45 protein-coding genes (1 of these 45 only partly in view) are annotated in these 49,655 nt (G+C 74.8%); 22 read left to right on the forward strand and 23 right to left on the reverse strand.

Features of this window, described 5'->3' with window-relative positions; genetic code table 11:
* The 3 genes in view from IE170_RS28500 to IE170_RS28510 are tightly spaced (at most 57 nt apart) and all read right to left on the reverse strand, a layout consistent with a single transcriptional unit that may run on beyond the window.
* Positions 1-47, reverse strand: the beginning of a protein-coding gene (locus IE170_RS28500) for a flavin reductase family protein (RefSeq protein WP_229885245.1). It extends 448 nt beyond the left edge of the window; the window shows 47 of its 495 coding nt (coding positions 1-47); its start codon is at positions 45-47; its stop codon lies beyond the left edge, outside the window.
* Positions 48-70: 23 nt separating this feature from the next.
* The gene (locus IE170_RS28505; RefSeq protein ID WP_189812344.1) at positions 71-925 is read right to left on the reverse strand and encodes a hypothetical protein; all 855 of its coding nucleotides are present in this window, start codon (positions 923-925) and stop codon (positions 71-73) included.
* 57 nt (positions 926-982) lie between these two features.
* A complete protein-coding gene (locus IE170_RS28510) occupies positions 983-2,584 on the reverse strand; it encodes an FAD-binding oxidoreductase (RefSeq protein ID WP_189812345.1) in 1,602 nt (533 codons plus the stop codon).
* Positions 2,585-2,741: 157 nt separating this feature from the next.
* Between IE170_RS28510 and IE170_RS28515 the strand changes: the two genes are divergently transcribed.
* The 3 genes from IE170_RS28515 to IE170_RS28525 all read left to right on the forward strand — a co-directional run bounded on the left by IE170_RS28515 (position 2,742) and on the right by IE170_RS28525 (position 6,031).
* Positions 2,742-3,386, forward strand: coding sequence for a TetR/AcrR family transcriptional regulator (locus IE170_RS28515; RefSeq protein ID WP_189812346.1), 645 nt, complete (start codon positions 2,742-2,744; stop codon positions 3,384-3,386).
* 161 nt (positions 3,387-3,547) lie between these two features.
* Positions 3,548-5,200 (forward strand): flavin-containing monooxygenase, encoded by a 1,653-nt coding sequence (locus IE170_RS28520; protein ID WP_189812347.1) that lies wholly within the window; start codon positions 3,548-3,550, stop codon positions 5,198-5,200.
* A 276-nt stretch (positions 5,201-5,476) separates the two neighbouring features.
* Positions 5,477-6,031: an EF-hand domain-containing protein gene (locus tag IE170_RS28525; RefSeq protein WP_189812348.1), complete on the forward strand. Its 555-nt coding sequence runs from the start codon at positions 5,477-5,479 to the stop codon at positions 6,029-6,031.
* Between the two features lie 28 nt (positions 6,032-6,059).
* Here IE170_RS28525 and IE170_RS28530 read toward each other — a convergent pair whose 3' ends face one another.
* Together IE170_RS28530 and IE170_RS28535 are read right to left on the reverse strand one after the other, a co-directional pair.
* Positions 6,060-6,890: a class I SAM-dependent methyltransferase gene (locus tag IE170_RS28530; RefSeq protein WP_189812349.1), complete on the reverse strand. Its 831-nt coding sequence runs from the start codon at positions 6,888-6,890 to the stop codon at positions 6,060-6,062.
* Positions 6,891-6,988: 98 nt separating this feature from the next.
* Positions 6,989-7,948 (reverse strand): STM4015 family protein, encoded by a 960-nt coding sequence (locus IE170_RS28535; protein ID WP_189812350.1) that lies wholly within the window; start codon positions 7,946-7,948, stop codon positions 6,989-6,991.
* Between the two features lie 150 nt (positions 7,949-8,098).
* Between IE170_RS28535 and IE170_RS28540 the strand changes: the two genes are divergently transcribed.
* Complete coding sequence (locus IE170_RS28540; protein ID WP_189812351.1) at positions 8,099-9,100, forward strand: ATP-binding cassette domain-containing protein; 1,002 nt, start codon at positions 8,099-8,101, stop codon at positions 9,098-9,100.
* Positions 9,097-9,912: an ABC transporter permease gene (locus IE170_RS28545; RefSeq protein ID WP_189812352.1), complete on the forward strand. Its 816-nt coding sequence runs from the start codon at positions 9,097-9,099 to the stop codon at positions 9,910-9,912. Before IE170_RS28540 ends, IE170_RS28545 begins: the two co-directional genes overlap by 4 nt.
* Positions 9,913-10,116: 204 nt before the next feature.
* Here IE170_RS28545 and IE170_RS28550 read toward each other — a convergent pair whose 3' ends face one another.
* Entirely contained in the window at positions 10,117-10,314 is a 198-nt protein-coding gene (locus IE170_RS28550; RefSeq protein WP_189812353.1) for a hypothetical protein, read from the reverse strand.
* 189 nt (positions 10,315-10,503) lie between these two features.
* Between IE170_RS28550 and IE170_RS28555 the strand changes: the two genes are divergently transcribed.
* Both IE170_RS28555 and IE170_RS28560 read left to right on the forward strand, forming a co-directional pair.
* The gene (locus tag IE170_RS28555) at positions 10,504-12,156 is read left to right on the forward strand and encodes a phospholipase D family protein (protein ID WP_189812354.1); all 1,653 of its coding nucleotides are present in this window, start codon (positions 10,504-10,506) and stop codon (positions 12,154-12,156) included.
* A 124-nt stretch (positions 12,157-12,280) separates the two neighbouring features.
* Positions 12,281-12,478, forward strand: coding sequence for a CsbD family protein (locus IE170_RS28560; RefSeq protein WP_114055686.1), 198 nt, complete (start codon positions 12,281-12,283; stop codon positions 12,476-12,478).
* 220 nt (positions 12,479-12,698) lie between these two features.
* Here IE170_RS28560 and IE170_RS28565 read toward each other — a convergent pair whose 3' ends face one another.
* Genes IE170_RS28565 through IE170_RS28580 form a run of 4 tightly spaced genes read right to left on the reverse strand, consistent with a single transcriptional unit; the run spans position 12,699 to position 16,608 of the window.
* A complete protein-coding gene (locus tag IE170_RS28565; RefSeq protein WP_189812355.1) occupies positions 12,699-13,949 on the reverse strand; it encodes a glycosyltransferase in 1,251 nt (416 codons plus the stop codon).
* The gene (locus tag IE170_RS28570) at positions 13,946-14,722 is read right to left on the reverse strand and encodes a MerR family transcriptional regulator (RefSeq protein WP_189812356.1); all 777 of its coding nucleotides are present in this window, start codon (positions 14,720-14,722) and stop codon (positions 13,946-13,948) included. The genes IE170_RS28565 and IE170_RS28570 overlap by 4 nt, the downstream gene beginning before the upstream one ends.
* Before the next feature lie 49 nt (positions 14,723-14,771).
* Entirely contained in the window at positions 14,772-15,995 is a 1,224-nt protein-coding gene (locus IE170_RS28575) for a GDSL-type esterase/lipase family protein (RefSeq protein WP_189812357.1), read from the reverse strand.
* Between the two features lie 37 nt (positions 15,996-16,032).
* The gene (locus tag IE170_RS28580; protein WP_189812388.1) at positions 16,033-16,608 is read right to left on the reverse strand and encodes a TetR/AcrR family transcriptional regulator; all 576 of its coding nucleotides are present in this window, start codon (positions 16,606-16,608) and stop codon (positions 16,033-16,035) included.
* Between the two features lie 196 nt (positions 16,609-16,804).
* Between IE170_RS28580 and IE170_RS28585 the strand changes: the two genes are divergently transcribed.
* The gene (locus IE170_RS28585; RefSeq protein ID WP_189812358.1) at positions 16,805-17,620 is read left to right on the forward strand and encodes a class I SAM-dependent methyltransferase; all 816 of its coding nucleotides are present in this window, start codon (positions 16,805-16,807) and stop codon (positions 17,618-17,620) included.
* Positions 17,621-17,700: 80 nt separating this feature from the next.
* Here the strand turns inward: IE170_RS28585 and IE170_RS28590 are convergent, their stop codons facing one another.
* Together IE170_RS28590 and IE170_RS28595 are read right to left on the reverse strand one after the other, a co-directional pair.
* The gene (locus tag IE170_RS28590; protein WP_229885247.1) at positions 17,701-18,201 is read right to left on the reverse strand and encodes a hypothetical protein; all 501 of its coding nucleotides are present in this window, start codon (positions 18,199-18,201) and stop codon (positions 17,701-17,703) included.
* A gap of 121 nt (positions 18,202-18,322) precedes the next feature.
* The gene (locus IE170_RS28595; protein ID WP_189812359.1) at positions 18,323-19,513 is read right to left on the reverse strand and encodes a serine hydrolase domain-containing protein; all 1,191 of its coding nucleotides are present in this window, start codon (positions 19,511-19,513) and stop codon (positions 18,323-18,325) included.
* Between the two features lie 345 nt (positions 19,514-19,858).
* Between IE170_RS28595 and IE170_RS28600 the strand changes: the two genes are divergently transcribed.
* Positions 19,859-20,962: an amidinotransferase gene (locus IE170_RS28600; protein ID WP_189812360.1), complete on the forward strand. Its 1,104-nt coding sequence runs from the start codon at positions 19,859-19,861 to the stop codon at positions 20,960-20,962.
* A gap of 21 nt (positions 20,963-20,983) precedes the next feature.
* Here IE170_RS28600 and IE170_RS28605 read toward each other — a convergent pair whose 3' ends face one another.
* The gene (locus IE170_RS28605) at positions 20,984-22,093 is read right to left on the reverse strand and encodes an FAD-dependent monooxygenase (protein WP_189812361.1); all 1,110 of its coding nucleotides are present in this window, start codon (positions 22,091-22,093) and stop codon (positions 20,984-20,986) included.
* Positions 22,094-22,262: 169 nt separating this feature from the next.
* On the opposite strand from IE170_RS28605, the gene IE170_RS28610 reads away from it, so the two are divergent.
* From IE170_RS28610 to IE170_RS28635, 6 genes are all read left to right on the forward strand, one after another.
* The gene (locus IE170_RS28610) at positions 22,263-23,237 is read left to right on the forward strand and encodes a TetR/AcrR family transcriptional regulator C-terminal domain-containing protein (protein WP_189812362.1); all 975 of its coding nucleotides are present in this window, start codon (positions 22,263-22,265) and stop codon (positions 23,235-23,237) included.
* Between the two features lie 113 nt (positions 23,238-23,350).
* Positions 23,351-24,334: a proline dehydrogenase family protein gene (locus tag IE170_RS28615; RefSeq protein ID WP_189812363.1), complete on the forward strand. Its 984-nt coding sequence runs from the start codon at positions 23,351-23,353 to the stop codon at positions 24,332-24,334.
* Positions 24,335-24,488: 154 nt separating this feature from the next.
* Positions 24,489-24,800 (forward strand): hypothetical protein, encoded by a 312-nt coding sequence (locus IE170_RS28620; protein WP_189812364.1) that lies wholly within the window; start codon positions 24,489-24,491, stop codon positions 24,798-24,800.
* Between the two features lie 135 nt (positions 24,801-24,935).
* Positions 24,936-27,008 (forward strand): SpoIIE family protein phosphatase, encoded by a 2,073-nt coding sequence (locus IE170_RS28625; RefSeq protein ID WP_189812365.1) that lies wholly within the window; start codon positions 24,936-24,938, stop codon positions 27,006-27,008.
* 125 nt (positions 27,009-27,133) lie between these two features.
* A complete protein-coding gene (locus IE170_RS28630; protein WP_189812366.1) occupies positions 27,134-28,585 on the forward strand; it encodes an amino acid permease in 1,452 nt (483 codons plus the stop codon).
* A gap of 116 nt (positions 28,586-28,701) precedes the next feature.
* Positions 28,702-29,292 carry a hypothetical protein gene (locus IE170_RS28635; RefSeq protein WP_189812367.1) on the forward strand — a complete coding sequence of 197 codons (591 nt, stop codon included), beginning with the start codon at positions 28,702-28,704 and terminating at the stop codon, positions 29,290-29,292.
* An 88-nt stretch (positions 29,293-29,380) separates the two neighbouring features.
* Here IE170_RS28635 and IE170_RS28640 read toward each other — a convergent pair whose 3' ends face one another.
* Entirely contained in the window at positions 29,381-30,262 is an 882-nt protein-coding gene (locus IE170_RS28640) for a 2OG-Fe(II) oxygenase (RefSeq protein ID WP_189812368.1), read from the reverse strand.
* A 1,036-nt stretch (positions 30,263-31,298) separates the two neighbouring features.
* On the opposite strand from IE170_RS28640, the gene IE170_RS28645 reads away from it, so the two are divergent.
* Together IE170_RS28645 and IE170_RS28650 are read left to right on the forward strand one after the other, a co-directional pair.
* Positions 31,299-32,300 carry a GNAT family N-acetyltransferase gene (locus tag IE170_RS28645; protein ID WP_229885251.1) on the forward strand — a complete coding sequence of 334 codons (1,002 nt, stop codon included), beginning with the start codon at positions 31,299-31,301 and terminating at the stop codon, positions 32,298-32,300.
* Positions 32,301-32,443: 143 nt separating this feature from the next.
* Positions 32,444-33,730, forward strand: coding sequence for a phytase (locus tag IE170_RS28650; RefSeq protein ID WP_189812369.1), 1,287 nt, complete (start codon positions 32,444-32,446; stop codon positions 33,728-33,730).
* Positions 33,731-33,756: 26 nt separating this feature from the next.
* Here IE170_RS28650 and IE170_RS28655 read toward each other — a convergent pair whose 3' ends face one another.
* From IE170_RS28655 to IE170_RS28690, 8 genes are all read right to left on the reverse strand, one after another.
* Positions 33,757-34,311: a DM13 domain-containing protein gene (locus IE170_RS28655; protein ID WP_229885253.1), complete on the reverse strand. Its 555-nt coding sequence runs from the start codon at positions 34,309-34,311 to the stop codon at positions 33,757-33,759.
* A 62-nt stretch (positions 34,312-34,373) separates the two neighbouring features.
* Positions 34,374-35,543, reverse strand: coding sequence for a tryptophan 2,3-dioxygenase family protein (locus tag IE170_RS28660; RefSeq protein WP_189812370.1), 1,170 nt, complete (start codon positions 35,541-35,543; stop codon positions 34,374-34,376).
* A gap of 141 nt (positions 35,544-35,684) precedes the next feature.
* Positions 35,685-36,119 carry a VOC family protein gene (locus IE170_RS28665; protein WP_189812371.1) on the reverse strand — a complete coding sequence of 145 codons (435 nt, stop codon included), beginning with the start codon at positions 36,117-36,119 and terminating at the stop codon, positions 35,685-35,687.
* Between the two features lie 53 nt (positions 36,120-36,172).
* Positions 36,173-36,580 carry a TipAS antibiotic-recognition domain-containing protein gene (locus IE170_RS28670; protein ID WP_229885255.1) on the reverse strand — a complete coding sequence of 136 codons (408 nt, stop codon included), beginning with the start codon at positions 36,578-36,580 and terminating at the stop codon, positions 36,173-36,175.
* 294 nt (positions 36,581-36,874) lie between these two features.
* On the reverse strand, positions 36,875-37,612 hold the full coding sequence (locus IE170_RS28675) for a CAP domain-containing protein (RefSeq protein WP_189812373.1): 738 nt from the start codon (positions 37,610-37,612) through the stop codon (positions 36,875-36,877).
* Positions 37,613-38,010: 398 nt separating this feature from the next.
* Positions 38,011-40,365, reverse strand: a complete 2,355-nt coding sequence (locus tag IE170_RS28680) for an ABC transporter permease (protein ID WP_189812374.1) — start codon at positions 40,363-40,365, stop codon at positions 38,011-38,013.
* 2 nt (positions 40,366-40,367) lie between these two features.
* Positions 40,368-41,180 carry an ABC transporter ATP-binding protein gene (locus IE170_RS28685; protein WP_223855754.1) on the reverse strand — a complete coding sequence of 271 codons (813 nt, stop codon included), beginning with the start codon at positions 41,178-41,180 and terminating at the stop codon, positions 40,368-40,370.
* Positions 41,177-41,683, reverse strand: a complete 507-nt coding sequence (locus tag IE170_RS28690; RefSeq protein ID WP_189812375.1) for a PadR family transcriptional regulator — start codon at positions 41,681-41,683, stop codon at positions 41,177-41,179. The genes IE170_RS28685 and IE170_RS28690 overlap by 4 nt, the downstream gene beginning before the upstream one ends.
* A 170-nt stretch (positions 41,684-41,853) precedes the next feature.
* Between IE170_RS28690 and IE170_RS28695 the strand changes: the two genes are divergently transcribed.
* From IE170_RS28695 to IE170_RS28715, 5 genes are all read left to right on the forward strand, one after another.
* The gene (locus IE170_RS28695; protein ID WP_189812376.1) at positions 41,854-43,128 is read left to right on the forward strand and encodes an ABC transporter substrate-binding protein; all 1,275 of its coding nucleotides are present in this window, start codon (positions 41,854-41,856) and stop codon (positions 43,126-43,128) included.
* Between the two features lie 258 nt (positions 43,129-43,386).
* A complete protein-coding gene (locus IE170_RS28700; protein WP_189812377.1) occupies positions 43,387-45,069 on the forward strand; it encodes a glycoside hydrolase family 13 protein in 1,683 nt (560 codons plus the stop codon).
* A 112-nt stretch (positions 45,070-45,181) separates the two neighbouring features.
* Positions 45,182-46,516, forward strand: a complete 1,335-nt coding sequence (locus IE170_RS28705) for an ABC transporter substrate-binding protein (protein ID WP_189812378.1) — start codon at positions 45,182-45,184, stop codon at positions 46,514-46,516.
* Positions 46,517-46,524: 8 nt separating this feature from the next.
* Positions 46,525-47,871: a carbohydrate ABC transporter permease gene (locus tag IE170_RS28710; protein WP_189812379.1), complete on the forward strand. Its 1,347-nt coding sequence runs from the start codon at positions 46,525-46,527 to the stop codon at positions 47,869-47,871.
* Complete coding sequence (locus IE170_RS28715) at positions 47,868-48,797, forward strand: carbohydrate ABC transporter permease (protein WP_189812380.1); 930 nt, start codon at positions 47,868-47,870, stop codon at positions 48,795-48,797. The genes IE170_RS28710 and IE170_RS28715 overlap by 4 nt, the downstream gene beginning before the upstream one ends.
* 118 nt (positions 48,798-48,915) lie before the next feature.
* Here IE170_RS28715 and IE170_RS28720 read toward each other — a convergent pair whose 3' ends face one another.
* Positions 48,916-49,497 (reverse strand): hypothetical protein, encoded by a 582-nt coding sequence (locus tag IE170_RS28720; RefSeq protein ID WP_189812381.1) that lies wholly within the window; start codon positions 49,495-49,497, stop codon positions 48,916-48,918.
* Between the last annotated feature and the right edge of the window lie 158 nt (positions 49,498-49,655).

Here is a 49,655-nt window from a genome sequence, read left to right on the forward strand (position 1 = left end):
GTGTTGTCGAGCAGATCGGTGAACCGGTCCAGGCCCGTGTCCGGCACGCGCACCACCTCCCGCCCCCTGCCTACCCGCTGCCGCCGCGTTGATCCCCGCCGGCCGAGGGATTCGGGCGGCCCGGGGGAGCTGTGCGGCGGCGGGGCCGGCCGCGGTTGCGGCTGCGCCGGACGCGCAGCCGGCTCACCCGCAGGCGCCGCTCCGCCTCCGGGTCCCCGGCCGCGAGCTCGGCGATCGCGGGATGCGGGCGGAGGGCGGCCATCCGGGCCTCGACCGGGTCGGGCCGTCCGCCGGCCGGGTCCGGCACCTTCCCGTACCGGTCGAGCAGGACGAGCTGCGCCACGACCGCGAGGCCCGCGGCGACGGCCGCGAGCCACTCGACCGGGCCGCGCGGGACGCGGTCCGCGACGGCCGCCGTCGTGAACGCCATCCCGCCGATCAGCAGCAGCGCCGCCATCGCGGCGGGGCAGCCCGGCGGACGGGGCGGTGCGGGCCGCAGCGCCTCCGCCGCGGCCCGCGGCGCGTGGAACTGCTCTCGCGCGGAACGGAGTTCGGCGTCGCGCTGTTCCAGGTTGCCGAGCGCCGCCGGAGCCGTGCGCCGGCGCAGCGCGGCCAGCAGCGCGTCGGGCAGCGGATGCCCCGCACCGCGGCCCGTGTCCGCCCCGCCGCCGGTGGCGCGCAGATTGCCGCGGTGGTTGACGGTGGCGAGCCCGTCCAGGACGAGGCGGGCCGCCGCGGCCTGCAGGTCGTCGCCGTACCACCCCTGCCCGGAGGCGGCGTGGTACGGGTCGACGTCCATCAGCGCGCACCGCCGGGCCGCCGCGCGGTACCGCCGCCCGTACCGCCAGCCGCGCAGGACGACCAGCCCGTACAGCAGCGCCGCCAGCGGCAGTTGTACGCAGGCGAGGGCCACGGTCATCGTCATGGTCATCAGGCTATGAGCGGGCCTGCCGGGGCGCGCACCCCCTTTTCCGGGGGCGTTTCAGTCGACCAGGACGCCCGGGTTGAGGATGCCCCGCGGGTCGAGCGCGGACTTCACGGCGCGCAGCGCCAGGGCGAAGGGTTCGGGGCGCTGGAGGTCGTAGCCGGGGCGGTGGTCGCGGCCGACGGCGTGGTGGTGGGTGATGGTGGCCCGGTGGCGGTGCAGGACCTCGTTCGCGACGGCCTTCAGGTCGTCCCACAGGGCCGCCTCGTCGCCCGGCCGGCCGGCCGCGAGGACGGTGAAGTAAGGTGCGGCGCCGTCCGGATACACGTGCGTGAGACGGCAGTTGACCGTCGCCGGGTACCCGGTGGCCTTCGCGGCGGCCGCTCCGACCTCGCTGCGCACCGCGTCGATCAGCGCGGGGATCCCGTCCCAGGTTGCGGCCGTTTCGAAGGTTTCCGCGACGGCGCCCATACGGGCCAGCCCGTCGCGCAGGTACGGCATCCGCAGGAACGCCGAGCGCCACGCGGCCACGGCGGCGTCGCCGCCCGGACGGCCGCCGCCGCCCGCGGCGCCGGGGCGGCCGCCGTGGGACCGGGCCAGCCCGACGGCCCGGTCCAGCAGGCCGCCGACGGGTGCGTCCGCTGACTCGAAGCCGAGGACGAGGACCGCCGACCCGTCCGCGCGGACACCGGACAGCGCCGCCTCCCCGGCGTCCAGCAGACGGCAGTTGGCCGGCCGGAGGTCGGACTGCGCGATGGCCCGCACGGCGTCGAGCGCGGCCCGGAAGCCGGTGAAGGCGAGCGACGCGGACGCCTTGTGCCGGGGGCGTTCCACGAGGCGGACCCACGCCTCCGTGATGACGCCGAGGGCCCCCTCCGAGCCGATGAACAGGCGGTCGGGGGAGGGGCCGGCCCCGGAGGCGGGCAGCCGCCAGGAGGCGCTCACCCCGGCCGGCGTGACGACGCGCAGCGACTGGACGGAGTCGTCGATGTGCGTGCGGCCGGTGGCGTAGTGGCCGCCCGCGCGGGTGGCGATCCAGCCGCCGAGCGTGGAGAACTCGAAGCTCTGCGGGAAGTGCCGCAACGTCAGCCCGTGCGGCCGCAGTTGCTGCTCCAGGGCCGGTCCGAGGGCGCCCGCCTGGATGCGGGCGGCCCGGCCGTGGGCGTCGACCTCCAGGACGCGGTCCATGCGGGTGAGGTCGAGGGAGAGCACGGCGTCGTGGGCGTCGCCGCGGTACTCGACGCCGCCGGTGACGGACGAGCCGCCGCCGTACGGGACGACGGCGATCCGCCGGCTGCCGGCCCAGTCGAGGAGGTCGGCGACGTCCTGTTCGTCCGCAGGGCGGGCGACGAGGTCCGGAATGCGGCCGGGGCAGCCGCGCAGCGCCCGTACGACGTCCCGGTACGCCTTCCCCCTCGCGTGGGCGGCCCGGACCTCGGCGTCCGCGGTGACGAGGTGGGCGAGGCTCGCGGGCGGCTCGGCGGCGGGCCCGCCGATGCGCAGGTCGCGGACGCGCGGCACGGGGAGCGGGCGGGGCAGGGTGCCGGGGAGCAGGGCGCCCATCGCGGCGCATTCGGCGTCGTCCGGATGGGCGTCGGCATACCCCCAGCCCCACCAGGAGCGGGGGCGGGACGACGGCTGCGCGGTGGTGCCGGCCATGGTGGGCTCCGGGGTCGGATCCCGCCCGGGTGGGGCGGGGTGCGGATGCGGCGGCTGGTGCGGCTGGTGCTGTTCGTGGTGGCTTGCGGGGCGTTGGCGCGAGCCGCAGCCAAGCGAACTTACCAAGGGGTAAATTACTTACTGTTAATATCCGTTCATGGCAACCCCCCGATCCAAGGCCGGCACCAAGGGCGTCCCCCGCCGGGACCGCCAGCAGCAGATCCTGGAGGCCGCCACCAGGGAGTTCGGCACCCGCGGCTACACCGCCGCCTCGCTCGCCGCGATCGCCGCGCAGGTCGGCGTCACCAAGACGCTGCTCCACCAGTACTTCGGCACGAAGGAGGCCCTGTACACCGCCTGCCTGGCCCCGGTCGGGGAGCGCATCCTGGACGCCGTCACCACCGCGATGGGCTCCGGCGGAACGACCGGCGAGACCCCGCTGCGGGTCCTGAACGGCATCTTCACCGCTCTGGAAGGGCAGCGCGAGGCGTGGTTCGTGCTGTACGACACCACCCTGCCGGCCGGGGGCGAGGCGGCCGCCCGCGCCGCCGGGTACCGCGGGGCGATCGACCGGCTCGCCGCCGACGGAACCGCCGACCTGCTCCGCCGCTCCGGCTCCGCCGACCCCCTCGACGCCGACGCCCTCGCGTACGTCTGGCGGGACGTGGTGGCCACCCTCGTCCGCTGGTGGACCAAGCACCCCGAGCAGTCGCCCGAGGCGATGACGCAGCGCTGCGCCCGCCTCTTCGCGGCCGCCGCCGCCCTCACGGCCGCGCCCGGCACCGTCACCGGCAGCGGCTGAACGGCGCCGACCGGGAGCCGATCGGGAGCCGATCGGGGGCGCGCCGTCGGCCATCCCTTCGGCCGGATCCGCCCGTTGTGCGGGCCCGCCGGCCCGTGAAGACTGGGGCTCCCGGTACAGCCGAGCGGCACGCCCGCGGTACGACGCCCCCAGGAGAGCGCATGGACACGGCCGCGCCCCGGCCCCCCGCCCGGCCCGCCCACGGGGAGCCGGATCTCGACGCGGCCGTCGTCGGAGCCGGCTTCGCCGGCCTCTACCAGCTCCACCTGCTGCGCCGGCTCGGCCTGCGCACGCGCGTCTTCGAGGCCTGCGACGACATCGGCGGAACCTGGTACCGCAACCGCTACCCCGGGGCCCGCTGCGACATCGAGAGCGCGGCCTACTCGTACTCGTTCTCGCCCGAACTCGACCAGGAGTGGGAGTGGAGCGAGCGGTACGCCGCCCAGCCGGAGATCCTCCGCTACCTCCACCACGTCGCCGACCGCTTCGACCTCCGCCGGGACATCACCCTCGGCACCCGCATCGACCGCGCCGTCTACGACGCGGCCCGCCACACCTGGCGGCTCACCACGGCCACCGGCGAGACGGTGACCGCCCGGTTCGTCATCCTCGCCACCGGGTGCATGTCCGCCGTCAAGACCCCGGACGTCCCCGGCGCCGACACCTTCGCCGGCCGCACCCTGCACACCGCCGACTGGCCGCACGAGGGCGCCGACCTCGCCGGCCGCCGCGTCGCCGTCATCGGCACCGGCTGCTCCGCCGTGCAGCTCATCCCGGTCCTCGCCGAACAGGCCGCCGCCCTCACCGTCTTCCAGCGCACCCCGGTCTACGCCCTGCCCGCCCACAACCGGCCCCTGACCGCCGCGGAGACCGCCGAGCTGAAGGCGCGCTACCCCGCGTACCGGGCCGCCCAGCTCCGCTCCCGCGGCGGCACCCTCGTCGAACCGCCCACCGGATCCGCCCTCAAGGCCGACGAGGCCGAGCGCACGGCCGCGTACGAGGCCGGCTGGAACTCGGGCCTCCTCAGCGGCCTGCTGCGCACCTACACGGACATCCTCACCGACCGCGCGGCCAACGAGACCGCAGCCGAACACGTCCGCGCGAAGATCCGCTCGATCGTCGCCGACCCGGCGACCGCCGAGGCGCTCTCCCCGCGCACGTACCCCTTCGGCACCAAGCGCCCCTGCCTCGACAGCGGGTACTACGCCGCCTACAACCGCCCGCACGTGCGGCTGGTGGACCTCGCCCGGACACCCCTCACCCGGATCACCCCCGGGGGGATCAGGACCACGGAGGGCGAACACCCCGCCGACGCCATCGTCTTCGCCACCGGCTTCGACGCCCTGACCGGCTCCCAGCTCGCCGTGGACATCACCGGCAAGGACGGCCTGACCCTGAGGGAGAAGTGGGCCGACGGCCCCCGCAACCACCTGGGGCTGCTCTCCGCCGGCTTCCCGAACCTCTTCACCGTCCTCGGACCCCTCAGCCCGTCCGTCCTCAGCAACGCGGTCTTCTCCATCGAACAGCACGTCGAATGGATCACCGACTGCATCGCCCACCTGCGCGGCGCCGCACTCACCGAGATCGACGCCACCCCCGAGGCCGAGGACCGCTGGTGCGCGCACGTCGCGGAGACCGCCGCCGCGACCCTCTACCCGGACACCGCCTCCTGGTACACCGGCGCGAACGTACCGGGCAAGCCGCGGGTGTTCCTCGCGTACGCGGGCGGCGCCGACCGCTACCGCGAGGCGTGCGAGGCCGCCGCGCGGGACGGCTACCGCGGCTTCGCGCTCTCCGCCGCGCCCCCGCGCTGAGCACGATGGCGCGGCGGAGAGCGCGAACCGCGCGCCGCCGGCCGGGTGAAACGCGCGCCCCTCCGCACGGCCGGTGCGCCGCCCGGCGGCAACGGCAAAACCCGAGCTCGCGGCCGGTGCGCCGGGCCCTCGTCCGCCCCTTCGGCGGACACGCCGGCCCGCCCGGGCACCCCGCGCACGGCAGTAGCCTGGCCGACGCCCCCAGCCCCGTCTCCGCCCCGCGCCAGGGTGCGGACGCTCGGTGCGGCGCGCCCGGCCCACCCAGGAGGATCCACCGTGGCCCCCATCGCGACACCGGTACTCACGCACAAGCTCCGGCACATGTTCGCCCTGCTGGACACGGACCGGGACGGCTACCTCACCGCCGCCGACCTGCCGGCCGCCGCGGACCGCATGGCCGCCGCCCTGCCCGCCGGACAGGAGAAGGCCGAGCGGCTGCGCACCGCCCTGGGCCGGATCTGGGAGGCGCACCTGCGCCCCATGGCCGGCGACGGCACGGGCCGGCTCGGCCTCGCCGCGTACGAGCGCGGCGTCCGCCAGGCCGTCGCCACCGCCCCCGCGGCCTTCCTCACCGCGGTCCACGAGGCGGCGGCCGCCTGGCTGGCCCTCTGCGACGCCGACGGCAACGGCAGGATCGTCCTCGACGAGTACCTCCGCATGGGCGAGGCACTCGGCGGGATCGCCCGCGAGGACATGGAGGACGCCTTCGGGCGGCTCGACCGCAGCGGGGACGGCGGCCTGGACCCCGTCGACGTCCACGCCGCCGTCATCGAGTTCTTCACCAGTGACGACCCCGAGGCCGCCGGGAACTGGCTGTACGGCCCGCTCTGAGGCCGCGGCGTGCGGGCCGGCGCCGGTGTCAGGCCGTCCGGTGCGCCGTGAGCAGCAGGAACTCCCACTCCATCACACCGTCGCGGGTGTGCTCCTCGGCGAGTGCGTCCAGTTCCCGGTCCAGGGCCGCCGCACGGTCGGAGTCCTCCCCCAGCGACCGGTAGACGGCGATGGTCGGGCCGTAGCAGGTCTTGAAGAAGGTGCGGAACGAGCCCGGTTCGGGGAAGGCGTCGACGCGGACCGTGCGCCGCCGGGCCTCCACGTCCGTGACGCGGTCGCCGAGCAGTTCGTACACGTGTTCCTCGTCGCCCCACAGCGGGGGCGGCGACGCCCCGGGCGGCGGGGGCGGCGCGTACGGCTTCATCGCCGCGAACATGCGGCCGATGAAGCCCTGGGGCGTCCAGTTGGACATGCCGATCGTGCCTCCGGGGCGGCACACCCGGACCATCTCGTCCGCGGCCGCCTGGTGGTGCGGCGCGAACATGATGCCGAAGCAGGACATGACGACGTCGAACTCGCCGTCGGCGAAGGGCAGGTGCTCGGCGTCCGCCTCCTGCCAGTCCAGGCCCACCCCGCGCACGGCGGCCACCTGCCTGCCGATCTCCAGGAGTTCGGGCGTCAGGTCGCAGGCCACCACGTCCGCCCCGGCCAGGGCGGCCGGGATCGCCGCGTTGCCGGCGCCCGCCGCGATGTCCAGGACGCTGTCCCCGCGCTGCACGCCGCACTCCTTGACGAGTTGGGCGCCGGCCTCCGGGATGACGTGCGAGGCGACGGAAGGGTAGTCGCCCATGGCCCACATGGCCCGGTGGCGGGCCTTCAGCGCGCGATCGGCCGCGACCGCGTCGGTCGCCTCGGACATAAGACCGCCTCCAGGGCTCGGACCGACCCCCCTCCCGAGCATAGGCGGCCCCGCTCCCGGCCGCCGTCCGAGCCGGACCGCCGCCGGCCGGCCGTCCCCTATTCGCCGACGGCGACGTACCGGGTCACCTCGCCGTCGCACTCGGTCGTGCCGGCGTGGCCGGGGTCGGCGTCCAAAGCCACTCCGGCGCCCTCGAAAACCTCCTTCAGGCGCTGCCGCAGCGGTTCGCCGATGTAGTTGTGGTGCAGGTCGAGGCTTCCCAGGCGGGTGAGCGGCCGGCCGGCCAGCAGGGCGCGCGCCCCCTCGTCGGTCAGGATGCCCAAGGACAGGTCGAGGTGTTCCAGCCGCCCGACCACCGGCGCGGACGCCGCCGCGGCGGCGATCTCGTCCTGGATGTCGCTGTTGCGCAGGCCCAGTCGGCGCAGGCGCGGCAGCAGCGACCCCTCGAAGACGGGCGCCAGGTCGCCGATCTCGCAGTCTCCGCCGAACCAGCTCGTCCCGAGCCACAGCTCCAGGTTCTCCAGGGCGGGCAGGTCGCTGCCTGCGATGCCGCGCACTGCAGCCGCGGGCATCCCGCCCGTCTGCACGACCAGGGACCGCAGCGTGCGGTGCGTGAGCGCCCGCAACTCCAGTCCGCTGCCGCCCCGCACACCGAGCTCCTCCAGCTCCGGAAGCCCCTCCAGGAGCAGACCGACGTCGCCCTGGTATATGGCGGAGATCTCCAGCTCCCGGTTGTCCATGTCGCCGAGGAACACGGCCCGCAGGGCGGGGAACTGCTCGCGGGCCTCCAGGATCGCGGCGTTGACCTCGTCCGGGCCGACCTCGACCGTGTGCCGCAGGCAGCCGACGACGAGCGACCGCACCCGGGTCGTGTCCACGGCGGCCCGGAACCGCGCGAACACGTCCGGCCAGGCCTCCCGCACCTCCCGGGGGTCGGCCGAGATCCGCCAGGCCACGCGGTCCGGCTCGGGCAGTGCGGCCGCGCCCCCCTCCGGACCGCCGGGGAAGTCGTGCACGGGAAGCCCGTACCACTGTGTCAGACGTCCCGGATACCCCATGGTCCTTCTCCCGCCCTCTGGTCCGTTGCGCCCGGTCGGGCCCGGTGCAGGGCAGTTGTAGCAAGCGGCACCGACAGCCGCCGCACGGCCGCTGTCAGTGGCATGCGTCACAGTGGAGGGGATGCCGATCCGCTGGAAGAGGTGGACCCCATGGGGTACGCGATCCAGGCCGAGGGCCTGGCCAAACGGTTCAAGGAGACCCGCGCGCTCGACGGGGTCGACCTGGCGGTGCCCGCGGGCACCGTCCTGGGGCTGCTCGGGCCCAACGGGGCGGGCAAGACGACCGCGGTGCGGATCTTCGCCACCCTGCTGCGCCCGGACGCAGGCCGGGCCGAGGTCGGCGGGCACGACGTGGTCAGGCAGGCGGGCCGGGTCCGCTCGCTGATCGGCCTGACCGGGCAGTACGCCGCCGTCGACGAGAACATGACCGGCACGGAGAACCTGGTGATGATCGGCCGGCTGCTCGGCCTGTCCCGCCGCCCCGCGCGGACCCGGGCGGCCGAGCTGCTCGACGGCTTCGGCCTCGCAGACGCGGCCGGGCGGGCCGTGAAGACGTACTCGGGCGGCATGCGCCGCCGCCTGGACCTCGCGGCCAGCCTCGTCGGGCGGCCGCAGATCCTCTTCCTCGACGAGCCGACCACGGGGCTCGACCCGCACAGCCGCGGCGAAGTCTGGGACATGGTCCGCGAGCTGGTGGCCGACGGCATGACCGTCCTGCTGACCACGCAGTACCTGGACGAGGCCGACCGGCTCGCCGACAGCATCGTCGTCGTCGACCAGGGCAAGGTCATCGCCGACGGCACCCCAGACCAGCTGAAGTCCCAGGTCGGCGGCCAGGTGCTGCACCTGCGCCCGCTCCGCGCCGAGGACCTCGCGCCGGCGTGCGCGCTGGTCGCGGAGGAGGCCGGGCCGCAGACCAAGATCGAGGATGAGGTCATCACCGCCCCCGTCGGCGACCCGGCCCTGATGCCGCGCGTCGTGCGCCGCCTCGACCAGGCCGGCATGGCCGTCGCGGAGCTCACCCTGCGCCGCTCCTCCCTCGACGAGGTGTTCCTCGCCCTCACCGGCCACCGCGCCCGGCCGGAGGCCCCGCCCGCCGGCAGCGACGACCACGACCCCGACGCCTACGCACCCGCCGGGAGCCCGTCATGACCAGCGCCGCCGTCACCGACGCCCTCGGCCCCTCCGGCACCCGGGTGCGACCGCTCGCCGCCCTCCAGCAGACCGCAACGATGGCGTGGCGCAGCCTCATCTCCGTCAAGCACAACCCGCTCGAACTGGTCGACTACAGCATCACGCCGATCATGTTCGTGTTCCTGTTCACCTACGTCTTCGGCGGCCAGATGGCGGGCTCGCCGCAGGAGTACCTCCAGTACGCCCTCGCCGGGATCATCGTCCAGAACACGCTCTTCATGAGCATGTACACCGCCATGTCGCTCAACACCGACCTCACCAAGGGCGTCTTCGACCGGCTCCGCAGCCTGCCCATCGCCCGCTCCGCCCCGCTCTTCGGGCGCATAACCGCCGACCTGGCCAAGCAGCTGTGGGCGATGCTCCTGATGATCGGCCTGGGCACCCTGCTCGGCTTCCGGCTGACCGGCGGCCTCGGCGGCTTTCTCGCCGCGACCGTGCTGCTCCTCGTCTTCGCCGCGGCCGTGTCCTGGACCGCGGTCCTGATCGGAATGCTCGCCGGGGACGCCGAGAAGGTGCAGGTGTACGCCTTCACCTTCATCTTCCCGATCACCTTCACGAGCAGCGCGTTCGCCCGCGTCGACACCATGCCGGGCTGGCTCCAGGCCTGGGTGAACGTCAACCCCGTCACCCACCTCTCGGACGCCTTCCGCGGCCTCCTGCTCGGCACCCCGGCCGGCGGGCCCGTCCTTTGGTCCCTGGCCTGGGCCGCGGCCATCACCGCCGTGTTCATGCCGCTGGCCATGCGGGTGTACGGATCCCACAGCCGCTGACATACCGGACCGGGCGGGGGACGACGGGGGAGGCGGGGACGTGTCGCACCGGACGCACCGGAATGGTCCGCGGCCGAGGCGGCGGCCCTCGCGCGCAGCCGGGGAGTCGATCTTGCGGCTTCCCCCTGGGGACGCCGCCCGGAGGCAGGCCGGTTCCCGCGGGTCGGGCGGGGGCGGCGGGCCGCCGGCCGGGGCGCGGTGGGGTCAGCGGTCGTCGGGGCGGTTGGGAACGTCGCGGTCCTCCTCCGGGACCGCCTCCTCGGGGCGGCGGCCCAGTTCCTCCGGGGTCTTGCCCGCCGCCCGGCCCGGAGCCGGTCGTGAGCGGTCCCGGCCCTTGCGGGACCGGTCCTGCTCCTCGCCTCCGCTGCCCGACCCGCGGCCGGTGTCCTTCGTTCCGTCCATGGCGACGGCTCCCGTCTCTCGTGCCCTGCGTGCCGGCGCACGGCGGGCGTGCGCCCACCCTCACACGGCCGGTGCCCGCCGGCATCTTTTCGATCACGGACGGTGACCGGCGCCGCCCGCTCCCGCCACCCCGGTGTGTGCGACCCGGCCGGCCGGGTAGGGGCGGCGCGCGGGAAGGAGACGCATGCCATGGGCCCTGCCGACCTGAGCACCTGGCTTCTGACCGCCGCCCAGCGCGGCAATCCGGACACCCGCCTCGACCGGCGCCACCCCGGTGGCGTCGCCTGGTCACGGGGGAACGAGGCGCGGCCGGTGGTCCACGGAGCCGCCTACTTCGCGGAACTGCTGGAACGGATCAGCGCCATGCACGCCGGCGACCTGCTGCTGTTCACCGACTGGCGCGGCGACCCGGACGAACGGCTCGCCCCCCACCACACCCCCGACGGCCGCACCCACGACGGCGACCGCGCCGGCAGCGAGATCGGCGCCGTGCTGTGCCGGGCCGCCGAACGCGGCGTCGTCGTCAAGGGCCTGGTGTGGCGCTCGCACCTGGACCGCTTCCAGTTCAGCGAGACCGAGAACCGGCACCTCGGCGAGGAGATCGAGGAGGCCGGCGGCGAATGCCTCCTCGACATGCGGGTCCGCCCGGGCGGCTCGCACCACCAGAAGCTCCTCGTACTCCGCCACCCCGGCCGGCCCTGGCTCGACATCGCCTACGCCGGCGGCATCGACCTGTGCCGCAGCCGCAATGACGACGCCGCGCACGGCGGCGACCCCCAGGCCCTCCGCATGGCCGACGCCTACGGCCCGAACCCGCCCTGGCACGACGTACAGCTCGCCCTGCGCGGGCCCGTCGTCGGCGACCTGGAGGCCGTGTTCCGCGAGCGGTGGGAGGACCCGGCACCCCTCAGCCGCAGCCCCCTCACCCGGCTGCGGGCCCGCGCACACCGCGAGGACACCCACGCCGACGGGCTTCCGCCGCAGCCCCCCGACCCCGAACCGTGCGGCCCCCACACCGTGCAGGTGCTGCGCACCTACCCCAACCGGCTGTTCGGCGGATACTCCTTCGCCCGCGACGGTGAGCGCAGCATCGCCCGCGGCTACCTCAAAGCCGTCCGGCGGGCCCGCTCCCTGATCTACCTGGAGGACCAGTACCTGTGGTCGCCGCGCGTCGTCGACTGCTTCGCGCAGGCCCTGCGGGCCCACCCCGAGCTGCGGCTGACGGCCGTCATCCCCGCCGTCCCGGAACAGGACGGCCGGCTGACCCTGCCGATGAACCTCATCGGCCGCATCACCGCCCTGAACGGGCTGCGCCGGGCCGGCGGCGACCGCGTCGCGGTGTACGCGCTGGAGAACCACGCCGGTACGCCCGTCTACGTCCACGCGAAGGTCTGCGTCATCGACGACGTGTGGGCGTCCATCGGCTCCGACAACATCAACCTCCGCTCCTGGACGCACGATTCGGAGCTCAGCTGCGCCGTCCTGGACGACACCGCCGACGGCCGCCCGCCCGCCGATCCGGCCGGCCTCGGTGACGGCGCCCGGTCCTTCGCCCGACGGCTGCGCCTGGAGCTCTCCCGCGAGCACCTCGACCTCGACCCCGCCGGCGACGACGCCCTCTGCGACCCGGTGGCCGCCTTCGACGCGTTCGCCGCCTCGGCCGCCGCCCTCGACGCCTGGCACGAGGGCGGCTGCCGCGGCCCGCGCCCGCCGGGGCGGCTCCGCCTGTACGTGCCGCCCGAGTTGTCGACGCCGGCCCGGATCCTGGCGACCCCCGCCCACCACCTTCTCGTCGACCCGGACGGCCGTCCGTTCCGGCTGCGCCGCCGCAACGCCTTCTGATCAGCCCGCCCGACCGGCCGCGGCCCGCCGGGGCCGTCACGCAGGTGCCGTTCTCGCCGCGCAGGACCGCAGTGCATCGCCTAGGTTGATGGCCGGGGGGAGTTCCCGACCCGAGGAGTTCGCTATGGCTGACAAGGGCAAGATGGAGCAGGCCAAGGGCAAGGCGAAGGAAGCCGTCGGAAAGGTCGCCGGCAACAAGCGCATGCAGGCCGAAGGCAAGATGGACCAGGTCCGGGGCGAGGCCAAGGAGGCCCGCGCCGATCTCGACGATCGCGCCCGCGAAGCGGGAGAGCAGATGCGCGGCAAGCACAGGAAGAAGTAGCCGCAGACCGACGCGCGACCGCCCGCCCGCAGCGGCCCCGGTGCCCGACACCGGCCGCGGCGCGGCGGGCGCCGCCGTTCCACGGCCCACGCCGCCGGCCCGTCACGGCCGCCGCCGGCCATCCGCCGCGGTCAGCGCCACGAGGCCGGGGCCGCGTCCGCCGTCGTGTCACCCGCGGAGCCCGACCGTCCCGCCACCGGGACTGGCCCGCCGCCCGGCGTCACCGGCAGAGCAGCCGCTCCAGGCGCTGGACGACGGCCCCCGCCCCGTCCTGCGCGGTCATGCGCCCGGCGGCGCGGGCGGCCTGGGCCCGGTAGCCCGTTTCGTCCACCGCCCGGCGCAGTTCCCCGGCGAGCGACTCGGCGGTCAGGTCCCGGTACGGGATCGGGCCCGTGGCCGCGCCGAGGGCGGCGACCCGGCGGGACCAGAACGGCTGGTCGGCGGTGACCGGTACCGGGACGGACGGGACGCCCGCTTCGAGGGCGGCGGCCGTCGTGCCGGCGCCCCCGTGGTGGACGACGGCGGCGGTGCGCGGGAAGAGCAGCCGGTGCGGGACCTCGCCGATGTCGAGGACGTCGTCGCCGGACGCCCCGGCGGACAGACCGGCCGCGCCCGCCTGCAGGACGCCCCGCAGGCCCGCGGCCCGCAGCGCCCGTACGGCGATCTCCGCGAGTCGGGCGCCTTCGCCGGCCGCCATGCTGCCGAAGCCGACGAACACCGGCGGCGGACCGGCGTCGAGGAAGTCGGCCAGGTCGCCGGGGAGCCGGGTGCCGGGCGGGCAGTAGGGCCACCAGTTGCCGACGACGTCCAGTCCGGGCCGCCAGTCCGCCGGCCGGGGCAGCAGCACCTCGCTGAATCCGTGCAGGACCTCCCACCGGCTGCCCTCCCTCCGCCGCCGCACCTCCCCCTGCGGTACGGCGGGCAGCCCGAGCTCGGCCCGCAGGTTCCGCGCGGCCTCGGCGTGCATCCGGTCGACGACGCGCACGGCCAGGCGGCCCATCGCCCGGTTCCCCCACCCGCCGAGCGAGCGGCCCGCGGACACCACCGGCGGGAAGGCGGATGTCGGCGCCACCGGCTGGAGGTACGCGCCCAGCGCCGGCACCTCCAGGGCCTCGGCCAGGTGCCAGCCGAGCGGCGCCGTCGTCGTCGACAGCAGCAGGGCGTCCGCCCCCGGCTCCGCGGCCCGTACGAGGCCCTGCCCCAGCTCCCGCATGAACGCGGCGGCCCTGCGCATCAGCTGCCCGCGCCCGCCCGGCGCCGCACCTCCGCCACCGGCGCCCTCCGGCCGGGCCGGGGTGCGCCAGTCGACGGGCAGGCCGCGGAACTCCAGCCCCGCCCGCTCCGCCATGCCGGCGAACCCCTCGGGCGCGGCCAGGGCCACGTCGAAGCCCGCCGCGCTCAGCCGCGCCCCCAGGCCGGTGTAGGGGGCGACGTCCCCGTGGGATCCGGCCGCCAGGATCAGCACCCTCACCGCGACCGCATCCTCTCCGCGTTGGCGCGGACGGCGTCGCGCAGGTAGCGGTCCAGGCCGGGCCGCTGCTCGGGCGGCGGGACGACCAGGGCGAACGCCCGCGCGTCCTCCGTGTACTCGTCCGCGATCCGGCAGTGCGCCTCCGGCGGGCACGGCGTGAACCAGCGACCGATGTGGCCCCGGTGCTCCTCGGCGACGTCCATGGCCGGCGCGCTGTCCGCGGCGGCCCCCTCCTCGAAGACGCGCAGGAGCGTGCGGCGCCATTCCGCGGCCTCGGCCATGATGGCCCGCCAGTCCTCCTTCGTGTGGGCGGCGGCCCGTGCCATCGCCTCCCGGTGACTCGCGCTCTCGCCCCACTTCAGGTGCGCGTCGGTCGCGTAGCTCAGGTCGAACGCCACGTCGCCGAACACCTCGAAGCGCTCCTCGGGCGTCAGCCGTACCCCGGTCCCCTGCACCTCGATGGCCCGCTCGGCCACTTCAACGAGCCGGTTCAACCGGTCGACCTGCTCCTTCAGCGCCCGGTGCCGCTCGCGCAGGTACGCGAGGGGGTCCGCCCCGGGGTCCGCCAGGAGGGCGCGTACCTCCTCCAGGGAGAAGCCGAGTTCGCGGTAGAAGAGGATCCGCTGGAGCCGGGCCAGGTCGGCGTCGCCGTAGAGCCGGTAGCCGGTCGGGCTGCGCTCGCCGGGGGTCAGCAGCCCCGCCTTGTCGTAGTGGTGCAGGGTGCGTACGGTCACCCCGGCGAATCCGGACACCTGTCCGACCGAGTAGCTCATGGGAAGCCCTTTCGTCGGCCCCAGCTTGCAGCCTGACGCAGGGTGAGGGTCAAACCGCGGGCCGGTGCCGGGCGGCGAAGGGGCCTCCGGCGCCGAAGGCGTGCCGTGCGAAGCGCTCGCCGATGAGCCGGTGGGTCGCCGCGTCCGGGTGCAGGTTGTCCGGCAGCGGCAGCGCCGCCGCGTCGGCCGGACCGTACAGGGCGAGGCCGTCCAGGTGGTGCAGGTGCGGGTCGGCCGCGGAGCGCTCGCGGACGATGCGGGCCAGCTCCTCCCGTACGACGGCCAGCGTCAGCTTCCCGGCGGGCACCTCGCGGGGGTCGCCGGCGGCCAGGAAGGCGGGCCGCCCCGCGGCGAGTGAGGCCGGGTCGAGCGCGGTCGGGCCGGGGGTGTCCTCGTGGACGGGGCACAGGATCGGCGAGACGACCAGCAGCGGCACGTCGGGCCGGCCCTCGCGGATCGTGTCGAGGAACCCGTGCACGGCGGGGCCGAACGCCCGGCGGCGCATCAGGTCCAGGTTGACGACGTTGACGCCCACCTTGAGGCTGACCAGGTCCGCGGGGGTGTCCCGCAGAGCGCGCGCGGTGAAGGGGTCGAGGAGCGCGCTGCCGCCCAGCCCGAGGTTGACGAGGTCGGCGCCGCCGAGCGCGGCGGCAACGGCCGGCCATGTCCGGGTGGGGCTCGCGGCGGTGGAGCCCTGGCTGATCGAGCTGCCGTGGTGCAGCCACACCGGCCGGCCGCGGTCGGGCAGCGGCTCGACGGGGGCGTCGGTGCGCAGTGCGACCAGCTCGGTCGTCTCGTCGTGCGGCAGCCATATCTCCACGTCCTTGGCGACTCCGGGCAGGCCGGTGAAGCGGACGGTCGCGGGCGGGCCGGGCCGCAGCTCGCTGCTCCAGTCGGCCGGGTCGACGACGAGGGTGCGGCCGCCGCGGGCGCTGCCCTGCGCGGTGAGCCGGCCGTCGACCAGCAGGTCGTAGACGCCGTCCGGGCGGGGCACGCCGGCGTGCACCCGCTTCGTCGGCAGGGTGTCGAGTTCCACGGTGGTGGCGCGGGTGCGGAAGGCCAGGCGCACGCCGGAGGGCTGGGACTCGGCGAGGGCGAGCTGCCCGTCGGCGCACTGCTCGCGGGCCGCGGCGGGCAGCCGGTGCGGCAGCAGTCCGTGCGGGGTGCGCTCCAGTTCGGCGGCGCCGTGCACGAGGGCGGCGGTGATCGGGGTGGCCGCCGTCGGGGCGGGGGCTGTGCCCCCGCCTGCTGCGGGGCGGTGTGCGGGGTTCACGGGGTGCTCCAGGGAGGGCGTCGGGCGGGTCGCGGGGTCAGCGGGCCGGCGGCCAGGTGCGCAGCAGGTGGTCGAGGGCGTCGACGATGCGCTCCCAGCTCTCCTGGCTGTCGGGGGCGCTGTGGGCGAAGCCGCCGGAGTTCTCCAGGTCGACGTAGCCGTGGAAGAGGCTGCCGAGCATGCGGACCGCATGCGTCTGCTCCGGTTCGGCCAGTCCGTAGCCGCGCAGCACGGCCCGCGTCAGCCGGGCGTGGCGTACACCGGCACTGGCCAGGGCGGTGTCGGTGTCCAACGGGAAGCGGGTCGCCGCGTACCGGCCGGGGTGGCGGCGGGCGTACGTGCGGAAGACCTCGGCGTAGGCGGCGAGCGCGTCCCGGCCGGACCGGCCTGCCAGGGCGTCGGCGGCCAGATCGGCCAGCTCCTCCAGCGCGAGCAGGGCGATCCGGGTCTTGAGGTCCCGGGAGTTCCGCACGTGCGCGTACAGGCTCGCCACCTTGACGTCGAAGCGGCGGGCGAGCTCCGACAGGGTCACCCCGCCGAAGCCGATCTCGTCGGCCAGCTCCGCTCCCGCCTGTGCCAGCCGCTCCGCCGTCAGTCCGGCCCGCCCCGCCATCCGGTCTCCCTCCATCGTGCCCGTCTCTGCCTGAAGAGAGTATGGTTCTGCCTAAATGGATTAGGCAAATGCAAAAGCTGCGTGGGCATGGTGAGGACGGACGCGCCCCCGGCCGGGCCAATCCGACGCCGGGAACCGCCGCCGGGCGACCCTGGTGGCTCCCGGGCCGGCACGGCCCCCGGCCGGAAGGAACGCCGTGGCGGCAGCACCCGACGAGCACACCCCCGCCGGCCGGTACGGCGAGGACCTGTTCCCACCGGGCCTGGCCGGCGAGGGCGACCGCATCGACCACGCCGCCCTCGTCTACGACCCCTACACCCGCGAGCGCCTGACCGCCCTCGGCGCCGGTCCCGGCACGCGCTGCCTGGACGTCGGCGCGGGCACCGGGACCGTCGCGCGATGGCTCGCCGAGGAGGCCTGCGCCGACGAGGTCGTCGCCCTCGACCGGGACACCGGCCACCTCGACCGCCTCGCCGGCGACCGGCTGCGCGTGCGCGCCGCGGACCTGACGCGGCTCGCCGACGAGCCCGGGCTGGGTACCTTCGACCTCGTCCACGCCCGGTTCGTCCTCATGCACCTCCCCGAGCGGCAGCAGGTCCTCGACCGGCTCGTCGGCCTGCTCAACCCCGGCGGGCACCTCGTCCTCAGCGACGCGGCCGACGTCCCCGACCCCGCCGACACCGGCTCCCCGTACCGCCGCACCCTCGACGCCATGTGGCACACACTGCGGGAGACCATCGGCACCGACCTCGCCGCCGTACGCGCCCACCCGCACGCCCTGCGCGCCGCCGGCCTGCACGACGTCACCGCGGAACTGGTGTGCCCGCCGCTGCGGCCCGGCACCCCGCTCGCCGCCTTCTGGACCGACACCCTCCGCCGGCTCCGCCCGGCCCTGCTCTCCGGCGGCCGCCTCGACGGGACCACCCTCGACGAGGCCCTCGCCTACCTCGAATCCCCGGACCTCGCCGAACTCGCCCCCGGCATGCTCACCGTGTGGGGCCGCCGCCCGTAGCCCCGGGCCGGCGGCCGTACGCCGACCGCCCCGGGCTCCGGCGCGCGGCCGGTGCCCGGGGCGGTGCGGCGGAGCCGCGCTCAGTACCGCAGCGCCCTCGCCGTCTGCGCGGTGACGCTGCCCGACAGCTCGTGCGTACTGCGCGCGGTGGCCTCCTTCCGGCCGTTCGCCGCCACGTCGTCGACGGTCACCACCACGGTGTCGACCGTGTTGCCGTCCCCGTCCTTGAAGTCGACCTGGACCGCGAACGACTTCGCCGCACCGTCGGTGTTCTCCACCGTCACCGGCACCTCCGTGCGCCCGTCGGACGCGGCGGTCGGCTTACCGAGGGTGACGGCGCCCTTCGCGTCCACCCCGCCCTTGACCTCGTCCAGCTTCTTCCGTGCCTCCGCGGCTGCCGAAGCCGCCGCGTCCGCGGCGTGCGTCGCGGCCGCCGAGACCTCGGCGCCGGCCGACCGGACCGCCGACGCGGCCCGGGACGCCGCGTCGGAGGCGGAACCGCCGTTCGAGCAGCCCGCCGCGCCCAGGACGCCCGCCGCGACCGCCGCCGCCCACACCGTGCCCACCGGTCGTCGCCTCACCGTGTCCCGCCTCCTCGAAGTCCTGCGTCCATGCCGCCTGTCGACGCCGCCGCGGGCCCGCCGCCCGCACGACCCGCCGGCGCATCCGGATGAAGCGCCCGCCCGGCGGGACGCCGCCCGCTCACCGGCCGCCCAGCAGGGCGCAGGCGAAGTCCTCCTGGACGGTCCGCAGCCGGGCCAGCAGCCGCGCCTTGACGTCCTTGTCCACCTGCGTGTTCACCGCGAAGACCAGGGAGCGCGTGCCGTCCGGGGTGCTCGCGGCCAGCAGCGTGTAGCCGGGGGTGTTGCCGGTGTGCCCGTACAGCTCGCCGCACCGGGTCGTGTACCGGAAGATCGCCGCGCCGGCGGCGTTCGTACCGGGGCCCGCCGGCTCCGAGGAGCCGCCCGGGATGAAGGCCAGCTGCTCCTCGCGGGTCCCGGGGGAGACGAGGGAGGGGCCGCCGTAGGCCCGGATGAACGCGCCGAGTTCCTCCGGGGTCGTCACGATGCCGCCGGAGGCCCAGCTGCCGGACGCGCTGACCAGCTCGCTGACGTCCTCGGGTTCGGCCGGCGGGCTGACGTCGTACCCGTGGATGTACGGTTCGGGCAGCCGGTAGCCCTGCGGGAGGCTGGTCCGGCGCAGCGCCACCGGCCGGTACACCAGATCGGCGAGGAGCTCCTCGTAGCGGCGCCCGGTCGCGGCCTCCGCCATGAGGGCGACCGCGATGTTGTCGGAGTTCGAGTACTCGTACAGCGATCCGGGGGCGAAGCGCAGCGGCTCGTCGGCGACGAAGTCCAGCAGCCTCCGCGAGTCGAAGCGGTGGCGCGGGTCGGCGACGACGATCTCCCGGAACTCCGGGTCGGCGCTGTAGTCGGGCAGGCCGCTGGTGTGCCGCAGCAGCTGCAACAGTGTCACCGCGTGCCAGGCCGCGGGCAGGCGGGGCAGCCGCTCGCCGATCGTGTCGTCGAGGGAGAGCAGGCCGCGGTCGACGAGGCGCAGGGCGACGGCCCCGCTGTAGGCCTTGGACACGCTGGCGATGCGCAGGTGGTCGTCGGCCCGAGGGGGCCGGCCGGTCGCCAGGTCGCCGGTGCCCGCCGTGTACGCCTGCGTGCGGCCGTCGCGGGTCAGCAGGGCGATCGCGCCGGGCGGGCCGTCGTCCTGGGCGACCAGCCGGTCCAGCTGCTGCTGGAGGCGGCCGTCGCGCGGCTGCGGCGGCGGTTCGGGGGTACGGGCGGCCTGCGCGGGCGGCAGCAGGCCGCCGAGTGCGGCGGCGGCCAGGGCGGCGACGGTCAGTCCGGTGCGGAGTCGGTGTCGGCGGGTGCGGATCGGCACGTGCGGTGCTCCAAGGGGCGTACGGAGGCGGCGCGCCCGGGGGTGCTGCGCGCGCTCCGCCCCGGTGCCCCTGCCTGCCTGGTGCTGGGGCCGCAACGGCCCACTCTGTCCGGCCCCAGCAGTAGCAGGCCCGGCCCGCGGCGGCGGGGCGGCGCGCGCCCCGCCCCGCCCGGTTGGCGGACACCGCGGCCTCCGGCGGGGAGTGCGTACGCGCCCTGCGGGCGCTCCGGGACGGGCCCCGGGGCGGTGTCTCTCCCGTCGCCGGTCCGCTGGGGCCGCCGTACACTGCCGACAACGCCCGGGACGGCGACGGCCGTCGATTCCTGCGACGGAAAGCGGTCGACCATGGCGGCAGTGCAAGCGGAACCGCTCGTCTCGCCGGTCGGGTCGCACAACGAGTGGGACCCGCTCGAAGAAATCATCGTCGGGCGCCTCGACGGTGTGCGGATCCCCTCCCGGCACCCCGTCGTGGCCTGCAACATCCCGCCCTGGGCGGCCCGCCTCCAGGGGCTCGCCGCAGGCTTCCGCTACCCGCGCGTCCTCGTCGAGAGCGCACAGCAGGAGCTGGACGGGTTCGTCACCCTGCTGGAGTCCCTCGGCATCACCGTCAGGCGCCCCGAAGCCGTCGACTACGGGCGCCGGTTCGCCACCCCCGACTGGTCCTCGCGCGGCTTCTGCAACTCCTGCCCGCGCGACAGCATGCTCGTCGTCGGCGACGAGATCATCGAAACGCCGATGGCCTGGCCGTGCCGTTACTTCGAGACGCACTCCTACCGCCCGCTGCTCAAGGAGTACTTCCGGGCCGGAGCCCGCTGGACGGCCGCGCCCAAACCGGAGCTCGCGGACGCGCTGTTCGACCCGGGGTTCCGGGTGCCGAAGCCCGGCGAGCCGATGCGCTACATCCTCACCGAGTACGAGCCGGTGTTCGACGCCGCGGACTTCGTACGGGCCGGGCGGGACCTGTTCGTCACCCGCAGCAACGTCACCAACCGCAGCGGCATCGACTGGCTGCGCCGCCACCTCGGGCCTGCGTACCGCATCCACGAGATCGAGAGCCGCTGCCGCACCCCGATGCACATCGACACCACGTTCATGCCGCTGGCACCGGGGAAGGTGCTGGTCAACCCCGAGTACGTGGACGTCGGCCGGCTGCCAGCCGTGCTCGACTCGTGGGAGGTGCTGGTCGCCCCCGAGCCGGAGCCGATCCGCGACCGGCTGCTCAGGACCGCCTCGCTGTGCGGCAAGTGGCTGAGCATGAACGTCCTGATGGTCGACGAGAAGCGGGTGATCGCGGAACGGCACCACACGGGCATGCTCCGCGCCCTCGAACGGTGGGGCTTCGAGCCGATCCCCTGCGACCTGCTGCACTACGCGCCCTTCGGCGGTTCGTTCCACTGCGCGACGCTCGACGTGCGCCGCCGCGGCGGCCTGGAGTCGTACTGCCCCTGACACCCGGCCGGCGCCGCACCGTCAGCCGTCCAGGTCGAGGGCGTTCTTGGCGCGGGCGACGGAGGACTCGGGGGCCGGCCCGCCCGCGTTCTGCGTCGCCAGCGCCTGGTTGAGCGCCACGAACGGCCGCATCCGCCGCTCGTACGCCGCGAACGCGGCACCGTGGTCGCCGCCGGCGCCGCCCAGGCAGTCCGCCAGCACGTAGGCGCCCGCCAGGGCCAGGCTCGTGCCCTGTCCCGAGAGCGGGGAGGGGCAGTACCCGGCGTCGCCGAGCAGGACCACCCGGCCCCGCGACCAGCCGTCCATGCGGACCTGCGCGATGGCGTCGCAGTGGAAGTCCGGCGCGTCCAGGGCGGCCCGGGCAAGACGCTGCCCCTCCCACCGCAGGGAAGCCAGCCGGTCCGCGACGAGGTGCCGCACCGCGTCGCCGCGGCGGAGCTCCGCGGGAAGAGGGCCGGACTCGAAGCCGAAGGCGATCCTGAGCTCGGTGTTGCCGCGTACGGGCATGATGCCGAAGCCCGCGCCACCGTCGCGCAGCCACAGCTGCCAGTCCTCCAGGCCGAGGAAGTTCTCCGCGCCGAACACCGACAGGTGGCTGCCGAGGTGGTGCACGAAGTCCTCCTCCGGCCCGAAGGCCAGCCGCCGGACGGCGGAGTGCAGGCCGTCCGCGCCGACCACGAGGTCGAAAGTGCGGGCGGGACCGTGCGCGAAGCCGGCGCGCACCCCGTCGCCGTCCTCGTCCAGGGAGGTGATGAAGTCGCCGAAGACGTACTCGGCTTCGCCGCGGGTATGCTCCCACACCATCTCCACCAGGTCCTCCCGCAGCAGCTCGATGTCGTCGCCGTCGAGGCGGCCGCTGCTGAACGTCTCCTCGGTGGAGCGGGACAGCTCGCGCCCCAGCGGGTCGAGCACCGACATGCCGCGCATCCGCGTCCGTACGGCGGCGGCCCGCTCCAGGAGCCCCGTCCTGGCCATGACGTCGCGGGCGACGCCCCGGATGTCGACGGCCTGGCCGCCCCGCCGCGGGCCCGCGGCGCGTTCGACGACGGTGGGGGCGAAGCCGCGGCGGCGCAGCCAATGGGCGAGGACGGGGCCGGCGATGCCGCCGCCGGAGATCAGGACGGTCTGCACAGGTGCCTCCCGGCAATGAGTGCTCGTACGGTGTACGCGCTGAACGTACGACGTACGCGCAGCTGCACTCAACCAGGTCAACCAGACTTCTGTACTAGGGCAGTTGGTCCATTGGAGTTCTCCGCGCTGCTAGCCTCTGTACTAGGACAGCCAGGAGAGGCGGCGGGACGTGACGAACACCACGGGTGCGACGGGGGAGCCCCCCTACCGGCGCATCGCCGCGGACATCCGGCGCCGCATCGCGGAGGGGGCGCTCTGCCCGGGCGACCCGGTCCCCTCGACCCGCAGGCTCGCCGCGGAGTGGGGCGTCGCGCTCGCCACCGCCACCAAGGCCCTGGCCGTCCTGCGCCTGGAGGGGGCCGTCGAGGCCCGCCCGCGGATCGGCACGGTCGTCGCCGGCACCGGGCCCGCCGCCCCGCAGCCGCGTCGGCGCCCGTCCGCCGCACCGGACCCCGAACGCGAGCTGAGCCTCGCCCGGATCGTCCGCGCGGCCGTCGACATCGCCGACAGCGAAGGGCTCCCGGCGCTCACCATGCGCGCCGTCGCGGCCCGGCTCGGCGTCGCCCCGATGTCGCCCTACCGCCACGTCCCCGGCAAGGACGACCTCGTCCTCCTCATGGCCGACGCCGTTTTCGGCGAGGCGTCCTATCCCGCCGGTGCCGCGGGGGAGTGGCGCCCGCGCCTGGAGCTGGGAGCGCGCACGCTGTGGTCCGTCCACCGCAGACACCCCTGGCTCGCGCAGGTGGGCCCCCTGACCCGCCCCCTCCTCGTGCCCAACCTCCTCGCCCACGCCGAGTGGATGCTGAGCGCCCTCGACGGCCACGGCCTGGAGCCCGCCGCGCAGTTCGAGGTCAACGTCCTGTTGTACGGCCACGTCCACGGCCTGGCCGTGCACCTGGAGAGGGAGGCGAACGCCGCCGCGGCCACCGGCCAGTCGGACGAGCAGTGGATGGACGGCCGGGCCGCCGCCCTGTCCGAACTCCTCGCGTCCGGCCGCTTCCCCACCTTCGCCAGGGTGGTCGGCTCCTTCCAGGACGGCTACGACCTGTGCCTCGACTCGCTGTTCGAGTCCGGCCTCAAGGCGCTCCTCGACGGCCTCGCGCCGGTCATCGAAGGCGGCGCCGCCCCGACTGGCAGTAATTGAATGCCGAGTGTCACTTCTGCCACTGTTCCGCGCCGACGGCCGGCTGGAAGGCTGGAGGCCGACCCGCCGCCGGGGCCGCACCCCGGCGCCCGCCCCCGACCGCAAGGCGCACCGTGACCACCACCGCTCCCACATCCCCAGTCCACCCCTCCGCCGCCTCACACCCCTCCGACATCGCCGCCGCGGCCGCCGCGGTCCTGCGCGGCCTCGCCCTCGACGAGGACCTGAAGTGGCGCGTCCCGGCGGATCCGGTCCTCGGCCCCCTGGCCCGCCGCGTGGCCCGCCGCTTCGTCGCAGGCGAGACCCTCGACGACGCCTGCGGGCGCGCCGCCGCCGTCCTGGCGGCCGGCCACCGCGCCAACGTCGAGTACATGGGCGAGAGCTGCCGCGACCCCCGGCGGGCGACCGCCGAGACCGAGGTGTTCGTGGAAGCCGCCGACCGGCTCCCGCCCGGCTGCTCGGTCTCCCTCGACCTCTCGCACATCGGCCTCGCCGTCGACCCCGACCTGGCCTTCGCCAACGCCTCCCGCATCGCGCGGGCCACCGCCGACACCGGCCGCGAGATGGTCGTCTCGGCGGAGGGCGCCGACCGCACCGACGCCGTGCTGGCCCTCCACGAGCGGCTGACCGCCACGTACGACCACGTCGGCATCACCCTCCAGGCCCGACTGCACCGCACCCGCGAGGACCTGCCCCGCGTCCTGGCCCGACCGGGCCGCGTCCGCCTCGTCAAGGGCGCCTTCGCCGAGCCGGAGGCCGTCGCCCTGCCCCGCGAGTCCCCCGAACTCGGCGTCCGGTACCTGGAGTTCGCCGACGCCATCGCCGACGCCGGGCACCTGTGCTCCTTCGCCACCCACGACTGGGACCTCCTGCGCCGCCTCGACGAGCGGCTCGGCGGATCAGGCCGCCCCGACGCACCCTGGGAGTTCGAGACGCTCCTGGGCCTCGGCCCCGACCGCCTCGCCGCGATGGCCCGGCTCGGGCACCCCACCCGCGAGTACGTCGTCTTCGGCACGGAGTGGTGGCTCTACGTGTGCAACCGCCTCGCCGAGGACCCGCAGCGCCTCCTGCGCGCCGTCGTCGACGCGGCCTCCTGACGGCCGCCGCCCGCCCGGCGGAGCCTCGGCCATGTCGGTGGATCGTGCCGCCCGCCGGGCGCGGACGACCGCCCCGGCGGGCCCGCCGGTGTTCACTCGGTGCCGGCAGGCCCCGCACCCGCGCGGGGCACCGCAACCCTCCGGGAGGCCCGGCATGCAGTTCGTCCAGATCATCGACTTCGAGACGGAGCGCATCGAGGACGTGCGCAAGCTGCTGCACGACTACGACGAGCGCGCGCGGTCGGAGGGCCGGCAGACCGGCCCGGTCAGCCGCCTGCTGCTGAAGGACCGCGCCAACCCCAACCGCCACCTGGCCGTCGTCGGCTTCGACTCCTACGAGACCGCCATGGCCAACAGCCGCGCCCCCGAGACCGACGCGTTCGCCTCCCACATGGCGCAGCTGCTGACCAGGCCGCCGGTCTACATCGACTGCGACGTCGAGGAGCAGGACGGCGGCCGCGGCTGACCCGCGCCGCCGAGCGGCCCCGATGTTGAAAACCGGACGTCCGGCACGGAGAGCGGCCCCGCCCCGGCCGGGCGACCATGGAGGGGTGGAGACGACGGAGCCGCCGCGGAGCCGGCGCGGCCGGGGCACGGGGCGATGAGCGACCCCGCCGGCATGGAAGGGCTGGTCAGCAGCGCCGCGCAGGCCGCCGGCGGGTGGCTCGGGGCCCTCCCCATCGCCCAGGTCGCCACCAGCGCCGACGGCACCATCGTCCGCTGGAACCGGGCCGCCGCCGACCTCCTCGGCTACGGCCCCCAGCAGGTCATGGGCCGGCACATCGCCGACCTGCTGCACCCGGGCGTCGACCGCACCCTCGGCCGCTCCCTGTGGGAGGCCGCCACCAACCGGCGCGGCGTCATGGGCACCGTCACCGCCTGGCACGCCGACGGGCACCCCCTGGAGCTGGAGATCTGGGCCTGCCCCGTGCCCGACCAGCACCACGGCCCGTCCGCGCTGCTCGTCTTCGCCGCCGACGCGCACGCCGCCCGCCGCATCCGCGGCTCGTCCGCCGTGTGGGACGGCCTCTTCACCCGCTCCCCGGTCGGCATCGGCGTCCTCGACACCGAGCTGCGGTTCCTCCAGGTCAACCCGGCCCTCGAGCAGATGAACGGCCTGTCGCAGGCCGCGCACGTCGGGCGGCGGCTCACCGAGCTGCTCCCGGAGGTCAACGCCCACGAGATGGAGGAGGCGATGCGGCAGGTCCTGGAGACGGGACTGCCCATCCTGGACCTGCGGCGCACCGGCCGCACGCCCGCCCGCCCCGACCGCGACCGCGTGTGGTCGTGCTCGTACGTCCGGGTCGAGGATCCCGCCGGCCGCCCGATCGGCGTCGTCGCCACCCTCCTCGACATCACCGAGAAGCAGCACGCCCAGGTCGAGGCCGAGGCCGGCCGGCGCCGCCTGGCCCTGCTCAGCGAGGCGTCCATGCGGATCGGGTCCAGCCTGGAGGTGGAGCGGACCGCCCAGGAACTCGCCGACCTCGCCGTGGGCCGCCTCGCCGACGCCGTCACCGTCGACGTCCTCGACTCCCTCGCCCGCGGCGACGACACCGGCAGCGGCCTCGCCGGCGGCACCGCCCTGCGCCGCCTCGGCAAGGCGCCCCTGACCGGCTCCCCGGTCATCGACGTCCTCGCCCCGCTGGGCCGCACCCTCACCTTCCCCTACACCGCCCCCTACACACAGGCCCTCTCCGCCCGCCGGCCGTTCGTCGTGCCCCGCCTGAACGAGGAGGTCATCGCCCCGGCAAGCCGGCACACCAGCCGCCCCGCCCGCCTGCTCGCCCTCGGCGTGCACTCCGTGATGATGGTGCCGCTCGTCGCCCGGGAGACGGTGCTCGGCGTCGCCGGCTTCTACCGCACCGGCCCGTTCGGCCCGTTCGCCGCGGACGACGTCACCCTCGCCTCCGAACTGGCCGCCCGGGCCGCCGTCGGCATCGACAACGCCCGCCTCTACCACCGCGAGCACGACACGGCGCTCACCCTCCAGCGGAGCATGCTGCCCCAGTACATCTCCGCGCCGCCCGGCGTGGAGGTCGCCCACCGATACCTCCCCGCCAGCGACGTCAACGAGGTCGGCGGCGACTGGTACGACGTCCTGCGGCTGCCCGGCGGCCGGGCCGCCTTCCTCATCGGCGACGTCATGGGCCACGGCACCGCGGCCGCCGCCGTGATGGGCCGGCTCTCCGCCAGCGTCCGGGCGCTCGCCCGGCTCGACCTGCCGCCGCCCGAACTGCTCCGGCAGCTCGAAGCCGCCCTGGAGGACCTGGCCGAGCCGATGCTCGCCACCATGTGCTACGTCGTCACCGACCCGGCGACCGGCCGGTGCAGCGTGGCCCGCGCCGGGCACCCGCCGCCCGCGCTCCTCGCCCCCGGCCGCGCCGCACGGCTCCTCGACGTACCGCCCGACCCGCCGCTCGGCGTGGGACACCCCCGATACACCACCACCCACCTGACGGTGGAGCCCGGGAGCATCCTCGTCCTCTACACCGACGGACTCATCGAGGCCCGCGGCAGCGACATCGACGAACGGCTGGCCGAACTGACCCGCACGCTCTCCGAGGAACCGCACCCCACCCTCGCCGGACTCGCCGACGGCCTGCTGGCCCGCCTCGTCCCCGCCTCCGCCGACGACGACATCGCCCTCCTCATCGCCCGCATCGAACCCCCCTGACCGGCTGACGGCGCACGGCGCCGCGGACGGCTCACCGTCGGCCATTTCCCGGAGCGCCTAGTTCCGCCCGTGGTGCGGCTCCGCCATGATGAGCGCCCGTCGGGTTCCGAAGGAAAGGACCGCCCATGGCGAGGCCGCGGATGGGGCAGGGCGTGCTGCGCCGCAAGCCGATCGATCACATCGACGAGACCGAGGGTGCCCCGAGCGAGCAGCTCGCGCGCACGCTCGGCCTGTGGCAGCTCACCGCCATCGGCGTCGGCGGCATCATCGGCGCCGGCATCTTCACCCTGGCGGGCACCGTCGCCAACGGCACCGCGGGACCCGCCGTCCTCATCTCCTTCCTCATCGCCGGCGTGGCCAGCGCCGCCGCGGCGTTCTCCTACGCCGAGTTCGCCGGCCTGATCCCGAAGGCCGGATCCGCGTACACCTACGGGTACGCCGTCCTCGGCGAGATCGCCGGCTGGTTCATCGGCTGGGACCTGCTGCTGGAGTACACGGCGATCGTCGCGGTCGTCGCCATCGGCATCTCCGGCTACTTCAACTTCCTCCTGGAGGCGACGGGCACGAGCCTGCCCGTCTGGATGCTGGGGGCGCCCGGCACCGGGGAAGGCCACCGCGTCGACCTCATCGCCGCCGTCCTGTGCCTCTTCACCGCCTACCTGCTCACCCTCGGCATCAAGAACGCCGCACGCTTCGAGACTGTCGTCGTCGTGCTCAAGGTTCTGGTGGTGCTGCTGGTCATCGTCGTCGGCTTCTTCCACATCGACACCGCCAACTACACGCCGTTCTTCCCCTTCGGCGTCGGCGGAGCCATCACCGGCGCGGCCACCGTCTTCTTCGCCGTCTTCGGCTACGACGCCATGAGCACCGCCGCCGAGGAGTCCAAGGACGCCCAGCGCCACATGCCCAAGGCGATCCTCTACTCGCTCGCCATCTCCATGGTGCTGTACGTGCTGGCCTGCCTCGTCCTGACGGGCATGCAGAACTACACCGAGATCGACCCGGAGAGCGGCTTCTCCACCGCGTTCCAGTCCGTGGGCCTCGACGGGGTCGCCAACATCATCGCCGTCGGCGCCATCATCGGCATCCTCACGGTGATGTTCACCTTCATGCTCGGTGTGACGCGCGTGTGGTTCTCCATGAGCCGCGACGGCCTCCTGCCGCACTGGTTCGCCAAGACGCACCCGACCCGGCACGTACCGACGCGCGTCACCTGGATCGTCGGCGTGGGCTCCGCGCTCATCGCCGGGTTCGTGCCGATCGGCGAGGCCGCCGAGCTCACCAACATCGGCATCCTGCTCGCGTTCGCCGTCGTGTGCACCTCCGTCATCGTGCTCCGCTACCGGCGCCCCGACCTGCCGCGGCAGTTCCGCACCCCGCTGATGCCGTTCACGCCCGCCATCGGCGTCATCGCCTCCCTCTGGCTGATCACGTACCTGCGGGTGGAGACCTGGCTCCGCTTCGCGCTGTGGTTCCTCATCGGGCTGATCGTCTACCTCGGCTACTCCTACCGGCACTCGAACCTCGCCAAGACGCAGCCGGAGGCCGGAGCGGGCGACCGGCGCCCGCCCGCATAGCCCGCGGGGAACCCCGACGACCCCTCTTCGCCACGGGTTTCACACGTCGTCCGAACCGCCTGACAGGAGCGGCCGCGCGTGGGACCTTGGTGGCTCCGCCACGAGGAGGGGGATGCATGCCGAAGTACGCCGGCAGCGAAGCCGAAGCCGAGAAGGACCTCCTGGAGTACTGCGCCTCGATCGGGTTCGACCCCGAGTGGGTCGAACCGAGGGACTGGCAGACGACGATCGGGATCGCCCGCAACGAGAAGTACGGCTTCACCGAAGCCCACAACGCCATCGACAAGGACAAGGAGCGGCTGCTCAAGGCGGGCGCCCGCGACGCGCGCCAGGCCAGGCTCGACGCGGACCCCGGCGGCCTGCTCGCCGCCGTGGCCAAGCACTACGCCCTCAAGGACACCCTCGTCCCCGTCATCCTCAAGCAGTGCGCCGCCGCCTACGTGGGCGGGGAGCGCGTGAACCTCGGCCTGGGCGGCTCCCCCCTCGACCCCGCCGCGTACGAGGAACTGCGCGAGGAGTGGCGGGCCGCCTCCCAGCTCGCCGGCGGCGGCGTCTTCACCGGGTTCGTCAGCCACCCCCCGCAGGACAAGGCGGCCCTCGGCAAGGGCAGCGTGGGCGCCACCCTCGCCCGGCGCAAGGTCCAGGGGAACCTCCTCGTCAAGATCGCCGGGGTGCGCTTCAACATGCACGTCGACGTCGAGGAGTAGCCCGCGCCGCCACGGCCGTGCCCGCGCGGGCGGAAGCCGCACGCGCGGGCACGGGGCCACGGGCTCACGGCGGCCGGCGGGTCTGCCGTCAGCCGTCGTGCCGCGCCGTTCGCGGGCCCGGGGCCAGGCGGCGGGCCGCCGGGCCAGGCGGCGGCAGGGGGACGGGGTGCGCCCCGTCGTGGTCCCGACCGTGCTCCCCGAGCGGGCGCGTACCCTCGGCCGCGCGGGCCATCCACTGCCACGGGCCGGACCCGGCCGCCTCCCGCGGGGCGGCCGCCCCCGGCGCCGGCTCCCGGTCGGAGATCCACGTCGTCAGCGTGAAGCGGTAATCCTCGAACCGGCCGCTCGGGCAGGTCGAGGGGACGACCTCGTGGAACGCGCAGGACGGGAAGAAGACGAGGGTGTCGTGCTCCGGCTCGACGGTCCGGTACGTCTCCGCCGGCCGCGCCCCGCCCTCGCCGTCGACGACGGTGTCGTACAGGCGGAGCCGCCCGCCGCCGAAGCCGCGAGGCCTGCGGTGCAGGTAGTAGACGGCCGACAGGGCGGTGCCGACGTCGCGGACCCGGGACGCGTCGGTGTGGATGCCGTAGTGCCCGCCCTCGCCGTGCGCCGTCAGGACCGTCACCGACCGGTCCAGGACCGCCCGCCGCCCCAGGACCTCCTGCACGAGCGGCAGGCAGTCCGCCAGGTGCGCGCTGAACACCTCGCTGGCCACGGGCAGGACCAGCGAGTCCCGGCCCTTGCGGGACACCTCGCCGGTGAGGGGGTCGCGCACGGTGCCGGCCCGGAAGTCGTCCTGCCGGGATATCGCGTACTCCAGGAGGGCGTCGGCGCGCTCGGCGCCCAGGAAGCCCTCGAACCGGCAGACGGGCGCCGGGACGACGAGCGAGGGGGACCACCGGTCGGAGGGGGGCAGAGCCTGGAAGCTGATTTTCGTCGGCTTGGCCGGTTCCATCGCGTATCCGCTCATGGCCCCGAACGGTACGGGCCGCTCCGGCTCCGCCCGCAGGGGCACACAGGGGCGCACGGGGGTACGCGTCCCCGGCGGCCCCGCGGCCCGGTGCGCGCCGGGCGCTCGCCGCGCACCCCGGGCGCCGACCCCCCGGATCCACCCCCGCCGGAGGCACCCGCAGCACCCGGGACGCGCCCCGCCGCGCTCCGGGCGTCAGCGGCGGCCGGGCCCCCGGGCCGGAGGATTGTGACGGGCAGCCCGGCGGCGCGGGCGGCGGCCACGGTGTCGGCGGTGCCGCCCGGGCGCCCGCGCCGGCCGGCCCACACCGCCACCAGCAGGTCCGCCCGGCACAGCAGCAGGCGCCCGGCCGCCCCGTACGCGTGCGCCGAGGCGCGCCGGCAGGGCAGGGTCCGCACCTCGGACGCCGCCGCGCGCAGCCGGTCGAACTCGGCGCGCAGGGGGGCGCCACCATGCCCTCCCGGTAGTCGGCCGACGGCAGGACCTCGACGAGCCGGCCGCCGGCCGCGAGGACGGCCGGCCGCGAACAGCGCCTCGGCCGGCCACGACAGGCCGTCAGCCCGCGCTCCGGGCGTCAGTGGCGGCGGGGCCGGGCCGGTCGCGGGCCTCCGGAGGGAGGCGGACGTGCCCGGTGGCGGCCACGGCGGTCACCGGCGGTCTCCCGCCGGCGGGGCGGGCCGCGGGCGTGCGGCCGGTGTCGTGCGGGGTTCCCCCGGGGGCGGTGTGGCGATCGCCGGAGTGCGGCGGCGCGGCACCCGCCGCCCTCGGGCCGATCCCGTGCGGACGTGACACCGACGGTCGGGCGCCTTGGCCGACGGTGTGTCAGGCGGCTAGGGTTCGTTCGGCGGATCAGGGCCGGACGGGTCGCGGCGTCCGGTGCGGTGCATCGCAAGGCGCCGGAGGGTCGCGTTGGTCGGGCCCGTCGGCAAGGCGGCGAGGTGCCGTGCCGGACGCCGCGGACCCGGCCCTGATCCGCCGGACCGACCCCGGGGTCGCCCGTCAGCACCGCCCCGTCGCCTGACCGACAAGGCACTCCGTGACCCGTACCCCCGCCCAGCCCGCCCCCGCCGGATCCGCCGCCGGCCATGCGGCCCGGTCCGTGCGCCCGGCCCGCCCCGGCGAACTGCCCGCGCTCGTCGAGCACCCGGGCGACCCCGAGCGGAACGCCGCGACGCGCGCCTACCTCGCCCGGCTCCTCGACAGCGGGTGCACCCGCCCCGCCTGGTGCCTCGTCGCCGAAGGCGGTGACGGGCGGCCCGTGGGCAGCGTCGTCCTGTGGACCCTCCCCGGCCACCGGATTCCCCTGGCCGTCGTGCTGTTCGAAGCCCCCGGCGACGAGCCGGACACCGCGGCCGCGCTCCTCGAAGCCGCCGCCGGCCTCGCCGCCGAGCTGGGCGCGACCGCCCTGGAGCACGTCCTCGACGCGCCCGCGCAGGACCCCCAGTTCCAGCGCGACCCGGAGCGCCGGGCCTGCCTGCTGCGGCAGGCGGGGTTCCGGCAGATTCGCGACGGCCGCCGCTTCAGCCTGCACACCGGCCCGCACACCGGCGACCGGCTCCCCCCGGACGACCCGGCGCTCGTCTTCCGGTCCCTCGCCGAGCTGGGACCGGAGCCGTTCGTCGCCCTGCTCGAAGACCTCCTCACGGACACCGAGGACGCCCGCCTCGCCGCCGACGTCCGCGAACACGGCGCACGCCGCGCCGCCGAGCTGCTCTTCGAGGAGACCGCCGAGCTGAAGCACGAACCCGAGTGGTGGGAGATCGGCCACGACGCCGCCGACGGCACCCCGGCCGTCATCAGCCTGCCCGCGGAGAACCCGCTCGTCGCCGTGATCGGCTTCGTCGGCGTCGCCCCCGCCCACCGCGGCAAGGGATACGCCGCAGCGGCCGTCGTCCGCGCCACCCGCATCCTCGCCGCGCACGGTGCGACCGAGATCCGCGGGGACTGCGACGCGGCCAACACCGCGATGGCGAAGGCGTTCCTGCGCGCCGGGTACCGGGGCATCGCGAACCGGCAGGAGTTCAGCCGCCCGGTGTGACTCCGCCCCGGCGGCGGGCGGGACCGCGCCGGGGCACCACGGCGAATTCACCTGCCGGTCGCCCGTCCGCCCCCCGCACTGCCCATCCGGCCGCGAGAGTGTGACCGTCCACGACGATGCAACCCCCGCACAGGGGAGGGAACATGACGACACGTCTTGCGGGCCGGGCCTTCGCGCTCGTCCTCGGTCCGGTCCTGGCCACCGCACTGTCGCTGCCGGCCGAGGCCCACGGCGTCCGCGAAGTGCACCCGAAGGCCGAGACCGCGGCCCTGTTCGACGACGGGCCGGGCGGCGACGCCAACGCGGACGACCCGGCGATCTGGCGCAACGCCGCCGACCCCGGCCGCAGCCTCGTGATCGCCACCGCGAAGCAGGGCGGGCTGCGCGTCTACGGCCTCGACGCCCGGCAGCTCCAGTCGGTCCCCGCCCCGGCCGGTCCCGGCGCCGGCGACGCGCCCGGCCGCTTCAACAACGTCGACCTGGTGCACGGGCTGCGCCTCGCGGGAGCGCGCGCCGACGTCGCCGTCGTCACCGACCGCGGAAACGACCGGCTGAGGATCTACCGGATCGACCGCGACCGGCCGGGCGGCCCCCTCACGGACGTCACCGACCCCGCAGCACGGCCCGTGTTCTCCGCCGGGCAGGAGGAGGTCAACGAACAGGCCACCGCCTATGGCCTGGCCACGTGGACCGACCGCAGCACCGGGCGGTCCTACGCGCTCGTCAGCCGGCGCAACCGCACGAGCATCGCCCTGCTCGAACTGCTGCCGACCCCCGTCGGCACCGTCGACTACCGGCAGGTCCGCACCCTCGACCTGCCGTCGTCCTTCCGGCTGCCGAACGGCACCTCCTGGACGCCCTGTGCGGAGCCCGGCGAGCTGCCGCAGGTGGAGGGCATGGTCGTCGACCCCGCGAACGGCACGCTGTACGCCGGGCAGGAGGACGTCGGCATCTGGCGGATCAAAGCCGATCTCACCGGTCCCGCCCGGCTCATGGACAAGGTCCGCGAGTACGGGATCCCCGGCACCTACGACGAGGAGACCGAGGAGTGCACGCCCGGCGCCGACCCCGGCTACGGGGGCAGGCAGCTGTCGGCCGACGTCGAGGGCCTGACCCTGGTCACGGAGCCCGGGGGCGACGGCCACCTGCTGGCCTCCAGCCAGGGTGACGACCGGTTCGTCGCCTACGACCGGGAACCGGCGGACGCGAACGAGTACGAGGGCTCCTTCCGCATCACCGCGGCCTCGGCGGCCCTCGACGGCTCGGAGGCCTGCGACGGGGCCGCCGCCCTGAACGCACCGCTCGGCGCCCGCTACCCCAATGGGCTGCTGGTCGTCCAGGACGGCCGGGAGACCCCCGGCGACGGCGACCGCGAGGCCACCGGCTTCAAGTTCGTCGACCTGGGAGAGGTCCGCAAGGCCCTCGACTGACAGGAGCCGCGGCGGCGGGCCGGCCCTCAGACCGTGCCGAGGGTCGCCGCGCCGAACGACACGTCGAAGCGGTCGCACCAGATGCTGACGCTGGTGTACCGGGCGGGGTCGGTCCCGGCCGGCAGGGGGTAGTTCTGGTCGCCCTTGTTGGCCTTGAGCTTGCCGAGGCTGACGTGCTCGCCGTCGTCGAAGACGTGCCAGCCGTCCCGGCCCTCCTTGACCGGAGCGTCGGCGAGCCACACGTACAGGGCCGGGCCGTCGCTCGTCTCCAGGCCCTCCAGGCGCAGCGTGTACGAGCCGTCGGCCAGCCGGAGGAGCTTCACCGACCCGGTGGTGGTGTGCTCGTGGCTGATGAACGAGCCGGACGCCACGGTCCGCGGGCCGGCCGGGGCGGGCGGCGCGGTCCCGGCGCCCGCCGTGGGGGAGGGGGCGGCCGTGGCGCTCGGCAGGGCCTCGCGCAGGGTGCGGTCCGTCCACAGCTTCCACGGCTGGAACCAGTACGTGCCGAACGCGACGGCGACGACGCCGACGACCACGAGGCCGATCAGCATCTTCCGCCTTCCGCTCCCCAGAGCCGGCATGGGACGTCCTCTCCGTATGCATCACAGCGCGTGGCGCAAGGCTACCCGCCGCGCCGGGGGCATCAGGCGGCCGGCTGGTCGAGCTGCCAGAAGAGCCGGTTGCGCAGGCAGCCGTCGAGGTAGGGGACGCCGTCGGTGTGGCCCGAACCGCTCGCGTTGCCGAGCATGCGCGCGGCGATGCTCCGGTGGGTGGCCTTCCACCGCTGGTGCCGCTCCTCCAGCCGGCCGATCGCACCGTGCAGCAGGCTCCACCCGCGGGGGTCGATGCCGCTGCTGCGGCGCAGGTCGAGGTAGGCGCGGGTGAGGGTGTCCCGGTCGGCGTCCTCCGCCTCGGCCCGTACCGCGGGGACGTCCGCGAACGCGGCCGACGCCAGCCGGGCGGCGGGCGGCGTCCCGCAGAGGACCTCGAACCGCTTGTACTGCTCGGACTGGATGGCGCTGGCGCCCTGCGTGAACCGGCGGAAGGACGAGAAGTGCCCCGGGCGCATCGTGGCGACGAGCCGGAACAGCGCGGAGGCCCGGCCGAACAGGGCGGCCGCCCGGTCCACGTGCTCCGCGGCCCCGGCGGGCCGGCCGTCCCGCAGCGCCCCGACGGCCGACCGGACCTCGCCGGCGATCGCCGTGAATAGCATTTCGTGCGTCTGGAGCACGCGGATGAAGAAGTACTCGTCGTGCAGGACGTACACGGGCTGCACGGTCACGTCGAACCACCGCCAGGCCTCCGTCGCGGGCGGCCTCGGCAGCGCATCGGCGATCCCGCTCCACTGCGCCGGGGAGGGGCCGACGGCGTCGGCGAGGTCAGGGGCGGCGAACCGCAGCGCGTGCCGCAGCCGCTTGCGCAGGACGGCCGGATCGGGCGGATCCCGGTCCGAGCGGTCCCCGCTCACGACCGCCGTCGTGATCTCGAAGCGTGCGACGTCGGCGACGAGGAGCGTGGCCAGGCGGTCCGGGCCGGGCGCGCCGCCCGCCCCCTCCAGGACCAGCTCCAGCACGGGCAGTGCGAGGTAGGTGCGGTTCCCGTACACGCCGTCGTGCTTGTCGAGGACGCAGTCCAGGAACGCCCGGACGAACGGACTGCCCGACGTCGACGGGCACGCCCGGAAGGCGCCGAGGCGCTCCAGGAGGGGCTGCGGTAGGAAGTGCTTCCCGGTCCGGCGCACCTCCTCCGTCACCCGCTGCGCCAAGTGGATCCCGTCGCCGGTGAACCGGTGGGTGAGGCAGTGCGTCGTCATCGGGCTCGTCTCCTCGCCGGGTCGAACCCCCGCCGGTCGGCGGGAGTGGGGAGACTTCGATTAGGCGACACGGCAAGCCGACCGGTCAGGCCTCGTCTTCTCGTGGCTTGACAACGAGCCCGACCGGCAGGCCGGCAGTGCTCAGTCGAGACAGAATTCGTTTCCCTCGATGTCCTGCATCACCATGCAGGACTCGTTCTCCTCGTCGGCGAGCATGAGCCGCACGCGGACCGCACCGAGAGCGGCCAGCCGCGCGCCTTCGGCTTCGAGCGCGGCGAGCCGCTCCTCCCCGACGAGCCCGGTGCCGACCCGCACACAGAGGTGCAGCCGGTTCTTCACGACCTTGCCCTCGGGGACGCGCTGGAAGAGCAGCCGCGGTCCCACACCCGAGGGGTCGCTGCACGAGAACCAGGCGACGGGCTCGCCGCCCGGCCGGGACCGCCCGAACTCCTCCCACGTGGCGAACCCCTCCGGCGGCGCCTGCGGGACATAGCCCAACACCTCGCACCAGAAACGGGCAAGCCGCTCCGGATCCGCACAGTCGAAGGTCACCTGAAACTTCTTGATCGCTGGCATCGGGCCAGCCTACGGGCCGCCCGGTGACGTCTCGGCCGCCCCGTGGACGACCACTACGCCGAAGCCCCGGCCCCTGCGCTGGGGGCGAACCCGCTCCCCTGCTCGGCGAACACCTTGATCGCGGCGCCCAGGAATTCCACGAGCCCAGGGTGGTAGGCATCGTGGAACGCCCGCATGGCTTCGTCCTCGGCGTAGAAGAGCGACATGCCGACGTACGCCTCCCTGGAAGGGGTGTAGAACCGGCAGGCGATGTCGAAGTGCCTGCGGACGAGCTCCTGGATCCGCTGGTCCCCGGGCTGGGAGCCGCCGTCCAGGAGGGCCGAGATCTCCCGGTACAGGACGTCCCAGTCCTGGTGGACCCGCTCCCGGTCCACATGCTCCCAGTCATCGGTCTCGGCCAGACTCTTCGCCTGCTCCTCGGCCAACGACCGGCGGCACGCGTCCTCGTAACTGCTCCCCACGGCACCGGTTCCCATCGTTGTCGGCATCGACCGCCGTTGATGATCAACGACGGTTCCGGCCGAACGCTGACACACAGCCGGCGGGGCGGCAAACCATTTCCCGGGCAGGCCTGGCCCGGATCCTGCCCATCGACTCCTGAACGGGCAGCGAGGCCGCTGCGAAGTGGTTTGCGCGGGAATCCCCGGGATTCGCAATGGCGTGTGCCCCGCTGATCCCGGGGGATCGGCGGGGCACTGTGCCTTGCGCCGCCGGAATCGGAACCGGAACCGTTTAGAGCCGTGTGGGCGAGGCCGTCAGCGGGATGCGCCGAAATCCTGCGTCCAGTAGTGGTTCGGCTGGGCGAGGCCGACGCCGATTTCCTTGAAGGCGCAGTTCAGAATGTTCTGCCGGTGGCCGGGGCTGTTCATCCAGCCCTGCATCACCTGCTCGGCGGTGCTGTAGCCGTAGGCGACGTTCTCGCCGTACGTGCGCCACTCGTATCCGGCTCGCGTGATGCGTTGGCCCGGGTCGGACCCGTCGGATCCGGTGTGGGACATGGTGGAGTGGCTCGCCATGTCCTCGCTGTGGGCCTGGGCCGCCTTGGTCAGCTGCTCGTTCACGGTGAGCGCCGGGCAGCCGACGGCCGCGCGCTCCTTGTTGACGAGCGCGAGGATCTGGGCGGCGGCGCCGGAGTCGGGTGCGGCGGTCGGCGCGGAGGGCTCGGGCGCGGCCGGGGCCTGCGGTTCCGGCTGCGCGGCCGGCGGCGGCGCCGGGGCCTCGCGTACGGGGGCCGGCTCCTGTACGACGGGCGCGGCGGGGGCGGGCGCGTCCTGTACGACGGGGGCCGCGGGGGCTTCGGGCGCCGCGGGGGCGGCCTCGGCGGCGGTGTGCTGCCAGGCGCGGGACTCGTACCGCTCGGCGGCCCGGGGGCGGGGCGCGTCCTGCGTGTCGAAGCAGGCCATGGCCGCGGTCGGCACGCCCAGGATTCCCACGGCGCCGACGGCGACGGCTATTTTCCTGTAGTGCGTTTTCTTCTTCCGGTGCTTCTGCATGTGACCTCATTCGGTGATCGCGAAGCTTCCGGCGGCGGTGACGGAACCCGGCGCCGGAGGAGTCGCCATTCTCAGAAGTCCGGCAACGCGCTGGCAAGTTCCACCGGCCCATTTCCGGAGGAGATCCGGAACGCCGCTTGAAATACGCCGCCGATCATGTATGGCACCGTGGGCGGGGTTTTCAGGAGGGCCTGATGGGCTGCCAGGAACCGCTCTGAACAGTGCAGTCCCGGCGAGGGGGCCGACCACCGCGAATTCCTTTTCCGCAAGAGAGGGGAATGTCGCCGCCAAACCGGACAAAACGCGATATGTCGATCACTCGGTGCGGTGAAGGGGCCGGTGCGGCCTGCCGGGGCGCCGTGACGTATGTCACGGAACCATGCGGGGGGTGCCGGGTTTCAGAGGGTTTCGCTGAGGGAGTCCGCCAGGCGCCGGCGGGCCGTGCGGGTCGCCGGGAGGGCGGCCGCGGCCGCCGCGCCGAGGACCGCCGCGGCCACGACCGCCGCCAGGACCGGCGGTTGCGGCAGGCGGGCGATGCCGGCGCCGACACCGCTCGACGCGGCCTGCAGGTCGACCAGCAGGACGCCGCAGAGGGCGCCCGCCGCCGTCCCCACCAGGGCGGCCGCCAGCGCCGTCAGCCCTGCGGCCGTCACGATCGTCGCGCTGATCTGCCGGGGCGTCAGCCCGATCGCCTTCAACGCCAGCAGGTCCCGGCCGCGGTCGCGGACGCCCGTGCTGACCAGCGTCAGCACCTCCGTCAGCCCGATCAGCGCCAGCACCCCGACCAGGGCGGCGATCACCGCGCGGGCGGGCTCCAGCCCCTCGACGGGGCTCGGGGCCTGCCGGACCTCCAGCGTCCCGGCCGCCGCGCGGTCGACGGCGTCCCGGACCTCCCGGGGGTCGGCGCCGTCGCGCAGCACCAGGGCGTGGTGGTCGGGGCGCAGCTGCGGGTCCCGTTCGCGCAGCGCGTCCATCGTCGTGGTGATCACGCGGCCGCCGGACTCCGGCTCGATGGTCCGGCCGACGACGTGGAGGATCTGCGGCCGCCCGGCGACGGTCATCCGCACCCAGTCACCGACCCGCACCCCGAGCAGGTCCAGCAGGCCCTGCCCGGCCACGGCCTCGTCGGGCCCGCCGGCGGCGCGGCCCTCCACCACCGCGGAGGGGTACGGCTCGCCCGCCGTGCCCAGCCCGCGAAGCGTGATCGTGCCGGTCTGCCCCGGCACGAGCGCCGCCATCTCGGCGCCCGGGTGGACGGAAGCCACGCCGGGCACGGCCGCGAGGATCCGCTCCGCCTCGGCGTCGGACGGCCCTGCCGGCTGCTGGGCCCGTACGGTGAGCGCGGTCGCCAGACCGACCTGCGCGGGCCGGCTGCGGAACTGGTCCAGCGTCGACCACGCGACGAGGGCGACGGTGACCAGCGCCAGCGGCAGGGCGAGCCGGGACACCGCGGCGAGCGTCCTGCCGCGCCGCGGGAAAGCCGCCCGCCAGCCCAGCACCAGTGCGGGCGGCACCCGCAGGCCGAGCGCCCGCCGGCCGAGCGCCGTCATCGGCGCCGCGGACGGCAGCGCCGCCCGCGCCACCGGCACCGGCGGCACGCGCCCGGCCCGCCACGCCGACAGCCCGGTGGCGGCCGCGATCAGCAGCACCGCACCGCACGGGATGCCGATCATCAGCGCCGTGTGGCCCGGCAGGTCCGGCCACACCTGCGCGGCCTCCCCGATCCGGCCCGGTATCCGGGCGCCCAGCGAACCGATAGCGGCCGTTCCGAGGGCCACGCCGAGGACGGCGAAGGCCAGGTGCTGCACGAGGAACCCGCGGGTCACCTGCCAGGGCGTGAACCCGACGGCCTTCAGGACGGCGATGTCCCGCAGCTGGCCCCGGACCCGGGCGGCGATGGCCCCGGACGCGGCGAGGGCCGCAGCGAGCAGCGCACCCACCCCGAACACGGCGAAGACCTGCCCGAGGAGCCGGTCGTCCCCGCCCGCCTCGGCCCGGGCCTGCTGCCACTTGGCCACCTGAGCCACCCGGTCCGCGCCGAGGACGGTCACCGCGCGCTGCACGGTGAAGTCGGTGTCGGCGGGATCCGCCAGGCGCAGCCCGACGCTCTGCCCGACCTGCCCGCCCGCCACCGCGTCGAGGGTGGCGGGGGACACCCAGCCGAGGCCGGCCGCGCCGCCGGGCCGGTAGCGGGTCTCGGCGGTCTCGGCGATCCCCGCCACCCGCAGGGCGTGCGGTGCGCCGTCCGGCCCGGTGAGGCGCACGGTGTCGCCCGGCTCGGCCCACAGCGCCCGCGCGAGGGACCGCTCCAGTACGACGGAGCCGGCCGTGGGGCCGCCGTCCTCGGCCGTCGGCAGCCAGCCGCCCGCGGTGACGAGCGGCCGGCCGGTGTGCGGGGGCTCCGCCCCGGCGGCGCGCAGCGTCAGCCCGGCCCGTGTACCGCGCGACTCGGCGGTGGCTGCCGCCGTGCGGAACGGCCCCGAGAGCGCGGCGACCCCGTCCAGCCCGGACAGCGCCTCCGCGTCGGCGGCGTCCGCGCCGGCCGGGGCGTCGGCCGCGGGACGCGTGTGCAGCCAGACGTGGGCGCCATGGGACTGGTTGAAGATCCGCTGCCAGGGGTTCGCGGCGTACCCGAACAGGGCCCCGGCCAGCAGCAGCGAGGCGATGATCCCGGCACTGGCGAGGACGACGAAGAGGGCTTCGCCGCGGTGTGCGCGGAAGTCGGCGTGCGCCCAGCGCAGCGTGGCCCGCACGGTCACTCCTTCAGGTCGAGGACGCGGGAGACGCCGCCGGGCTTCTCGCGGCGCCCGCCGCCGAGCTGCGCGTCGTCGGCGATGCGCCCGTCGAAGAAGCTGATGACGCGGTCGGCGGCGCTGGCCATGCGGGCGTCGTGCGTCACCATCACGATCGTCTGGCCGCGCTGGTGGAAGCGGGAGAGCAGGCGCAGCACCTCGCGGGTGCCCTTGCTGTCGAGGCTGCCGGCCGGCTCGTCGGCCAGGAGCAGGGCGGGGTGGTTGACCAGCGCGCGGGCGAGCGCGACCCGCTGCTGCTCGCCGCCGGACAGCTCGCCCGGCATCGCCCGCTCGCGGCCCTCCAGGCCCAGCTCGGCCAGGAGCTCGGCCCGCGAGTCCCGCGCCGCCTTCGGGGAGGCGCCGGCCAGCAGGGCGGGCAGTTCGACGTTGTCGGCGACGGTCAGGTTGGAGACCAGGTTGAAGAACTGGAAGACGACGCCGATGCTGCGGCGCCGCAGGACCGCCCAGCGGGCCTCGCGGAAGGTGTCGACGCGCTGCCCGCCGATCCACAGCTTCCCGCCGTCGGGGCGCTGGAGCCCGCCGATCAGGTGCAGCAGCGTGGACTTCCCCGCCCCGGAAGGCCCGGTGACCGCGACGAACTCGCCCGGCCGGACGGTCAGGTCCACCCCGCGCACCGCGTGCACGGGGGCGCCCTCGCCGTGGTGCGTCTTGGTCAGGCCCTCGGCGCGCACGATCGGCGCGGGCGCGGGCGCGGGTTCGGGTGCAGGCGTCGGTCCGGGCGCGGCAGGAGCGCCGCCGGCGGCGTCGTCGCTCATTCCAGCTCCTCCTGGCAGCGTTCCAGCCAGTCGAGGTCGGCCTGGAGGTGCAGCATTGCGCCCTCGATCAGCAGTTGGGAGATCTTGTTGTCGCGGTCCTCGGAAGCGGCCAGCTTCGACAGGTCCCGCATGGTGTTGAGGTACTGCCGCCGCTGCCGGTTGATCAGCGTGATCGGATCGGCCATCCCCGACTGCGGCGCGAGGGCGAGCTTCATGAAGAACTCGTCCCGTACCCGGGGCTCCTCGGCGGTGTCCTCGAACCAGGCGAGCACGGCCTCGCGCCCGGCGTCCGTCAGCCGGTAGGTGCGCTTGTTGGGCCGCCCCGACTGCTCGACGTCCTCGCCCTCGATCAGACCGCTCTTCTCCAGCCGGCCGAGGGTGACGTAGATCTGGCCCACGTTCGGCTGAGGGTACGCGGCGCCCAGGAGCTTCTCAAGGTCCTGCTTGAGCTCGTAGCCGTGGGCGGGGCCGCGGGTCAGGAGTGCCAGGAGCGGCAGACGCACGCGCTCCCCCCTCCTTCCCGCACCGTAGGCGACCGATGACCCCTGCAGCGGTCCGGTGGCACCGCCGCCCGCCCCGCCCTGCCTGGGCGTCTAGTATCGCCCATGCCTAACGGGTATATATAGGCCGTACTGGTCGGCGACGCAGCCGGATCGTGTACTGGGAGGAACCTGTGCGGTGGATGCGTGCCGCGGGCAGGGCTCTCCTGGCCGCGGCGGTGGTGCTCGCGGGGTACTCCGGCTTCGGCGCCCACGCCGGCGCCGGTGCGGACGCGCCGGCCCGCGGGCCCCTCACGCTCGCGACGGCCGGCGACCTGACCGACTACCTCTCCCCGCTCCTCGACGAGTGGAACGAGCAGCACCCCGGCGAGCGCGTCACCCTCGTCGAGCTGCCCGAATCCGCGGACGAGACCCGCGCCCAGATGACCAGCGAACTGCGGTCCGGCAGCAGCCGCTTCGACGTGCTCAACATCGACGTCGCCTGGACGTCCGAGTTCGCCGCCGCGGGCTGGATCGCCCCGCTGCCGCGCGGCCGCTTCCCGCTGGAGTCCTTCCTGCGCCCGGTGGTCGACACGGCCACCTTCGAGGGCCGGCTGTACGCGGTCCCGTACGTCACCAACGCAGGTCTGCTCTACTACCGCAAGGACGTCCTGGACCGGGAGGGCGAGAAGCCGCCGGGCACCTGGGCGGAGCTGGCCCGGCAGGCGGCCGAGGTCGCCCCGCGGCACGGGCTCGACGGCTACGCGGGCCAGTTCCTGCCCTACGAGGGGCTCACCGTCAACGTCACCGAGGCCGTGCACTCGGCCGGCGGGGCCGTCCTGCGCGACGACGGCGCGCGGGTGGCAGTCGACTCGCCCGCCGCGCGGGCCGGCCTGCGGTTCCTGGCCGACGGCGTGCGGGAGGGCTGGATCCCCCGCGACGCCCTCGGCTGGAAGGAGGAGGAGTCCCGGCGGGCGTTCCAGGACGGCCGGCTGCTCTTCCTGCGGAACTGGCCGTACGTGTACGCGGAGGCGAGCGCGCCGGACTCGAAGGTCGCGGGCCGCTTCGGCGTCGTGCCGCTGCCCGGGCCCGACGGGCCTGGCACCAGCGTCCTCGGCGGCTCCAACCTGGCGGTCAGCAGCCGCTCGCGGCACCCCGCGTCGGCAGCGGACCTGATCTCCTACCTCACCAGCGAACCGGTGCAGCGCAAGGTCCTCACCGAGGGCGCGCTGCCGCCCGTGCGGGCCGCCCTGTACGAGGACCCCGAGCTGGTGCGCACGTACCCGTACCTGCCCACGCTCCGCGAGAGCGTGCTGTCGGCGGTGCCGCGGCCCAAGAGCCCGCGCTACGACCAGGTGAGCATCGCGGTGCAGGCCGTTGCACAGGACCTGCTCGCGCTGCGGCAGACACCCGAGCAGGCCGTCGCGCGGCTGGCGCGCGAGCTCGACGCGCTCACCCGCAAGGGCTGACGCGGGCGGCCTGCACGGCACGCGGGCGGCACTGACCACCATCCGCACCTCCTCCAGGGCGTCTACCTACATGTTAGGTAGGCGCCCTTCGTGTGTCGCGCGGTACATCGAGTCCGATAAAGGGACGAAACCCCCTAGTTGGCAGCCAGTTTTGCGACACACCGTTGACACCTTCCGGTCGCCGCTACTTAACATGCATGCATAACAGCGCACCTGATCAGGGCGCTCTCGCATTCAGCAGAAACAGGTCGACGCGAGATGCTCAGCACCCTTCCGGCCGACTCCGGCCTCCCCTCCCGCTCAGCCGCCGCCCGCGATGCCTGGTGGCGCGACGCGGTGATCTACCAGGTCTACGTCCGCAGCTTCCTCGACAGCACCGGGGACGGCATCGGCGACCTGGCCGGCGTCCGGGCCGGGCTGCCCTACCTCAGGAAGCTCGGCGTCGACGGCATCTGGCTCAGCCCGTTCTACCCCTCGCCGCAGCACGACCACGGCTACGACGTCGCCGACTACTGCGGCGTCGACCCCGTCTACGGCGACCTCGCCGAGTTCGACCGGCTGATGGCGGACGCCCGCCGCCTCGGCCTGCGCGTCCTCCTCGACATCGTTCCGAACCACTGCTCCAGCGAGCACCCCTGGTTCCGCGAGGCGCTCGCCGCCGCCCCCGGCAGCGCGGCCCGCTCCCGCTTCCACTTCGCCCCGGGCCGAGGCCCGGACGGCGCCGAGCCGCCGAACAACTGGCGGGCCATGTTCGGCGGCCCCGCCTGGTCCCGGACCACCGGCCCGGACGGCGCCCCCGGCGAGTGGTACCTGCACCTGTTCACCCCCGAGCAGCCCGACCTGAACTGGCGGAACCCGGCCGTCGGCGACGACTTCGAGCAGATCCTGCGGTTCTGGCTGGACCGCGGTGTCGACGGCTTCCGCATCGACGTGGCCGCCGGCCTGTTCAAGCACCCGGACCTGCCGGACTCCGACGACCCCGAGGCCGACGAGCGGGCCCGCGACGCCGTCAACCAGCTCGCCTGGAACCGGCCCGAGGTCCACGGCGTGTGGCGCCGCTGGCGCGCCGTCTGCGAGGAGTACACCGCCCGCGACGGCCACGAGCGGCTCCTCGTGGGCGAGGTGTCCGTGCCGACCGCCCGCGAGCACGCCGAGTACGTCCGCCCCGACGAGCTCCACCAGGCGTTCTTCTTCGACCTGCTCAGCGCCCCCTGGGACGCGGACGCCTTCCGCTCGACGATCACCGAGGCGATGCGGGACATCGCCGGGACGGGATCCACCGTCACCTGGGTCCTCAACAACCACGACCAGGTCCGCACGGTCACCCGCTACGCCGGCGAGCCGGGCGTCGAGGGCAGCGGCCTGGGGGCCGCCCGCGCCCGCGCCGCCGCCCTGCTGATGCTCGCCCTGCCCGGGGCCGCGTACGTCTACCAGGGCGAGGAGCTCGGCCTCCCCGAGGTCCTCGACCTGCCCGACGAGGTCCTCACCGACCCGATCTTCCGCCGCACCGGCAGCCGCAAGCACGTCCGGGACGGCTGCCGGGTACCGCTGCCCTGGTCCGGGCACGCCTCCCCGTTCGGCTTCACCCAGGCCGCGGACGGCGCCCGGCCGTGGCTGCCGCAGCCCGCGTGGTTCGCCGAGCACGCCACCGACCGCGCGCTCGCCGACACCCGCTCCTTCTGGCACCTCTACCGCGACGGCCTCCAGCTGCGGCACAGCCTGCCCCAGCTCGGCGACGGCACCCTGCGCTGGCTGGACGCCCCGCCGCAGGTCCTCGCCGTCGCCCGCGGCGACGGCCTGGTCTGCGCCGTCAACTTCGGCACCGAGCCGGTCCCCGCCCCCGTCCCCGGGGCGCCGCTGCTGGCCAGCGGCCCCTGCCCGGACGGCGTCCTCCCCGCGGCGACAGCCGCCTGGTGGACGGGGGAGTTCCCGGCCCCCTGAACCGGCGCGGGGGCGGCCCTCTCCCCGCCGGCCGTCCCCGCCGCCTCGCCCTCCGCTGAATCCCCGCCGTCTCCACCGTCCTCAGCCCGGCCTCCTCGAAAAGGACCCCGTCATGCGACGACCCGCCAAGACCGCCCGGCGCACCGCGCTCACCGCCGCGACCGCCCTCGTCCTCGCCCTCACCGCCACCGCCTGCGGCGGCGGCACCACCGGCCCCGCGAGCGGCGGCGAGCTCAGCGGCCAGACCGTCACCGTCGCCGGCGTCTGGACCGGCAGCGAGCAGAAGAACTTCAAGAAGGTCCTGGACGCCTTCACCGCCAAGACCGGCGCCAAGACCGTCTTCGTCCCCTCCGGCGACAACGTCTCCACCTTCGTCGGCAGCAAGATCGAAGGCGGCAACGCGCCGGACGTCGTGATGGTCCCGCAGGTGGGCGTCCTGAAGCAGTTCGCCAAGGAGGGCTGGCTCCAGCCCCTGTCCGACGAGGCCGCCAAGACCGCCGGCGACACCCTCGCCCCCGTGTGGCGCAACTACGGCACCGTCGACGGCACCTACTACGGCCTTTACTTCAAGGCCGCGCACAAGTCCACCGTCTGGTACGCCCCCGACGCCTTCACCCAGGCCGGCGTCACCGAGCCCAAGAGCTACGCCGACCTGCTGAAGGCCGGCCGAACCCTCGCCGACTCCGGCCGCCCGGCCTTCGCCATAGCGGGCGAGGACGGCTGGACCCTCACCGACTGGTTCGAGAACATCTACCTCTCCCAGGCCGGCCCCGAGAAGTACGACCAGCTCGCCCAGCACCGGATCAAGTGGACGGACGACAGCGTCGTACGCGCCCTGACCACCCTCGGCGAGCTGTTCAAGGACAAGCAGCTCGTCGCCGGAGGCGCCCAGACCGCCCTCCAGACCGACTTCCCCACCTCCGTCGAGCACGTCTTCGGCCCCCAGCCCAAGGCCGGCATGGTCTACGAGGGCGACTTCGTCGGCGGCGTCGCCAAGGACCAGTTCGGCAAGACGCCCGGCAAGGACGCCAAGTTCTTCCCGTTCCCCGCCGTCGACGGCGGCAAGGCCCCCGTCGTCAGCGGCGGCGACGCCGCCGTCGTCCTCAAGCAGGGCAAGAACCCCAAGGCCGGCATGGAACTCCTCGAATTCCTCGCCGGTCCCGAGGCGGCCGCTGTCTGGGCCGGCGCCGGAGGCTTCCTCTCCCCGAACGGCAAGGTCGACCCCGCCGCCTACGCCGACGACACCACCCGCAGCACCGCCCGCTCCCTCGTCGACGCCGGCGACTCCGTCCGCTTCGACATGTCCGACCAGGCGCCGGCAGCCTTCGGCGGCACCAAGGGCGCCGGCGAGTGGAAGATCCTCCAGGACTTCCTGCGCGACCCCTCGGACCCGCAGGGCACGGCCGCCAAGCTGGAGGCCGAAGCCGCCAAGGCCTACGGGAACTGAGGCCCTCCATGGCTCCCACCGCCACCGCCCCCGCCCGCGCCGCGGCCGACCCGCGGCGCCGGGCCCTGGCGAGGAAGCGCCGCCTCGCGGTCGCCTTCGTCCTGCCGGCGCTGCTCCTGCTCGGCGCGCTCGTCGTCTACCCGGTGTTCTTCTCCTTCGGCCGCAGCCTCTTCGACGCCAGCGGCGACCGGTTCGTCGGGGCCGGGAACTACGCGGCGATCCTCCAGGACCCCGCGACCCTCAAGGCCATCCGCAACAGCACCATCTGGGTCGTCGTCGCCCCCACCCTGCTCACCGGCCTCGGCCTGGTCCTCGCGGTCCTCACCGAGAAGGTGCGCTGGGCGACCGCCTTCAAACTGGTGCTCTTCCTGCCGATGGCCGTCTCCTTCCTCGCCGCCGGGATCATCTTCCGCCTCGCCTACGAGCAGAACCCCGACCGGGGCGTCCTCAACGCCGTCGCGGTCGGCATCCACGACACCTTCGAGGACACCGCCGCCTACCCCACGGCCCGCGCCCGCGAGGGCCACGGCCTGGCCGGCGCCCCCGGCGGCCCGTACAGCACCGAGCGGACGGTCCGCCCCGGCGGCTCCGTCGGCCTCGGGCTCGTCGGGGTCGGCCCGGACGCCCTGCCCGCGGCCGCGAAGCCCGCCTCCGCACCCGCGGACACCCCGGGCGGCACGGACGCGATCACCGGCACCGTCTACCTCGACTTCGCGCCGGGCGGCGCCGGCACCCCCGGCACCGTCGACCCCGGCGAGAAGGGCCTGCCGGGGATGAAGGTCGAGGCCGTACGCGGCGGCGAGGTCGCCGCGACCGCCACCGCCGCCGCCGACGGCACGTTCCGCCTGGCCGGACTCGCCCCCGGCGAGTACACCGTCCGCCTGCCCGCGGCCAACTTCGCCGCCCCGTACCAGGGCGTGGACTGGCTGGGCCCGGCCCTGATCACCCCGGCCGTCATCGGCGCCTACCTGTGGGTGTGGACCGGCTTCGCGATGGTCCTCATCGGCGCCGGACTCGCAGCCATACCCCGCGACGCCCTGGAGGCCGCACGGATGGACGGCGCCAGCGAGGGCCAGATCTTCCGCAAGATCACCGTGCCGCTGCTCGCGCCCGTCCTCACCGTCGTCTTCGTCACCCTCGTGATCAACGTGATGAAGGTCTTCGACCTCGTCTACATCATCGCCCCCGGCCCCGTACAGGAAGAGGCCAACGTCCTGGCCACCCGCATGTGGCTGGTCTCCTTCGGCGGCGGCAACGACCAGGGCCTCGGCAGCGCCCTCAGCATCGTCCTCCTCCTGCTGGTCGTCCCGGCGATGGTCTTCAACATCCGGCGGTTCCGAAGGAGTGGAACATGACCAGCCACGGCACCATCGAGCGCCGCCCCACCCCTCAGGAGGCGGCGGCAGCCCGCCCGGCCGCGGCCCCTTCCGGGCCGCCCCGCCGGAACCGCGTAACCCGCCTCCTCGGCAGCGGCCTCGTCCAGGGGCTGCTCGTCCTGGTCGCGCTCGTGTGGATCACCCCGCTCGCCGGCCTGTTCCTGTCCTCGATGCGCTCCGAGGAGGACAACGCCTCCGGCGGCTGGTGGACGGCGCTCGCCGACCCGGCGCAGCTGTCCTTCGACAACTACACCGCCCTTCTCGCCGATTCGGGCATCGCGACCGCCTTCGGGAACACGGTGCTGATCTCGGTACCCGCGACCGCCCTGGTCGTCGGCATCGCGGCGCTGGCCGGATACGCCTTCGCCTGGCTCGAGTTCCCCGGCCGGGACGGCATCTTCCTCGTGGTCGTCGGCCTGCTCGTCGTCCCCGTACAGGTCGGGCTGCTGCCGGTCGCCAAACTCATGGGCGCGGTCGGGCTGTTCGGAACCGTCGCCGGCGTCGTCCTCTTCCACGTCGCCTACGGGCTCCCCTTCGCGATCTTCCTGCTGCGCAACTACTTCGCCGAGATCCCGCGCGAGATGCTGGAGGCCGCCAGGATGGACGGCGGCAGCGAGTGGCGGATCTTCTTCCGCCTCGTGCTGCCGCTGGGCCGCCCCGCCATCGCGAGCCTCGCCATCTTCCAGTTCCTCTGGGTCTGGAACGACATGCTCGTGGCGCTGCTCTTCGCGGACAGCGGATCCCAGCCGCTCACGGTCGCGCTCCAGTCCCAGATCCGCCAGTTCGGCAGCAACATCGGCGTCCTCGCGCCCGGAGCGTTCCTGTCCCTGGTGGTCCCGCTCGTGGTGTTCTTCGCCTTCCAGCGGCACTTCGTCCAGGGCGTGATGGCCGGCTCGGTGAAGTGAAGCCCGGCGGGGGAGGGGCAGCCCGCCCACCGCATACGGAAGGACCGCATCGCCGTGCGATGCGGTCCTTCCGTATGCGGTGCGCCCGGGCCGCGCGGCCGGGGCGGGGCTCCTGCGGTCAGCCGGCGCCCCCGTTGCCGCCGTTGCCGCCGCGGCCGCTGGTCTGGCAGCCGGCGCCGACGCACACGCCGCCGTTGCCGCCCCTGCCGCCGTTCCCGCCGTCGCCGCCGGGCGGGGCCGCCCCGCCGTTGCCCCCGTTGCCGCCGTTCACGCTGCCGTGGCAGGAGCCGACGCACACGCCGCCGTTGCCGCCGTTCGTCCCGTTGGCGCCCGTACCGCCGTCGGTGCCGTTGCCGCCGTTGGCGCTGCCGTTGCAGCGGCCGACGCAGACGCCGCCGTTGCCGCCGTTGGTCCCGTTGACGGTTCCGTTGCAGTTGCCGACGCACACGCCGTCACCGACCTGGACGGTCCCGTTGCCGATCTTGACGTTGCCGGCGCCCGTCTTGCCCTTGCCGATGACCTGGCCGAGGCCGAGACCGCGGTTGCCCGTGGAGCCGCTGTCACCGGGCGCGGGGGCCGCCGTCGCGGTCGCGGGCGCCTTCACCGGGGCTGCCGAGGCGGCGGGTGCCACGGCGCCGGCACCGATCAGGGCGGTGGAGACGACGAGTCCGAGTCGGAACTTCCAAGAGCGCATGTGCATGGCATTTCTCCTGCCGGTCCTCGTGCGGCCCGGGCGGTTGTCGGTCGGGGGTCGGATGTGGCGGGATGTCACGGGCAGAAGGGGTGGGTGCCGTTCATGAGGGCGGTCCAGTTGCCTTCGAGGTAGTGCTTCTTCCAGGTGTCGAGCTGCTGGGCGGG

Origin of the sequence: Streptomyces toxytricini (assembly GCF_014649915.1) — a bacterium.
GTDB lineage: Bacteria > Actinomycetota > Actinomycetes > Streptomycetales > Streptomycetaceae > Streptomyces > Streptomyces toxytricini.

Excerpts from the sequence above, each read along its gene's own strand:
- IE170_RS28505 (WP_189812344.1), bottom strand. The coding sequence starts at position 925 with ATGACGATGACCGTGGCCCTCGCCTGCGTACAACTGCCGCTGGCGGCG.
- IE170_RS28510 (WP_189812345.1), bottom strand. The coding sequence starts at position 2,584 with ATGGCCGGCACCACCGCGCAGCCGTCGTCCCGCCCCCGCTCCTGGTGG.
- IE170_RS28515 (WP_189812346.1), top strand. The coding sequence starts at position 2,742 with ATGGCAACCCCCCGATCCAAGGCCGGCACCAAGGGCGTCCCCCGCCGG.
- IE170_RS28520 (WP_189812347.1), top strand. The coding sequence starts at position 3,548 with ATGGACACGGCCGCGCCCCGGCCCCCCGCCCGGCCCGCCCACGGGGAG.
- IE170_RS28530 (WP_189812349.1), bottom strand. The coding sequence starts at position 6,890 with ATGTCCGAGGCGACCGACGCGGTCGCGGCCGATCGCGCGCTGAAGGCC.
- IE170_RS28535 (WP_189812350.1), bottom strand. The coding sequence starts at position 7,948 with ATGGGGTATCCGGGACGTCTGACACAGTGGTACGGGCTTCCCGTGCAC.
- IE170_RS28540 (WP_189812351.1), top strand. The coding sequence starts at position 8,099 with ATGGGGTACGCGATCCAGGCCGAGGGCCTGGCCAAACGGTTCAAGGAG.
- IE170_RS28545 (WP_189812352.1), top strand. The coding sequence starts at position 9,097 with ATGACCAGCGCCGCCGTCACCGACGCCCTCGGCCCCTCCGGCACCCGG.
- IE170_RS28550 (WP_189812353.1), bottom strand. The coding sequence starts at position 10,314 with ATGGACGGAACGAAGGACACCGGCCGCGGGTCGGGCAGCGGAGGCGAG.
- IE170_RS28555 (WP_189812354.1), top strand. The coding sequence starts at position 10,504 with ATGGGCCCTGCCGACCTGAGCACCTGGCTTCTGACCGCCGCCCAGCGC.
- IE170_RS28560 (WP_114055686.1), top strand. The coding sequence starts at position 12,281 with ATGGCTGACAAGGGCAAGATGGAGCAGGCCAAGGGCAAGGCGAAGGAA.
- IE170_RS28570 (WP_189812356.1), bottom strand. The coding sequence starts at position 14,722 with ATGAGCTACTCGGTCGGACAGGTGTCCGGATTCGCCGGGGTGACCGTA.
- IE170_RS28580 (WP_189812388.1), bottom strand. The coding sequence starts at position 16,608 with ATGGCGGGGCGGGCCGGACTGACGGCGGAGCGGCTGGCACAGGCGGGA.
- IE170_RS28600 (WP_189812360.1), top strand. The coding sequence starts at position 19,859 with ATGGCGGCAGTGCAAGCGGAACCGCTCGTCTCGCCGGTCGGGTCGCAC.
- IE170_RS28620 (WP_189812364.1), top strand. The coding sequence starts at position 24,489 with ATGCAGTTCGTCCAGATCATCGACTTCGAGACGGAGCGCATCGAGGAC.
- IE170_RS28625 (WP_189812365.1), top strand. The coding sequence starts at position 24,936 with ATGAGCGACCCCGCCGGCATGGAAGGGCTGGTCAGCAGCGCCGCGCAG.
- IE170_RS28630 (WP_189812366.1), top strand. The coding sequence starts at position 27,134 with ATGGCGAGGCCGCGGATGGGGCAGGGCGTGCTGCGCCGCAAGCCGATC.
- IE170_RS28635 (WP_189812367.1), top strand. The coding sequence starts at position 28,702 with ATGCCGAAGTACGCCGGCAGCGAAGCCGAAGCCGAGAAGGACCTCCTG.
- IE170_RS28640 (WP_189812368.1), bottom strand. The coding sequence starts at position 30,262 with ATGAGCGGATACGCGATGGAACCGGCCAAGCCGACGAAAATCAGCTTC.
- IE170_RS28650 (WP_189812369.1), top strand. The coding sequence starts at position 32,444 with ATGACGACACGTCTTGCGGGCCGGGCCTTCGCGCTCGTCCTCGGTCCG.
- IE170_RS28655 (WP_229885253.1), bottom strand. The coding sequence starts at position 34,311 with ATGCCGGCTCTGGGGAGCGGAAGGCGGAAGATGCTGATCGGCCTCGTG.
- IE170_RS28660 (WP_189812370.1), bottom strand. The coding sequence starts at position 35,543 with ATGACGACGCACTGCCTCACCCACCGGTTCACCGGCGACGGGATCCAC.
- IE170_RS28665 (WP_189812371.1), bottom strand. The coding sequence starts at position 36,119 with ATGCCAGCGATCAAGAAGTTTCAGGTGACCTTCGACTGTGCGGATCCG.
- IE170_RS28675 (WP_189812373.1), bottom strand. The coding sequence starts at position 37,612 with ATGCAGAAGCACCGGAAGAAGAAAACGCACTACAGGAAAATAGCCGTC.
- IE170_RS28685 (WP_223855754.1), bottom strand. The coding sequence starts at position 41,180 with ATGAGCGACGACGCCGCCGGCGGCGCTCCTGCCGCGCCCGGACCGACG.
- IE170_RS28700 (WP_189812377.1), top strand. The coding sequence starts at position 43,387 with ATGCTCAGCACCCTTCCGGCCGACTCCGGCCTCCCCTCCCGCTCAGCC.
- IE170_RS28705 (WP_189812378.1), top strand. The coding sequence starts at position 45,182 with ATGCGACGACCCGCCAAGACCGCCCGGCGCACCGCGCTCACCGCCGCG.
- IE170_RS28710 (WP_189812379.1), top strand. The coding sequence starts at position 46,525 with ATGGCTCCCACCGCCACCGCCCCCGCCCGCGCCGCGGCCGACCCGCGG.
- IE170_RS28715 (WP_189812380.1), top strand. The coding sequence starts at position 47,868 with ATGACCAGCCACGGCACCATCGAGCGCCGCCCCACCCCTCAGGAGGCG.
- IE170_RS28720 (WP_189812381.1), bottom strand. The coding sequence starts at position 49,497 with ATGCACATGCGCTCTTGGAAGTTCCGACTCGGACTCGTCGTCTCCACC.